Source organism: bacterium (genome assembly GCA_030649055.1).
In the GTDB taxonomy this organism is placed as follows: domain Bacteria; phylum Patescibacteriota; class Minisyncoccia; order UBA6257; family JAUSGH01; genus JAUSGH01.
Map to the genome: position 1 here is coordinate 1 of JAUSGH010000007.1, position 57,671 is coordinate 57,671.

The following is a 57,671-nucleotide window of genomic DNA, read 5'->3' on the forward strand; positions in this document are numbered from 1 at the left end:
GCAACATCGCTACTCACGAGAAATGACAACGCAAACTGTTTTCCTTTATAAAAGACTATGTATATCCGTTTTTCAATTTTCATTTGTTAATAGTTAAAAGTTAATGGTGAAGAGTTATTTCCGTTTCCCATAATTTCCCACTAGAGCTACATTCTATTCCACTTGATTCCACAAAGCCACAACATAAGCTGTGGATAAGCTGTGCACAACAAAAAAGCGCCACAGTGGTGCAGCGCGTGATTCGAGTGCCTTCTTAATTCAAATTTTATACTTCATAGGACCTACGCAATCGGTGTCATTCCCGTGAAAACGGGAATCCAGAGCTGTAAAAAACGGGTGGCACTGCTGGATTCCCGCCTCCGCGGGAATGACAGAAAGGCGTGAAGTGCGTAAGTCCTATATTAGAAAAAACAACGCCGCTTGTACATACCATGCGTAATATAACACGGAAAAACTCCGGCGGTTTCAAAAACATAAACTCGCCGTCTCAAGCGGCGAGTTTATGTTTTTCACGTAAGTAGCGCTATGGCTTCTTTGCCTGCATTGCTTGAATCTGTTTCATAATCGCATCGATTTGCGCCTTTGCCGCATCAATCTTTGCCTGATTCGGATTCGCCGCGGGCACAGGTGCCGGAGCTGGCACTGAAGCTGCTTTCCTTGCCGCAACCTGCGCCACCAACGCCTCAATCTGCGATTTCAACGCATTAAGTTGCGCAGGAGTCGCCTTTGCCGGAGCCGGAGCTGGAACAGCTGGAGTCGCCGGAACCGCTGAGGTTGCCGGGACTTTCACTGCGCCATAGACCTCCTGCAACTTCACGCGCGTCGCCGGACCTACCCGCCCAACTTGGGGCAATCCGTATTTCTTCTGGAATTCCTTCACTGCTTTTTCTGTAGCAGGACCGAAGAATCCAACCGGATTAACACCAAGCAACTGCTGTAACCGCCTCACATCCTCACTTTCCGCGCCGCGGACCAAGTCCTTATTGAAGACCGGGGAAGCCACCTGCGCCACTGCTGATGGTTGAGCCTTTGCCGCTACAATCTTCGCCGCAAGCTCGGCAAGCTTTACTTTGATTGCAGCAATTGTTGCTTCCCTTGTCGTGGGAACCGCTGGCGCCGCAGAAACTGTCGGGGCGGTAGTCGGGCTTCCGCTACTGCTGCCGCCTCCACCACTCCCACCCCCGCCGCCTCCACCACCCCCGCCACCTCCTTCGCCACTAGAGCACAAACCGGTTGTAGACGGCGTCACTGTAATGGCAAGAGTCGCAATGTTACTTTCGGGAACCTCAATGGTTACAGTTGACTCCGACGCCGTACACGTATTCGACGTCTTATACTGACTCGGCGAAACCGTGAACGCACGCCGATCGGAAGATGTCACCTGTAAGAAGAGTCCACCCGTTGTCGTCACCACAAAGTCGCCGGTATTGACCTCGATTTGGTCCATAAACGACTGACGACCGGAGACAACGAGCGTGTAGCCACTGACGGAGAGTTCCGCGCTACTCGGCAGAAGATTCACGTCAAGTGAGGCACCGAAGGCAAAAAGCGGAGCGGCAAGGAGCGAAATAACAACTGAAAGATATTTTTTCATTGTGTTAGTCGTCCAATATTAATCCGCTAATTACTTGACGCCGAAGAAGTTAAAGGAAACGTTTCCGGTCTGCGTCACCGCCGTAGGATAGCCAAGGTTCGCGATGAGCAATCCAATGGTGTCTGCCGCTGTTGATGACGCCTGAGTAACAACGAAATTCACTGGGAGCGAACCCGTTGCCGACACAAACACACGGTAGCTCGTCAAGATTCCCGTAGCACTGCTACAAAGCACGCCGACGGTCGTTGAAGCGGGGATGCCTGAGTTCGGAATGTTGCAGAAACCCGTCACAATACCCGAAATGGTTGAACCGCCGCCGACAAGCAAGTTTGTGGTGCTTGCGGTGCCAACAACCGTCACGTTGCCCTCCGTATTGATGTTACCCGTTAATCCCGTCACTGTTGCCATGCCGCCAACCGTAAGCGCGCTGGCTTGAGTGAGCGAGACACCGGTGGTGGATGCGTAGACAAGAGACGTAAGACCGGTAGCAGTCAGCGTTCCCTGTGTCGCAATGTTACCCGTTGATCCTGTCACAGTGGCCATTCCGCCGATCATCAAAGTTCCGGCGTAAGCAAGCGACTGGCTCGTTGACGATGCGTAAACCATCGTCGTGAGACCGGTGACCGAGAGCGTGCTGCTCAACGTTGCGGCGCCTGTAACCGTAAGCGAACCGCCCGTAGTAATGTCCGTGCTGATAGTCGTCGCGCCAAACACTGCGCCGACGGTTAGCATCACCGACAGACCAACTGATGTCGCGATCGCAGCAATCTGCTGCTTGCGACTTATAACTCTACTCTTCTCCATAGAGATTTTTTTAATTAATTTTAATTTATAAAGCGACCTAATGTTGAACTCACCTCAAAAGTACCTCCCTCGACCAGAACCTATCTCAAAAATATCTCCAGTCGCGATACGAGCAAATCGCGACGAACGCGGCTTGGAGATATTTTGAGATAGGTTCTAAATACTTCTGAGATGGATTCTTTGCATGCGCAGAATACGCACGCAATTCTCCTTATTTTTTTAGTATAGCAGACCAAATCACGGAGCAACTGTGGATAACTATAAAAGGTTTCGTAATCAAAAATCAGCCCCACAATGCGGGGCTGATTTTTGATTCTTGCTTCTCTGCTTTCTTGCTTTTATGCTTCGTTTATTCTAAAACTCCACCGCCTCCCCTCTCCGAAGTTTTGCGATGATGTCATTCCCCGCTTGCGCGAAGTCCGGCTGCTTTGCGATGATCGTTTCAAGTTCACGAATCGCGTCAGCATTCCGCCCAAGCGTATGATACGTTGACGCGAGCTGAAGCCGATGACCAATATCGTCCGGGTTAACAATGATAAATGCTTTAAGCGTACCGGCGATGCGCGCCTGATTACCGGTTACTCTATACACTCGAAGCAGAAGTTCATCGGCAACATCAACTGTTCCAAGATGTTCCTTGAGCAACGCATCAACAATGTCCTGATCGCCGTTTAATATATGCACCGCGGCAAGATTCATTCCGACCGCGCCGAAGTTTTTCGTTTTCTGATAAATAAACTCCATCGTCTCAACGGCTTTTGCTGTATTTCCCATCTGCAAATACGCGTCCGCGAGCTCAAAATACACCTGATGCTTCATCGGGGCGAGCTTCAACGCGGCGTCAAACGCCTCTAACGCCTTGTCATACATGCCGACTTTGGAAAGAATAATCGCGAGGAAAAGCCGCGATCGTGGATCTGACGGATTCTCTGTCACCACTCGATCGGCGAGCTCAATCGCCTGCCGCAACATTTGCGAACGAAACTCCGGAGTGAGGGAAGGTGCTACGCCTGCCGCGAGTGCAAAACGCGAATATTGCTCGGCAATTTCCATCCTCCCCAACGCCGCATCATAGGAAAGCGCGTTATTATATTCATCATACGCGCCCTGGATGTCTTGCGCGCTCTGCAGCTTCAATGCATTAAGGAGGTGCAAATTCACAAGTAGCGGCCGGATGTTTAACGCGTACAGCGTAAGCGTGAATCCCACGACAAGAATCGCGGAAACCATTCCAATGGCTTCAATACTCGCGCTTGCTCGTTGCGCCACTAAAGGAGCGCCAGCCGTTCGCCGCTCGTCAAAACTTTCAGCATGCGCGAATGCTGTGCTTTGGATAAACGCGAGTAAAGCGAAAAACACGGTGTAGGTCGCGATATTGTCAAACACAAAAAAGTTCTGCAGGACGTACGCGAAAAGAAGCCCAGAAATCACAATGCCTGCATGAAGTTCTCGCGATGCTTCATATTCTATCGCGGTTGTATGCTGCTTGTCCGCCGCTTCACGCGCAAGCGCGAAGTTTTTCCATAACATCCCGACGCCGGTCACGAACATCGCGAAATACGAGATAAGTCCAAGAATACCCGCGTTGATCAGCCAATCAAAAACAATATTGTGCGAGCGGTCAAACCACGGCTCCTGCTGCCAAAGTTCCGTCTTATAGTATTTTGAGAATACAACGAGATAATTTTCCGGCCCCCAGCCCAACAATGGATGTTCCTTAAAACCTTCCCAGCTCATGTTCCAAATAGTGAAACGCGACGTAATCGTCCGCTCCCTGAAGGACATTGACGTGAGGCGTATCAACACGTCGCTTCCGCGCACGAAAGATGTATTCCTCGCCATCCAAAGTCCCGCGGGAACGATGATGAGCAACGCGAGAGCGGAAAAAATAGCGCGCCTCATGCGTTTTGAAACGGTGATATCCGTTCGCATAAAGATAAGGAAAAGTCCGCCAGCGAAAATGCTACCGAGAAGCAAAGCAAGTGTCGGGCCACGGCTTGCGGTAAAGTAGATGATGAGCAACGTGAAAAACGTCGCGGCAAGCAGGTAGTATCTCGTCCATTTGTTACGCGCGTATATCCAAAGCAACAGCGCGAACGCGACAACAAACATCAAATATGCGGCAAGATATGTCGGATTACCGATGGTTCCGTCGGTGCGGAATCCGCCCTGCGGAGAAATCAAATATCCGAGTTTTTGGAATAACGCGTACACGCCCTGCAGAAGTCCGGCAACAAGCGAACAGTGCAAGAACACCATCCAATCTTTGCGCCGGAGTATATGCGAAAGCACAACGAAATACATTGCGAGATGAAGATAAGCAATCGCTCCTTCCATGCGCTCAAAGTTAGACCAAAAACTCCGCGTTGGGTTCTCGCCGAACACGGTCGCGAGAAGCACAACAACGACCCAGAGAAGCACGCTCCACATAAGTGGCGTCATGCGCGGCCGGTATTTCGGATTAAATATCGCGAGCCAAATCCACGCAAAAAATGCAACTTCCACGAGCGCGCGGAATACAAACGCTTTTCCCGTGATGTACGGGAAAAACATATTTTGGGCGATGAGGAGCGGAACAAAGGGAACGACGAATAAGGCTATCTTCGTAATCCAGAGCAAAACACGTTCAGTGGTTGATTGCATAATATTCAAAGACATAGGACTTATAGGTCCTATAAGACTTATAAGTCCTATGTGTTCTATTTGTCAATAACTTCCGGTCCGTCGTACTCAACTTCATCATCGGTGAGCCGCCGGTACGGCTTCTCCCGCTCCAACTCCTCACCGACATGCGCGATGAGTCCCGGAAGGCGGGCAAGCACAAACACGCCGTTCCCCATGCGCGCCTGAATACCGAGCTCGGAAAGCAATACGGCAAACGCACCGTCAATGTTTAACGGAAGCAACTTGCCGGACTTCTTATTGAGCTCTTGGCCAAGCTCACCTGCCAGCGCCGCATATTTTCCCAAAAGCCCCAATGCTTTAGCGCGCTCAAATAATGCAGTAGTACGGGGGTCCGCGTCTTTATACACCTTATGCCCATAACCCGGCAATCGCTCGCCCTTAGCGGATAATTCGGCAACGATGGTTGCCGCATTCTTTCCGGATTGCAACAATTCGGCAAGCGCTTCAATAGCTCCGCCGTGATGTTTTCCAATCGTGAGAATCCCAGCCGCGAGCGCGGCGGTAAACGAAGCACCGGTGGATGCGGTGGTGCGCGCAACAAACGTTGAGGGCGCCTCAACGCCGTGCTCAGAGGCGGCAACAAGCATCGCGCCCAAAAGTTCCGCCTGTGGTTTCTCCGGCATTTTCCCCGTAAGCAACAAAAATATAATTTCCGGAAACGTCTTTGTGGCAATAAGCTCCGTCAGCTTGTAGCCGCGGATGTAGAGCTCGCCGTTCTTGTGAACGCTGATTGAAGTTTTCCATTTCATGGCATTTATTCAAGTATAGAGTATTGAGTATTAAGAAGACAGTATACACGCAGGGACTAACTGTTATCGCGAGAACTTTTGACTAACCCAGTGATGAGTTTGTGGACGATAACGGTTTGCTGAGCAATGCTGCTAAAATCAAATTTGGAAATATATCCGACGTCGCGCGCTACAAGAAGCTGATTCTGAACTTCAGTGAGAGAACCTTGCGCCATGTCATAAAAACGGTTCTTTTCTATTCGACTCCGCCGAGAAAAACCCTCCGCGATGTTTGACGAAACCGAAACTGCTGCGCGCCGTAGCTGATTACTCAAACCAAAAAGTTCTTCCTTCGGAAAACTTTTCGTAAGACGGTAGACGATTACTACAAGCTCATGGGCCTTACGCCACGCCACCAAATCGGTGAATGACTGAATTTTCTCTTGAGATTTTTGCGATTCCATACTGTCTTCTCAATACTATATACTCAATACCTTCTTAATGAGTCCCGGCACCTCATCCAAAATATCCGCCACCATGACTCCCGCCGCACGAAGCGCCTTTACTTTTGACGCGTAACTCCCGCGGCCTTTGGAAACAATCGCGCCCGCGTGGCCGAGCACGGTTCCTTGCGGCAGGGTTTCCGTAAACTTTCCGGCGACAAGCGCGACAACAGGCTTCGTAAACTTTTTTTTGCGAATGAATTCGGCCGCAAGTTCTTCATAAGTTCCGCCAACCTCGCCGAAAAGCACCACCGCTTTGGTCTCCGGATCTTTTTCAAAAAGCTCCAACAGGTCGGCAAAGTCCGAACCGATAATCGCATCTCCTCCGATTCCGATGACAGTGCTTTGTCCTAATTTTTCGCGCGAAAGCGTTGAAGAAATCTCCGCCGTCATTCCCCCGCTTTTTGAAATAACGCCGATATGGCCGGGCGTGAATACGTTTTTAATTTCGCCGCTTCCGATGCTTCCAATTTTCCCGAGTCCGGGTGAAATAATGCCGACCGACGACGGGCCGACGACGCGCACGCCGACACGACGCGCCGCCGCAACAATGTATGCCGCATCTTGTGCCGTCACATGCTCGGTCAGAATATCAATAAGCGGAATACCCGCGTCAATGGCTTCCAACGCGGCGTCTTTTACAAACGCAGCCGGCACCGTGATGAGCGAGGTGTTGATTTCGGGATGTTGTTGAAGCGCCTCAAACACGGCGTTATACACCGGAATTCCCTCCACGCTTTGCCCGCCCTTGCCCGGCGTTACTCCGGCAACAACCGCCGTGCCATAAGCCAGCATCTCCTTGCACGCGCGCGAACCCTCGTTGCCGGTTATTCCTTGTACAAGCACACTCGTTTTTTTATCAATAAGTATTGCCATAGTTATTTTTTTCATTGTCATCCTGAGTTCGCCAGCAGGCCGGTTGATTGATTATAAATAATATATCCGAAGAGGTGCCCGCGGCCGACGAAGGATCTCTCGGAGATTCTTCGGCTCATCGCCTCAGAATGACACTGTAGTCTTACTTTATTGTTTCGATGCTTTATTGCTTCGATACGCCAATGCTACGACGCGCTTCGCGCTCTCCGCCATTGATGTTTTTCCGTCAAACACAGTGAACCGATATCCTTCTTTTTTTGCGACTTCTCGCAACATCCGGAACGCTTGCTGCCCCCGCGGACCGTCACGACGGATAACAATCGGAAATGTCGGCTTCGGTTTCACTTCGCGCAGCCCCTCAATAAACCCAACCATGGTTTCGTAAATATCGGTGAAATTCGCCGTACCGCCGATGACCCACAGCCCCTTCAAGCCGTGGCGCGCGAGCACACGCTTTGTTAAATCACGCACCACTTCCTTCGGCGGATTTCCGGAATATTCGGTATAGTTCGCCGGCCATCCGTTATATTTCAAGAGCGCGTCAATGTTTAAAAGCGACGCTCCGCCTCCCGAAGCCAAAATCGCGATGTCCCCATCCATATCAATAAACCTGCGTTCACCGGGTTTTATTTTTTCGTCATCCAAAACAACCTTCGCGTCCGCCGCAACAAACTTTCCGTCTGGGGTCTTCATCAGCGGATTAATTTCGGCAAGCAAGGCATATTCGCCGAAGAAACAATTCCATAAACTTTTGACAATCGGCACGAGGCCGCCGACATCGGCAAACGGGATGCCGGCGCGGAGCAACGCGCTACGGATAAAAAATGGGTGCAATCCTCCGATGACGTCAACCGGAAACACCTCCGCTTTCTTTGTGCCTGTGCCGCCGGAAACGGTTGCGGCCAAAACCGGCGCGCGATGATCTGTGGAGTAACTGAAACTTATATAATATTCCGCCACTGCCGCAATTTTTTGCTCAACCAACACTTTTTTCACGCGCTCACCGCGCAGCGTTTTGGAGAGTAAATCGGCGACTGCCGTTTTTGCCGCGCGCTCATCATCGGCAAAAAGAATTCCGCCACTGCGCGCGCGATCGCCAAAAGTAACCTGCGCCTTCACCGCGTATGGGCCGGAAAACTTCGGCCCGACACCAGGACGGGAAACAAGCATGCCCTCCGGCACCAAAATTCCATACTTTTTGAATAACTTTTTTCCTTCGTGTTCGAATAAATTCATAAGGTATTCCTTCGATTTCACTCAGGAAATATTATTCGCTGAGTTTGTCGAAGCGATACATGCACGTTTTACACAATCGTCCGCATAATCATGCGTAGCGTGTGATACGGACCGGTCGCGAACCGCCGGCCGATAAAAATGATTCCGGCAATGTATGCAAGCGCCGGAACGCCAAGCAACGCAATGAAGAGCGGCGCGCTCAACTTCGCGCCATACATATATAACGGCGCGGCAGCGAGCATAGTCATCAGTGTTGCGCCGAAGATGACCGCGATCGGAATCTTCACGTCGGCAAACCGCAGCCCTAAATAGCGGAAAGACCAGTAACTCGCGATAAGCGCCAAGGCGAAACCGTTGATAAGCATAGCAACCGCCGCTCCGTAAATACTGAAGTACCGCGTGAGCACCAAAAGCAGCGGCGCGGAAATGAAAAATTGCGCGACCGACATTTTGAACCGCACATCAGGAAATCCCGCGCCGTCAAGCAATGGATACGTAATCACCGCGAATCCTTCAAACGTGAGCGCAACAACGAGCACCTTCATCGCCGCAACCATACCCAGCCACTTCGCTCCCAAAAGAATCTGCGCGAGCGGTTCACCAAAAAGTAAAATAATCACGAGAAACGGAATCATCGTGAGGAGCGCGATATCAAAACTCCGCAAAAATCCTTCGCGCAGTTTTTGCATGTCCCCTTGAATGCGCGCGTATGCCGGAAATCCGACTTTCGTCACGATCGTAAAAAGCGCCGAGGACGGCAATGAAGCGATGCTGTTCGCGCGAGAATACAATCCCAAATTCGCCGGACCGGAAAAACGGCCGACAATAGACGATTCAACAAGATAATTGATTTGCCCCAAGGCATTTTGCGCCATGACCCACCCGCCGTACGAACTCAAGTCCCGCAAGCGCCCGAATTGGAAAGAAAACTTTGGCCGGTGCGGATGCCCCGCGTATTGCACTACAACCCCCGCAATGTACTGCGCGACGTAACCAAAAAAAAGCGCGGCGGCAGTTGGATGCAGAAACGCGAAAGGTATCGCCGTCGCCGTAAACGCAAGCTGACCGGCAATGTCGCGCATAAACAGCGTCCGGAAATTCATCTCCTTAAAAAAGAACATGTTGCCGAGGTTGCTCAAGGACTGGATGACCGTAAGAATTCCGCCGTAACGCAACAGCGCAAGCGCGGTCGGATCAGTGATGTGAAAAAATATCGCGACAAACGGAGCGGCGAGATAAATAAGGACGGCGATGCCGATAGCTCTCAAAAAATTAAACGTCCAGTACACGTCAAGATAGGCACGAATATCTCCCTGCCGCTGGATGATCGCGTTTTCAAACCCCGGCATTGAAGCGGTGTTCAAAATGCCGACGAACATCAGAATGATGGTGATGATACCGTAGTCATCGGGCGCAAGCGTCCGCGCCAAAACAAAAAAAGTCCCGAAGCCGACGATCTTCTGGGCAACGAGTCCCAACCCCGACCACTTCCCTCCTTGTATTGCTTTATGAAGCGTCCCTTCGGTTGATTCCATTGAGATAGATATCAATATAACCGATTTTTCACTCTAATGGTAACCATCCGGCCGTTTGACTAAAAAACTAAAAAGATTTAGTATATCGCTAGTACCGAAACAGATTTGCTAGAACCTTTTGAAAGGGTAGGCCTATGTCTTGGCAGGTACCGGTGGTGCTGCGGCTCGTGGTCGCATACGTCATCGCGCAGCCGCTCATCAAGAAACTCACAAAGGAGAACGATGAGTCCCGGACGCAGAAGTTCCTGTTGCAATTCCTCGTCTGTCTGCTGCTTGCGTCCGCATTCGCCATCTGGAGCGGCGACTGCAACTTCGACAGAAACGCCCGCGTCCTCTTCGCCGTCGGCATCGCAAATGCCTTCGGCGCGTTCTGTCAGTGGAAGTCCATCGGATACTCGCTCTCCAAGAACGCGCTCTTCACGGTGTGGGATGACATCATCGCGATGACACTCTGTTTCACGGTGCTCCACGAAGGTAAATTCCTAAACCCGTGGATCATCGCGGGAATCGTCACGAGCTTCATCGCGATCGTCTGCTTCTTCCGGCATGGATGGCGGAAAATGCAGAAAGCGGAGACATCGGGAAGCGCAGAAAGCAACTCGTCAACTCCTCCGGCCTTCTACGCATGCGTCGCCGGCTACAGCATCATCTGGGGAGTAGCGGTGTTCCTTATGCGCAAGTTCGCGGTGGAGGGCGTGTCACTTGGAACGTTCCTCGTCGGTTGGTACGGCGGTGCGGCAACAGGGGCTATGCTCATCTTCCTCGCGGGAGTGGAGCTGAACCCCAAATGCACGCAGCCGCTCACAAAAAAGAGCATCCAATGGACGTGTGTGCTCTCCGTCTCCATCATCGCATCACTACTGCTCCAATACTGGTCGCTGAGGAAGGCGCCGCTCGTCATCGTACAGCCGATCTTCCTTACCGGGGAAATGATCATCCCGGCGCTCATCGGCCTCTACTTCTTCAAGGAAAAGAAAGATCTGGACAAGGCCGAACGCTGGTACTTCGCAATCGGCATCACCGGCGGCATACTGCTCTTTGCGCACGACGCGCTGCAGCAACTTGCAACGCGGCTCATCGCCTGGTTCTAGGCGACCGATGACCGGCCCCAGAGAGTTTCTCTCTGCGGGCCGGTTTCATTTTTGATTCTAATACTTCCTTATCTTCGCGATGAGATCGCGATGTTCCGGATACAGCGCGCGAAGCTCGCGAAGTGCGTCCTCCTGCCAGCCAGTTTCTTTCGTCACGCTTTCGGGCCTGCGGATATAAGTGAATAGCGGCTTTGGAATCCGAAAGCCCTTCCAGCGGCCGAGCGTCCGCAGCAGCAAATCATATTCGGGAAATTTCAGACCTTCACGGTAACATCCTTCCGCGGCTAACCGCTCCCTGCGATACATCATCCCGATGGCGATGCTTGAAAATATATTTTCGGTGCTGACGACACGCGTAACGTCGCCCATGCGCTCCTCGTAATCGGAATACACGAAATCAATCTCGGGATTGGCGTCAAGCACATCGGTTGTCTCACGCAAAAGGTCCGGCCCGAACGCATCGTCGCTATCAAGCTTGGTGACATAGGTGCCAACCGCCGCGCGGAACCCGGCATTCGCCGCGCCGACAAAACCGCGGTTCGCCTGCCGGATGACGCGGATAGCATTGCCGAACCGCGCGAGTATCTGCGGCGTCTCATCGGTGGAGCCGTCGTCAATAACGACGATCTCGTAATCGCTTTTCGGAAACTGCTGCGTGAGCGCACTCTGTAACGAGCGTTCAATAAACGCAGCGGAGTTATATGCCGTAATGACGATTGATGCTTTTATCATAAGCCCCCTTGTATATGGTCGCGCTGTAACGGCGTCCCGAACGCAATATCGCTCGCGGCTTTTTTGCCGATGACCTTATCGTAAAACTTCGTTTCAAGACCGAACGCCGGCCGCACATCCCGGACATTTTCTTTGGTGAACAGTTCACCTTTTTTGATATCCTTCCCCGCAAACAGCGACCGGCGCCACCGTTTATTGTATTCTTCCAACTTATTATTCGGCCCATAATGCACCTCGCCAAGCATCGTAGCCGGAACCGTTTCCTTCTCGCCGCGTTTTTCTAAGTCACGAATTTTTGCAATCATTTCTTTAAGTTCGTGCGGCTCCAAAGAAAACTCAGCATCCGGCCCGCCGGTTTTTCTATCTAAAATCAAGTGCTTCTCAACAATAGACGCGCCCGCACGCACCGCCATCACTGGGATCTCAACGCCTGCGTTGTTATCGGAAAATCCGCTGACGACCCCGAAACGTTCGCGGATGTCCTGAATGGTTTTCAAATTCATATCTTCCCACTTCGGATTGCCGGAGTATCCCGTCACGCAATGCAGTATCGCGATATCCTTCGCGCCATACGCGCGGAGCGTATCAATGGCAAACCGCGCCTCGTCTTCCGATGCGTAACCGATGGATATAATCACGGGCTTTCCGGTACGCGCGACTTTTTTGAGCAACACAAAATCCGTCGCCTCGTATGACGCGATTTTGAACGCCGGCACATCCATTTTGGTCAAAAAATCCACGGCGGTTTCGTCAAACGGAGTTGAAAAAAGCATGACGCCAAGTTTATCCGCAAGCTTTTTCAACTTCGGTTGCCATTCCCAAGGCGTATACGCGGTTTGATACAGCTGATATAACGTCTTACCTTTCCACAATTCCGGATTATCTTCGCCACCGACTCTAAACCACTCTTTGTCACAGTTTAAGGTCATCGTATCCGGCGTATATGTTTGGAGTTTTACTGCGTCAACGCCCGCCGCTGCGGCGGCCTCCACCAGGCGCACGGCCTCTTCATATTTTTGATGATGATTACCCGAAAGCTCCGCAACGATAAAACACGGATTCCCCGGACCGATTTTTTTATTGCCGATGTTCATAGTCATGTATATAACACCTACCGCGACGCGATCATTTCAATACATTCGTGGCCTTCGTAATCAACGATGCCGCGATTTTCATATCCTGCTTTTTGAAATGTCTTCACGGATGCAAAGTTATCGGTTTTGATGTGCGCAAAAATCTTTTTGATGTTCGGAAAGTCTTTAAACAATGATTGACCCGCGGAACGCAAAGCTTCGCTACCGATCCCCTTTCCACGAAAACGCTCCGTAACAGAAACACTGACCTCGGCGGATTCTCCGCCGTCATCAACATCAAATCGCACCTGACCCGCTGACGTGCCGTCCGCCTCAACGACGTACAATACGCGTTTAGGATTTCGCAAAGAGCTCTTGAACCACGCGTCGTGTGTGGACGCATCAACGCGCTCCGTATGCCAAGATTGCGCGCGAACGCTGTCCTCGTTGCGGAGTTGGAACAAAAAATCCTTGTCACGTTCTTCCGCGCGACGCACGCGTATCGTTTGCGGCATGTTATCACTAGACCTCATGTATAATTATTTTCGTTATGCAGGAGGACCATCATTTTTTAAGGAGGAACATTGCATCCTTCTTGGTCGGGTCGTTTACTCAAACGCTTTGGCCGCGAACATGCTGCGGATATTACTTGACCACAATTCTACACCGTAACGGATTATATCCTTTTTAAACCATCCTCACCGGAATGCCGGCATCCCACATCCGCTGCTTAATGCTGTTGGCGGTATGGCCGGAATAATGAAACATACTTGCCAAAGAAACCGCATCCGCATGACCGACCAAAACCGCGTCAATAATATCCTGCACCTTCCCCGCTCCGCCAGAAGCAATGACCGGAACGGAAACGGCGCCAGCCACCGCCTTAATGAGATCTAAGTCGTAACCCTCCATGGTGCCATCCTTATCGATGGAAGTAAGCAAAATTTCTCCCGCTCCGCGACACTCCATTTCCCTTGCCCAGTGAACCGCCGATATTCCGGAATTTTCCAGTCCACGATTTTTAAAGACAACATAATCGTTACCGACCTTTTTTGCGTCCATGGATAATACTACGCATTGACTGCCGAAAGTTCTCGCCGCCAAAGCGACGAATTCCGGGTTTTGCAACGCCTCGCTGTTCACGGCTATTTTATCCGCCCCTATTTTCAATAACATTCCGATGTCATCCAAGGAATGAATGCCACCGCCGATAGTCAGCGGCATAAAACATTCCTTCGCGATTCCCTGAACAATTTCAAAAGCCGGTGGGCGGTGTTCTTCGGTAGCCTTTAAATCAATAAAAATTAATTCATCCACGTTCCGGCTGTTATAAACTCTCGCCATCTGTATGGGATTGCCAAGATTCCTTAATCCATCGAATTTGATTGTTTTGACAAGATTAATCCCATTAAACAGCATGCATGGGATAACTCTGGTTTTAAGCATACTCAGTAATTTGTTTTAAAAAATTTTCTAAAAACTTCCATCCGCTATGTTGGCTTTTCTCCGGATGAAACTGCGCGGCGAAAATATTATCGCGTTGAATGCCGGCGGCAAACCTTTCTCCGTAATCGCAGGTTGCGGAAATAATCGCGATGTCGTCGGGGCGGACACAATAACTGTGGACAAAATAAAAATTTTTATCCTCAATACCGTCAAAAAGACGGCTGTTCCCATTAACCGGTTCAACATTGTCCCAGCCGACATGAGGTAGCCGCAAACTTCCGGCATCCAGCTTAACGGTTTTGCCTTTAATAAAACCCAACCCGCGCGTTTCTCCGAACTCATAACCGACATCTGTCAGTAGCTGCATGCCAAGACAAATGCCTAAAAACGGAACTTTCTCCTCCAGCACTCTTTGAGCTAAAATGTCCGCCAAACCGAAACGCTTAAGATTCTCCATTCCGTCCCCAAACGCGCCTACTCCGGGAAGCACTAAGAAATCCGCGCGGGAAATTTCATCTTGTTTGCGGGAAACGACAACCGATGCGCCGATTTTTTCGAATGTTTTCGCAACCGAAGCAACATTGCCCATCTCATAATCAATGATGATGCCGTTAAGCACTTTCATTGTCATAATTTACTTTAACTAAATTCCCGGCAATATCCCGTAAAAACTTTCCGTGAGAATCCTTTTTGAAAATCTGCGGATTGGTAAAAGAATCCATAACGGCATCAATCTCCTCCTTGCTCATGCCGGAATATTCCGAAAATTCTTTAACTCCGTAATACGGATACTTGCCGTCATACTTTCGGACCAACTCCATTCCCTCTTCCCTGGTAATCCGGCCATTCCTAATGTCCAAGCAGGCATGATCCGTAGCCCTGCAAAAACCGTATTTGAGAAATTTCAAATAATCGTGGACGCCAACCGTACCCTCATCCAGATTTTCATAATTGGTGTATGTTCCCTCAACCGGTCCGTCTTCCTTAACGGCAAATCCGTATCGCTTGACGATTTCATTTTGCTTTCTTGCGTCCCACTTAAAGTAATAGCCCAGGAATAGCCCGGTCGCGCCGACCCGTTTTAACTCATTGTCGCTCGGGTAAGAATACGCGAGCAGATCTTTTTTGGTAATCCCGCCGACGCCAATCATGTCATCCACTCTGTTTCCCAAAAGTCCGCCGAATTCCTCAAGCCAGCGCCGGTCAAGATAATTTTTCTCGGTGGCGGACGCCGGTCCCCCATATTCCAACTGGGAATTTTCCCCCCAAATAATCAGAGGGACATTATACTGGACAGCGGTCCGGACCGGAATCGTAAAAATACCGATGTGATTGGGCCATTCGTTGTCGCCGACCCGTTTAAAGGCCTCGATGGCCATTTTCTTGTATACATCCGGATTTTTTTTGAAATAAACGAAGTCGCAGCCGAATGTCCGGATATTCTCCCGATTTTTTCTTCCCAATTCCGTAATATGGGTCTGCTCGAAAGAAACCAGCAGTGGATTCAGACCGTACACTTTTTTCATCACATAAACCTGGTAATGGCTATCCTTGCCGCCACTGACCGGAATAATGCAATCGTAATTGCTGCCGTCTTTGGAGCGGTATGTTTCAATAATGGCTTCAAATTCTTTTTTCCTCGCTTCCCAGTCAATGCCGGTTTCTTTCTTTACAGCCGACAGGCAGGCATCGCAAACTCCGGCCTGATCAAAAAATAAATCCGGCTTTGTATTGGGCATGACGCATTTTTTGCAGTAGGTGATTTTAGTCATACGATTTTTGCATGCCTCTCTAGTAACCAGATACTCACGCCTACGTTCACGACGAGCTTATATTTTCTTCAATAAAAACATCTCGTCCACATTATTACCATTCACGTATTTATATTTTTCTCTTTTTACCAATCTGAGATTTGGAAACAAATCCAGATACATTTGGACGAAATCTCTTTTCCAAAGCCGGTCCTTATGGCCGCGGTAATCAATCGCCTGAGGTTTTTCCGAAAAATACTCCATCCCCCAGATATATTTCTTGCTGGTCCGATAAATTTCCCGCATGGCTTTTTTGAGATCCTTCGGAGCAATATGAATCAAAACTCCGGAGGTGAATACCAAATCAAAATAATCATCCTTAAAAGGAATATCAAAAGCGCTTCCCTGGATAATATTGATTCCTTTCGTGTGCGTTTGAGCTATCGCAACGGCGACGTTAAAAATTTCCACTCCGTAAAGATTTTGATGGCCTTGTGATTGCAAAAGTGCCAATTGGTTTCCGACGCTGCTCCCAACCTCCAGGATATTATTCAACTTCAATGTACCCAAAAACCGGGTATTCATTACCGATCTGGACAGCCCGTATTCTTTCATATAAAGGTCGTCTAATTCCCTGTTGGTGAACAGGTTCCTTTCTATGTACCCTTTGTCAAAATCCGATTGCCAAAATTTTTCCTGGTCAGTGAATTTTCTATTTTTCATATAATACGATGATAACCAACAATTGCCCGCAATGCAAAATTCTACCGCATCACGCATCGGACTTTTTTATAACGATTTCATATATGACGGCGCCATACTCAACGCGATAGTCCTCTTTTTACTTACTATCAATCTCAGCTTCGAGTACTGACCAACAATCAACGTCCCGATAGCCGCGCGGCATCCGGAACGCGTCGCGGCGACGCCCTTCAAAAACCCAGTTTAGTTTACGCATGATGGCGTTAAAGACCGGGTGCGCCGATTCAGCCCATAACCGATGAAGCTTTAAAACTTTAAATGCCAGCTTGGTCGCGAGAATAATTGCTTCAGTCGCATAGCCCTTGCCCCAGACGCTCCGATCGCCAATCATAATCGAAAGCTCGGCGCTCTTGTTTTCCTTGTCGATAGCGATAATAAAGATATTCCCAATATGTTTCTCCCCATCTTTAATGAACACGGCAAAATGGCGATCGGGCGACTGTCGCGTTGACGCGATAAAATCCCTTACGTCCTTAAGCGAAAATTTTTTTCCTCGCCGTCGGGTGTAAAGCTGAACCTTGGCGTCGTTTAACCAGTGAACATACCTCAGTGTCGCCTCAGCCGGTGATAATTCCCTTAACCCGAGCCGCTCACTGGCAATAAGATACGTTGAATGCTTTTTCATTTTTTGGACGACGCCTCGCAAGAAGACAAGGCAGTAATGAAGATTACTTATTTCCGCAGAATCGCTTCCGCGCGATCAAAATCTTCAGGGTAATCAATATCAACATTTTCATCATTGTCCATGATGAGCGGCAGTAACTTATCGGCGACAACCTGCCGCATCAGGATATTGGTGCGCGTCAAATATATCGCCCCGTTTTCTTTGAACAGCGGCTTTGACATTTGGCGGTTTTCCAACTTTCGCGGATACAGACGCTCGTAGCCACCCTCAACCTCAACCCAAAAATGTCCCTTATCGTATGTGCCGCTGACAACCGAGTCGGCATCGTTTGCCAGCGCCAGATCCACGGCTTGCTGTATCCGCTCGGTTTTCAATAAGGGCGAAGTCGGATACACCAAGAGGACGTAATCCGGACTATATCCTTCCTTACGCTTCAGCTCTTTCACCGCGTGCTGCAACACCGGCAGCGTCGCGACCTCATCGGTCGCAAGTTCCATCGGACGGATAAAGGGTACCTCGGCACCGAACTTTTTTGCCACCTCGGCAATTTCCTTGTCTTCGGTGCTCACAATGACCCGGTCAATGCCTTTCACTTTTTTTACGGAGGCGATGATGTAGCTGATCATCGGTTTTCCGGCGAGCAGCTTGATATTTTTTCTCGGCACCCCTTTTGAACCTCCCCGGGCCGGAATAACAACAATTATTTTCTTTTTATTTTTTTCCATATTTTAGTGATAAAGGTAATAATATTTTGAGTTGCGTTCATATTCGCATACTGTTTCTTCAGCACCGAGAGCGTACGCGCCGGCGGCGACCACTGTTTCCGGCGATAATACTCATCTAAGTAATCATATAAATCTTTTTTATGATAGATTGCCCGGCTCAATCCTCTTCGGTTACTCACCAACACATCATCCTTCGGATGAAGTCCCGGCTGATAGCTGATAACCGGCTTACCGGCAATGCTTGCTTCAAGCAGCACAATAGAATTTGTTCCGACAATCAGCGTTGCTTCGCTAAGTAATCGGTAAAGATCGGCATCCTTCACCACGCGAACCGGAACTTCGGGATAACGGGCGATAAGTTCATCGTACTTCCCTTCCTCTTCCTTCGGATGCAACTTCACGATAACAGGTCCGTAATCCTTCCATTGTGCGTATCCGAGCACGTCTTCCAGCACCTGAAATTCGTTGAAGGGATACGGATTGGGATGCAACGAAGAAAACGGTGTTGAAATATATAACAAATTTTTCGGGTGTTTTGTTTTTGTACGGATTTTTTTTATGCTTGCCTCAAGAGCCGGGTTTCCTGTAATCGCGATTGCCCCGGCGGGAACGCCGAGTTCCAATAATTCGCGCTTCATCACGCGGTCAATCACGCAAATGTCATCCGGAAGATAACGGTGGCGTTTATTTATTTTTTCTCCGAAGCGGTCGTCGTAACCGCTCCAATAATCAATCACGGAAACGGTTCGTATGCCGCGCGCCCGGGCAATAAGCGTGAACCGTTTTTCGATACTCAGTCCGGCGCTTGCCCCCAGCACCATGATGTCCGGCTTCCACGCAACAACAACATCCGCAAGCTGCGCGTCCGAATAAGAAGTGCAGTCCGTAGCACGAATCTTCTCCCGCGCGAACATCGGAACGGCGTATTTCGCTCCAAGCACCTTAACCGAAGCTTTTGCAGATAACTTTTTGATCACCGGCGCGAGCGCGTTCGCGCTGCCCGGATCCTGCGCCGCGAAAAGAACTCTCATATATTACTTATTTCCATTAAACTCCTGCCGGTTGGCGTAAACTTTTTTAACGGCGCTAACAAAAAGATCTATATGTTTTTTTGTCCTCGGATATTGACACACCGTCGTGAACGTAAATTCTTTTTCATACATCCGTTCAACCACGGGACAAATGCCCTTCGTATAATCAACGCGTCCCCCGTAATGGCTTCCCACAAACGGAAAGTTAGTGTTATTAAATACCTTTTGCTCCTGAAATACGCGCAGGAGATATAAAGGTTTGGTATATCCGAGGGACATGGGGAACCCTTCGGCGGTCATCGCCCGCGCAAAGTTATCACGAGAAATCTCCAGTTTCGATTCGTCAATTTTCATCGGGTACACATAAAACACGTGGCTCGAACCCTTGGGAACATACGGCAATACAAGGCCGGGAATGACGGACAACTGTTTTGTAAGATATGTTACCAACTCCAGCCGCTTCTTGTTCAAAAAATCCAGTTTGCGAAGCTGCTCATACGCGATCGCCGCCTCAAGTTCGGTCATGCGATAATTGCTTCCGATGATAGGACCGTCGGCGTAACCCGGATCCTGGTCAACATATGCTTCCCCGTGATTCCGCGCCAACTGCGCACGGAACGCGTAATGCGCGTTGTTCGTTACGAGAACTCCGCCCTCGCCGCTCTGGATAGTTTTATGCACATTGAAACTAAAGACGCCGATGTCGCCGATGGTTCCGGTGAACTTTCCTTTATACGTTGCGCCGGGTGACTGCGCGTTATCTTCAATAATTTTAATATTGAACTCTTTGGCAATCTTCAGCAGCTCGTCGAAATCAGATGATCCTCCGAAAATATTCACCGCCATAATCGCCTTCGTGCGCGGGGTAATACATTTTCTGACCGATGCCGGATCAATGCAAAATGTTTTCTCATCAATATCGGCGAATACCGGCACCGCTCCGTTCATCAAAATCGCGGTGGCCGAGGCACACATGGAGTACGGCGACACGATCACCTCATCACCGGGACCGATACTAAGCGCCGCAACCGCCGCATGTAGCGCAGTCGTCGCCGAGTTAAATGAAACCGCGTGCTTCACGCCGAATTTTTTACAAAACAGCGCTTCAAGTTTTTTGACCTGTTTGCCGCCCAAAAAATACGGGCCATTCGCGCCCACAAAATCCGACAGCGGTCCGTTTTTTATTACTTGCGTCGCCGCGCGCAATTCTTCCTTGCCGATGTTGTACACCGGCGGAAATGGTTTCTTTAATATCGGCTTCCCTCCAAATAATGCGAGTTTTTTCATATGATTTAGCGAAATTATGTGATTCCCCAGAATCATCCTGGGGATAGGCGCAACGTCCATTGAGCGCCGACGCTTTTTATTTTTTCACATCCCCGCCCGGTTGAGGCAACTTCTTCACCTTCCCCCGAAACGACAAGCGGACATTCACCCCATTATGCTCAGAAGAATACAACAATGCATGCATAATTTCGAGTGAAGCTAACGCCGTCTTCCCCGACGAACGCGGTTCGCGATTTTTCCCGACGCTACCCAAGAGATCCTGAAGCGCGGAATCCATATAATTGCGCGGCAAATCTTTCGAAATCGGATTCCGGGCATCATTGGCGATAAACTGCGACCCGAGCACCGGATCTTTTTGTTTCAGATAATACCGGTAGTCATATACGCCGAACGGCTTGTTGATGGTATCAAGCCGCGCGTCGGATCCGAAGATGTTCATCTCCAGAATGCTGTACTGTTTCGTCGCGAGTGGCATGATGGTGGCGAACACCGAACCGAATCGCAGTCGGCCGATTAATCCGTTCTTCGCATTCGTCGCCGACACTTCATCGCATGGTCCGAACAAAAATACTAAGAGATCCAGGAGATGCGAGCCAGTCGTTACAATACCGCCGCTATAATAACAGCCAACCGCCTGCACATCCCCTACCAGTTCCGCCATGTGTTCTTTAATAAACTCATAGAAAGGATCATAGCGGCGAATAAAATTCACGAGCAGTTTGACGCCGCGCCGTTCGCACGCAGCCGCCATTTTTTTCGCTTCGGTTAAAGAAATCGCCAGCGGTTTCTCGCACCAAATTCCGCGGACCGAAGCATGCTTCAACACCTCCCGCAAAATCGGGAAGTGGGTTTGGTCCGGAGTGCAGATACTGACAAGCTCCGGCTTTTCTTGCCGAAACATTTCGCGATAATCGGAGTACGGTCGGCCGCGGAACAAGGCACTTGCCGATTGCAAGGCGCGCTGATCGGAATCGGCGATTGCGACAAGATTGATTTCCTGGTTAGCCAGGTATGCTTCCATATGCGTTGTATGGAACGGAAGTTGATATCCGCTGAACTTCACGCCGATATTGCCGGCTCCGATAATTGCGGCGCGTTTTTTTGTTTGTGCCATAAAATTAAGAGAGAGCGGTCCGCAATGTTTTAATAACATGCGCTTGATCAGCTTTTGAAAGGCCGGGGAAGATTGGGATGGAAATTTCCGAAGCGTAAAATGCTTCGGCATTAGGGCAACTACCCTTTGTATATCCCAACTTCCGGTAATACGGCTGGAGGTACACCGGAATATAATGCACCTGGCACCAAATACCGGCAGCGCGCAGCTGCGCGAAAACTTCTGCGCGTTTCTTCGCAAAAGCTCCGCGGAGCCGCACCGGGTATAAATGCCAACTGGACGTCACGCCCTTCTCCTCGGTCGGCAATTGCAAAACCTTTTGAAGGCCACCGAGTTCCTTCGCATAACGCGCGGCAACGGACCGCCGCAGCGCCATAAATCGGTCAATTTTTTTGAGCTGGCTCAACCCGAGCGCCGACTGAATATCGGTCAAGCGATAATTGAAACCGAGCTGCTGCATTTCATAGTACCACGCGCCCTCCGACTTTCTTTTGAGCAACGCCGCGTCTTTGGTGATGCCGTGCGTGCGGAATACCCGCAACGCATCCGCATACTGCTTGTTGTTGGTAAGCACCGCGCCGCCCTCGCCGGTAGTAATAGACTTCACCGGATGAAAACTGAAGGCCGTCATGTCCGCAATGCTACCGATGCGTTTCCCGCGGAGCGTTGCGCCAAGCGAATGGCAGGCATCCTCAACCAACACTACGCCGTGGCGTTTCGCTATTTTTTTGAACGCGGGAAGATTAGCAGGGTGTCCCCCGTAGTCAACAACGGAAATCAATTTTGTTTTCTTGTTGATTTTTTTCGCCGCCGCAATGGGATCAAGATTGCCTCGATCGTCAACGTCGGCAAAGATGGGCTTTGCGCCAAGATACAACCCGGCGTTCGCGGTTGCAACGAAGGTGAGCGGACTCGTAATGAACTCATCCCCGCGCCCAAGTCCGGCCGCGAAGTACGCGCCGTGCAGCGCCGCCGTGCCGTTTGAAAAAACAACGGCGTACTTCACGCCGCAGTATTTCGCCAATGCCTCCTCAAATGCTTCAACCTCCGGTCCTTGCGTCAAATACGGCGACCGGAGCACCTTCACGACCGCTCGGATATCGTCTTCATCAATGAATTGATGGCCATAGGGAATCATAGGGCTAGAACTAAAACTAGACTTCAGTTATCCCGCTCATCAGAGCCTGTAATTCTTTTTTTGTGATCCACTTCGTATTGTGATCGCTCGTCAGCAAAAATTTGTTCTTTATTGCTTTTCCCGCGCGCGCGTACTTTGCGTAGGCCTCCCGGGGCAAAAATTCGGACTCCGGAATCACAACATAATAATCGCCGAAATCAACGGTATGCGCCGCTTCCTCCGCGGTTAAAAGCACTTCATGAATCTTTTCGCCCGGCCGCATGCCGATGATTTTTTTCTCCGCGTCCGGAGCAATGGCATTCACAAGATCAACAAGCTTCATGCTGGGAATTTTAGGGATGAAAATCTCTCCGCCCTCCATCTGCCGAAGCGCGAACATGACGAGCGCCGCTGCCTGTTCCAGATTAATCCAAAACCGCGTCATATTCGGGTCAGTGATATGGACTGTTTTCCCGCGGTTCTGCAACAGCGTTTCAACAATGCTGCCGCGGCTCCCCAGCACATTGCCATAACGCACCGCCGCAAATTTTGTTTTATTACCGGACAATGCATTGCCGGCAACAAAAAGTTTTTCCGCGCACAATTTTGTTGAACCATACAAATTCGCCGGATACGCCGCTTTATCAGTTGAAATAAGTAGCGCGTGGGAGACACCGCAATCAATCGCCGCCTCAACCACGTTCTGGGATCCCAACACGTTTGTCTTCACCGCTTCCATCGGGTTGTACTCTAACGCCGGCACCTGCTTTAACGCGGCGGCATGCACTACCACATCAACCCCGGAAAATGCGCGCTGCAAACGCGGAAGGTCGCGTACATCGCCCAAAAAAAACCGGAGCCGGTCATCGTGAAGCTCACGGCTCATGTGGTATTGCTTCAACTCATCGCGGCTGAACACAATAACTTTCTTCGTCGCGGTGTTGGCAAGCAAATACTTCACGAAACTCTTACCGAACGAGCCGGCGCCGCCGGTCACAAGAACTGTTTTTCCCTTCAAAATGTCGGTATTTTTCGTTGATGCCATAGGTTCTGAATATAACCGCCAATTGACTAGAATAGTAACCCATCGCGCCTGAAAAAGCAATGCGGCGCGGTATACCCCGTGCTACAACTTCGATCATCATATTGTTTTGTATTATGATGACGATTGCGTTTTATTTGGACATTTTGTGTATGCAAAACATCTTAATTATTAATAAGCAATCGAAGTTGTAGCACGGGGTATACTTTTGAGCTGGGATTCAGTTATACTATAATAACTTCGCCGTACATATATGCCGGGTAGTGAAAGTGCGATCGCTACGCGACTACGGCAAGAGTCGAAATTAGTATAAACGCAACGCTTAAATCGTAACAATATTATACGTAAGTAACTCATCGCACTTCTACTACCCGGTATGAAAGGCTGTTTATTACTACAACGACGGTTTGCAACCATCAGCCACGCGATTGCGCTTGCGCTGAAAGAAAAATACGGCATAACCGAATTCTGCGGCTACGTTTGCGTCCGCTCGGGTTTTGATTTCCTGAAATCCCAAAAAGACATCAACTACGGAACCTTACTGCTCGATGACGAACTTCAAAAAGATTACGTCAAAGAAAAACTTGATCCCGAGTACCTCCACCACCTGGAAAAAGAATATGGCATCCCCAACCTGTGGCCGTACATTGCCTGCGACCGCGTCATCATGTTTAAACAACTGTTGCGCGAGTATCCGTACAACACGCCGATGTATACCCACGAAGAAATGTTGCGCATGCTCCAGGTGAAGGCGCGCGCGATCATTCATATGCTTGAGGAGGAAAAACCCGATTTCCTTTTCGCGAGCGTCGTCGGTTCCATGGGAGGAATGCTCCTCTATCACATCGCCAAAAAGAAAAACATCAAGGTTATTATTGCCGATATCGCCCGCATCGGCGAACTGTTTACGGTAAGCGATCATTACGCATATCACACATGGACTGAACAAATTTTTCAAGAACTAAAACGCACGGAACGACACAGCCCCCGTGAACACGACGCGCAAACCTTCCTGAAAAATTTCCGGAAAGAGCCGGCGCCGTTCTTCGGAAAACTTTACGAAAAAGACCAGTTAGTTGACCGCCGTAGGAAGCTCCAATTTTTGAAACCTACTCATATATTCCGATCGCTCGCGTGGGTTTTACAGCTCACGATCGGCTATCTCAAAAATCCTCATCGCGACGACTATGAGGAAATCAAACCCTGGCATTACATAATTGATCGGCTCAAAAACAAAGCGCGCCTACTCCGCGGCTTCCGCGATCTCTACAGTAATCCGGAACCGAATGAAGATTATGCCTTTTTCCCGTTACAATATGAACCGGAAATTTCTATGCTGCTCTATGCTCCATTTTTTTCCGACCAATCGTACGTGATCCGACAAATCGCCCGCTCGCTTCCCGTCACATATAAACTTTATGTTAAGGACCATCCTTCAATGGTCGGATTCCGGACGAGAAGTTATTACAAGGAACTGCTGAAAATACCGAATGTCCGACTCATCAACCCTGTTATCAAAAGTTTCCCGTTAATCCAAAATTCAAAAATTGTGACAACAATTACGGGCAGTGCCGGCTGGGAAGCGGTATTGCTCAAAAAACCCGTCATCACGTTCGGTGATGTGTTTTACAACGCGTTAAGTACCGTGAAACACTGTCGGACTATTGACGAACTTCCTTATTTGATTAAAGAACAACTCGAGTCAACGCGTTATAACGAACAAGAGCTGATCAATTACATTGCCGCCACGATGGAAGTTTCCGTTGAGGTGTCACTGCTCCGGCTTTGGGAACGGGAAATAGGAGATTTTGAAAAAGTGAAAAAAGGCATGGAGCCTGCGGCGGACTTGATTGCAAGAAGACTCGGCGTGAAGGCCGTACCGAGTGTTACCCCAAGAAATTAAACCGCGCGATGTGCCAAAGCGCGGCGACTCCGTCTTTCCAGCCGATCTTTTTTCCCTCCGCGTAACTGCGGCCCGCGTAAGAAACCGCGACTTCGTAAATGCGGAAGTGGTGCTTGGCAACGCGTGCGGTGAGCTCCACCTCAATACCGAATCGCCGCGATTTCAAACGCGGCGCGATTGCATCAACTACGTTTCGCGTAAACACTTTATATCCGACTTCCACATCGGAAAGGTTCAAGTTTGTGCATAGATTGGAAAAAAACGTAATAAAACGGTTGGCGAGATAATGATGAAAGTTGAAAATCCGGTGCGGCTTATTGCCTAAAAATCGCGTTCCGTACACGACATCAGCCAAACCGGAGCGTATTGGGGCGAGCAAATCCGGGTAGTCATTTGGGTCATACTCCAAATCCGCGTCTTGGATAAGGACAATGTCGCCGCTCGCGTGTTCAAAGCCGGTTTTAACAGCGCCGCCCTTGCCGAAATTTTTCTCATGAAAAATTACAACGATCTCCGGAATGCTTTTTAGAATTTCCCTCGTTTTGTCGGTTGAACCGTCATCAACAACGATGATTTCTTTTTCAATGTCCGCCAACGGAACTGCCTGAACGCGGCGAATAATTTCCGCGATGGTTTTTTCTTCGTTGTATGCCGGGATAATAACCGAGAGCTTCATGAGAAAATTTAGTTCCTGAGTTTATCGAAGGACAACCATAATGAGAAGTCCAAATTTCTAATATCTAATGTCTATTATTGTATCCCTTCGACTTCGCTCAGGGAATAAAGATCTTAGTTCCTGAGTTTATCGAAGGACAACCTTTTCGCTCAGGGAATAAAGATCTTAGTTCCTGAGTTTATCGAAGGACAACCTTAACACGATGCATGGTATCACTTCGTAACAAAAATCGTGAATCCCGAAGTTTGGTTTTTGCTTGGCACGAGCCAGTCCAATAATCGCGCAACTGGCGCAAAAACGCGGACGTAGGGCAAAAGGTACGCCACGGTCTCAAAAAATCCGCGCACCTTCACCATCTCTACCGACGAAAAATCTTTGAAGAGCATTTTTACTCCGTCTCCGGTGAACCGCCAATAGTCCGCGTAAAATCCCTTCTCCGCGTGATACGGAAAAAGAAACGGTACATAGATGAGCCCCAACCCTCCGGGCTTTAACACCCGTCGGAGCTCCGCGACAACCCGAAAAGGATCTTCCACGTGCTCCAGCACCGACTTGCAAATCACGGCATCAAAACTTTCATCCTGAAACGGCAGGTTGTGCGCGTCGCCTTTGACTACTCCAGCGGACTCATAATTCTTATCAATCACCACGTACTCGGTTTCCTTAAAAAGCTCGCGGTACGCCCCAAGCTGTTTTTGGAGCGGCGTTCCGCCGCCGACGTCCAAAATCCGTTTCCTTTTCGCAATAAGCCGGATCTTCTCTTCAAAAAATTTTTCCCACGGGGCCATAGATTTCATTACAATAACTCACCACAAAGAAAACAGCAAATATCTCTCATTCCACCATTCGCGCGAATGAGGGTATAAGCTACACATCACAACATCCTTACAAACTGGAGTTTGTAAGGATGTTGTGTGACGGTATAAATAATTTTGTCGATAACTTTACGATAGCGGCGCGGCACGATATGCTCATAACATGATGCTCACGCGCGAAGGAAAAATTATCCTGCTTCTTTTTGCGCTCGCGCTTCTCGTGCGCGTCGCGCTTTTTGGGGCGAACATTGCGGCACACGAAGGCGAACTGCTCCCGACAATTCTGAACTCTGAAGGATATTACGAACTTGCGAATAACATCCTCGCCGGGCACGGATTCTCACAAAGCCCCGCGGCGCCATATGTGCCGGATTCGCTCCGCCCTCCGCTCTATCCGCTCTTCATCGCCGCATTCGTTGGACTTTCCGGAAGTTATTGGCCGGTCATCATCGCCCAAATACTGCTTGCGAGCGTTTTGCCGCTCCTCGCGCGGCGCATCGGTTTCCGCCTCACGCAAAATACGTTTGCCGGGAACGCGGTAGGCGTTCTGTTTGCCGTGGAGCCGGTGCTTGTGCGGCTCTCCGGGATTCTTCTCACCGAAACGCTATTCCTCGCGTTGTTTCTGTCTTCCGTTATCACGTTCTTCAATTATCTTGATCGCGAAAAATTATCCGATCTTGCGGCAAGCGCGGCACTCCTCGGGCTCGCCACGCTCACGCGGCCGGTCACGCAATATCTTCCCGTTGTTATTATCGCGTTTCTCTTGTGGCATTTCCGTGGCGCGCTATCCCGGCGTGCCATGCTACATGTCGCCACATTCATCGCCGTCTTCGTTGTGGCGCTTTTGCCATGGCTCTACCGGAACGCTATCGTGTTCGGAAATCCGAGCGTCGCGAACACGCGCATCAGTAACTTTTACGGCTATTTTGCACCATCCGTTTTGGCGCTGGAACGCCATATCGGTTTTACCGAAGCACAACGCCAACTGTTCGCGGAAGACGGCGTACAGGATTACGGCGCGGTGACGCTCAAAGACGCGGAACATTTCACAAACCGGGCAAAAGCGATTATCAAAACCCATCCGAAGGAAACCGCAAAACTCCTCGGCATCACCACGTTTGCCTTTTTCACGCACGACGGGTACCTGGATGTACTTCAAGATCTCGGCTACATGAAGAATTTCTCGCGCACAATCCGCGCGCTCATCACAGGCCCCGGCATCATAATCCTCGCGGGAAGAATGTTTTGGACGCTCACAGCACTCCTCGCATTCCTCGGCACGTATCTCTTTTTCAAACGCGAAAAATTTCAGCCGAAGGCGCTTTTCGCCCTTCTCCTCATCACCTACTTCGCCGCAACCGCCGCAATTGTGGGCTTAGGCATCACCGCCCGCTACAGAGTCCCCGCAAACGTATTTATTGCCGCATTCGCGTTTTATGCTATCGCGCGCTGGCGTAAAACTCCGGAAGCCGCGAAATAAAGTGCGGTGTCATTCCGGGCTTGACCCGGAATCCAGAGGATCTATGAAATCGTTATATAAATCTCTCCATTGCGGATTTTGGCGCTCAATAAGCTGAAGTTTCCACACACGGTGCCATTGTTTAACTTGTTTCTCTCGGGCAAGCGCCGTTCGCACGTCTGACGTTTCTTCGTAATAGACAAGCATATGTACTTTGTAGCGTTTCGTGAATCCATCAATCGCATCGCTTTTGTGCTGTCCGACGCGCTTTACGAGATCGTTCGTGACGCCCGCATAGAGCGTACCGTTCCGCTTACTCGCCATTATGTACACATAATATGCGTTCATTATTGCGGCGTACTGGATTCCCGCTTTCGCGGGAATGACAAAAAAATATATACAGAAGACACAAAACCAAATCTAAAAAAACTTCATCTTCAGCAACGAAAACGCCGTCATTTTGAGCAGTAGCCAGCCATGACGCCACCGGCTGATGTTGGTGCTGCCGTAGGTGCGCGCCTCATAACGAATAGGGAGGTCAATGATTTTCAATCCCAATTTCGCCGCGCCGAACAATAAATCAAAATCACCGAACGGGTCAAAGTCGCCGAAAAAGGCCCGGCCTGCCGCGATGCGCTCATAGTCCGTCCGCAACAGCACCTTTGTTCCGCATAAGGTGTCCTTGACACGCTGGCCCAAAATCCACGAAAAACTCACACCAAAAAATTTATTGGCGATGTGGTTCAGCGTTTGCATTGCCTGGCGCTGCATCTGATACACCAGCCGCGAACCGTTAATGAACTCCCCCGCTCCCGAGGCGATCGCGGCATAAAACTTCGGCAAGTCCTCCGGAGGAACGGTTAAATCCGCGTCAAGAATAAACAACACGTCGCCCTTCGCCGCCGCAAACCCTTTCCGCACCGCGTCTCCCTTGCCTTTTCCGTCCTGGATGAGCAGCGTGATGTCTTTTTCTTTGTGCGCCGCAATCACGCGCTGAATTTCTTCCCGTGTGCCGTCTTTAGAACCGCCCTCAACGAAAATAATTTCCGTGTGTGATCCCAGCTGCGGAGTCCGCAGCACCGCCGCTTCAATATTTCCTTTTTCGTTCCGCGCCGGAATAATAACCGACGTCGTATATTCGCGCACGGCCAATTGCCTCGGCTTCGCGATCACGTAACGCAAAAGGCACAGCCGCCGCAAAAGCGGAAGCCGGGCAATAAATCGGTTCACGAGATACGAAAGCAAGGGGATGTTTACCGGAATGAGTACCTCTTCGCCGCGCTTCACCACTTCAAACCCCGCAAGGTGGAGAAAATTTTCAAGATCGCCCGCGGAAAGCCAGTTTTGCGCCGGAGAAGACATTTTGAGATGCGCGAATTCCGCAAATCGTAGCAACGGCTCCCACAAAAAATTTGTGTAGGTGATAAGGATTTTCGTGTGGTCATGTGTCACCTTTTTCAACTCCATAAACGCGCGCTGCACGTCGGGCAAATAGCTTACGAGGTCCGAACAGATGATATAGTCAAATTTCTCCGCAAGCGTAAGAGATTCCGCGTCCATAGTGAAAAAGGCGAGGTCAGAATGACGCTTTGCCGCGAGCGCGGTCATCTTTGGACTCATATCAACGCCCACGCCGCGTTTCGGCGCGACCGATGCGAGCAAATCCCCGGTGCCGGACCCCACGTCCAATACCGCGCTTCCTTTGGGAATGAAAAACTGCGCCACCTTGCGAATCGCTCCGTGATAATAGCGGTGCCGCGTTTGCCACGCCCCACGTTTCGACGCGACGTCATCAAAAAACTTTTTAAGCTCCTCACCCGATGTCAGTTTTGTCATGCGATGAATTCTATCACGCCGTCTCTGTCTTTAGCAATCGCATTTTTTCCGTCAACAGCACCAATCCCGCCGCGACAAAAATGAAATAGATCGGCTCAAATGCCATTCTCATCCGCGCGTCAATCGCGGCGCCAATAGGCAGCGTGACGACAACAAAGAAAAGGATAAGTGCCGCAAAGAAAAACGCAGAAATCCTCCGCCTTTCAGGCACCTCCTTTAAGAAAGGAGGAATCGGGGGCACTTCTCCCTTTCCTAAAGGGAGTACCCGAAGGCCGGTGAATTTTAAAAAACGAATCCAAAAAGGTGCCCGTGGGCTTGAGGGATTTGCAAAAAGCACCCAAGTGCCGCAGATGGCGCAAAACAACAAAAATGACCAAATGGCTCGCATAACGAATGGAATCACATACGTCCCGCGTATATACGGAATAATCTCGCCGATTGCGCGCAACGGATGCTCTTGCAATAGCGCCATGGAAAGCGGAATCGGCGGCCGCTTCGGGTACGGTAGCAACCGCATTTCATTCAGCATCGTCAACAGATTGTCATGCGTAAAAATTGTATAGACGGAGAGCGGCTGAAGCAGCATCATTTGCAGCGGGTATTGTTTGAAAATCGCAAGCGCGCGTTTTTTAAGTTCCGGCGCGACCCGCGGGTCATACAACTCTTCGTCGGTACCGCGTGCCGTCACTCCATCGCGTCCGAGTTGTGTGAGAAAGTTATTAAATACGGGGTTAAATTGCTGATTCGTTGCCGCGGCGTATACCGTCGCCCCGAGGCGCGTGTACACGTTGTACCAACCCGACGTTGAAAGCGTAAACACGCCGAACACGCGTTCGTTGCGCATCATCCACGGGAAAATAATGAGGAATGAGGGGATGAGGAACAGCACGCAAGCCGCTATCGCACTTTTCCAATTGCGCCACGCAAGTGGAAAAATAAGGAAGATGATCACGATCGGCAAAAAATAAAGAAAGTACGGCCTCGTGATTGAGGAAATTGCGAAAAGCGCTCCCGCAACAACCGCGCGGCCGGGTGTTGGGATGTCCAAGTAGCGCACAACTGCCACCGCAAACAACGCAAGAAGAAAAATAAAAATGCCCTCGGTCGCGATACCGACTTGATGATAAATAAGATGCGGTTCAACGGCGGTCAAAAACCCCGCAACATACGCAACGCTCCTGCTCCCCGACGCCTTCCACGCGAGCCAGAGTATCATAACCGGCACGAGCGCGTTCAGAAATACTTGGAAAAGATTTGCCGGCCAAAACGTCCCGAACACTTTATAAAACACGGCGAGGAAAACAGGATAACCGGGTGTGCGGTACGCATCCGGCGCGTACGGCGCGACAGCGCTCAACGAAAACCCGTGACCCTCGACGATATTTTTCGCAAGCGTCGTGTAATGCGTCGCGTCAACGAGATATAACCCCTCGGGTCCCGAACGCCAGATAAAAAAATCGAATGCGGCAAGGCGCAGGATGAATGCGAAAAGAAAAATGGTGATGAGCGCACGTTTATCCATAATATTTTCTATATGTAGCCCTTCGATAAACTCAGGGACTATTATTTCCTGAGCAAAGGTCCGATGAACATCGGACCGCAATCGAAGGAATACCTTTTATAACTGATAAAGATAAATATCGTTATCAAAATCCCCGATAAGCAGCGGGCGATGAAGCGACTCATAGACCCAATCTTTCAATGGCCCGTCGGAGGCAACGTAATCAACGCGATAGCGCCGCAATGCCTCAAGAAAATCCTCATTCATAAACTCCGTAAAATCCTGTTCGCGCGCGCGAAGCAACCCATCAATCCATCGCTCGTCAAAAAATACAAGATCGCGCCAATCCCGGCGAAAATGATCGCGGATCCACGTGCGATGTTCTATTAAAAACGCGCGGACGGTACGCGACGTCACACCGTTCACGCGCATGAGCGTCAAAATATTATGCAGCACGCGCGCTTCCGCGTTATAACTCGCTTGCATCCACCCGTTCGCGTAGTCATTGCACTGCGTAAATGCGGGTATGAGCCGCGTCAGCTTTTCCTCCACGCCTTCAGCGGAAAGCACGACGCAATCGTCAGGAGCATTCGCACGAAGCCACGAAAGCACGCCGTCGTATGTTTGAATGGAACGGAACTCCGGAATTTGATACGCGTATGTCCGCGCCGCCATAACGCCGTAGAAAAGCGCGAACGCCGAAACGCCGAGCATGCCCGCGGCCCATAATCTCGGAAGCCGCGGCCGAAACACGAAAGCGAGCGCCGCCATAACGGCAACAACGGCAAGCGGCGTGGTGTATTGCACGAAGTGGTACGGCCAGATCGTTTTTCCGGTTATGATCTGCTGATTCAAGGCCCAAAGTCCGCCCAAAATAAGCGCGGAGCAAAACCACCACCGGTGAGGAAGCGCTACTCCCTCTCGTTTGCTCTTGCGGTACGCGGCGATAAGACATGAGATGAATATGAGCAACGCGAGAAATAACACCTTGTTCGCAATGGGCGCGTGCGTCAAGAGCAACCCGTTCTGCGCGTATATCCGGTCAGCTTCAGGAATCGCCGCCACCGCGCGCATGTTGTACCAATACGGAGCGGCAAGCATGAACCCGACGGCAACGGCGAGCGCGAGCCGTTTAAGAAATGTGTAGTCACGCAAGACAAACGCAATGGCGCCGAGAACTCCGGCAACCGAAAGCGCCATCCCCCATGTAAAAAAATATCCGAACATCAGCGCGAACACGGCACCCGCGGCAACAACGACGCCAACGCTCGGGCGGCGCATCAGTTGCCACAACAAAAGCAAGAATGTAAAAAGCAGTATCGCGCCCGTCACGGGATTCACCGGCCTGGCCCAAAGCGACCACGCGAAAAATTGCGCCTTGCCGTTTAAAACCGGCAAAAGACTATTGTAGTCCACAAGACCGTAGCCGGTAGTCGCGAGCAATCCTCCGGCAACGCTGGCGAGCTTTCGCGCGTACTCCGGTTCCGCATCGGTCAGTCGGTAAAGCAATATATAAATCAAAAAAAACAAAACCGCGGGAAAGAAAAATTTCGCGAAAATAAGCGCGGAGACAAACGATGCGCCAAAGAACACCGGCCACATATACGCATATTCGCCGATGGGATACAAGAATGGCGGGGCGTTTTTGTATTCATATATAAATGGCGAGCTCACCCAACCATGGCCATCCAGAATCTCGTGCATGCGCGCGACATAAAAACTGTTGTCATCCAGCGTCAAAAGATGAGCGCCTTTATAATCAGCGCCTAACGCGCGGATGGCCAACAGTTGTGGAGCAACCGCAAGTCCACCGACGACAACAGCAAAAAGAAGCGCGATCCAATGGCGCTGAAAGAAAAATTTTATACGTGCAGCGTAACTCATAACCGGCGTCCTGCGCCATTCGCATTATTTACCCTCATTCGCATTACAGTTCGACAGTGCTCACTGTCATTATACCCTGAGCTTGTCGAAGGGTTCGCGATTACTCCTCCCGTTAATGACTTCCGACACAATCCCGATGGGCCGATGTTTCACTTCTTCATAAATCCTCGCCAAGTATTCCGCGATAACCGAAAGCGAGAGTAGCTGTACCGCGCCCAAAAATAACATGAATACGAACATGGTGAGGTATCCTCGCGGCGCCGGGAAAAAGAAATACAACGCGGTATAGACGACAATCGCAATGCCCGCGAGAACCGTCACGATTGCCGCGACATACGAAATAAGCTCCAGCGGTTTATACGAAAATGCGACAATCATCCGCTTCGCCCATTTGAAAAGCTCAAAAAAACTGTTAGTGCTTACTCCCGAATACCGTTCATCACGAGTATACGGAACTCCGATAGAACGGAAGCCAACATACGCACGCATACCGCGAATATAACGATCAACTTCGCCAAAGCCATTGATGACGTCGAGCGCCTTCCGGCCAATGAGCGAAAACTCGCCCGCATCCAATGGAATGTCGATGTAAGACATCTTGCGGAACACGCGGTAAAACGCTTTATAGAAAAACCGCATGAGCAAACTCGCCTTCCGCCGCGTCCGACGCCCATACACGATGGTGTATCCCGCAAGCCATTGCTTCACAAATTCCGGAAAAAGCTCCGGCGGGTCCTGAATGTCACCGTCCAAAAGAATCACCGCGTCGCCGTCCGCGTAACGCATGCCGGTGGTATACGCCACCTGTCCGCCGAAATTGCGCGAATGATTCAATACAATGAGATGTTTGTCTTTTGCCGCGATCTCGCGAAGTACGTCCAGGGCGTTATCCGGACTCGCATCGTTCACGTAAATAAGCTCCCAATTCGGCGTAATGCCGCGCATCACTTCCGTGACACGCCGGTGCATTTCTTTGACACTCCCCTCGTCATTCCAGCAAATAACGATGATGGAAATTTTTTTATCGGTGAGCATAGTTTTATTACCTAGTCATCATAGCGGCTTTATACGGTTGCCGTATGCGGCACATGAACCAATGATGCCGCAAAAATTGCAAGAAATCAAACACAAGCGATGCGTTGGAGAAGTTGCTCAAACGCCTTTGCCGGCTCATGATAATCAAGCTCTTCGACGCGCGCGAATCCTTTTTCGATCAACGCGCCGGCAAGCGCTTCGTCATTCATCAACGACCCGATTTTTTTTGCCAAGTCATCAGCATTCTGATCCTCAAAGGCGAATCCCGCGTCACCCGTAAACCATTGTAACGCTCCGCCCCGTGGAACAATCGTCGGCACGCCGACGCCCATGGAATACACCACGAGCGCCGAGGCGATTTCCGGACGCCAGCACGGCAGAATAAAACAATCGGCACGCTGCAACTGCGCGTACAATTCATCCATAGAAAGCCAGCCGGGAAATTCAACCTTGTCCGCGACGCCAAGATCGTGGGCAAGTTTTTGAAGTGGCCGGAGCTCCGGTCCGTCGCCGGCGACGACAACGCGAACGCGCTTGCGTTCCGGCATTTTTGCGACCGCGGTGAGCACAAGGTCAAACCCCTTCTCCCACACCATCCTGCCTCCGGTAAAAATAGTGAACTCGCCTTCTTGTCGCGCGCGGACAGCGCGTTTATGCCGAAGTATGTCTTCCGCGTCAAGAAAATCAAAGATAAAAAAAGATTTTTTCACGTCAAGCCCGAATCGGATATAACGATCACGGAGCATTGGCGAACAATATACGAAACCGTCAATATGATTCGCGAGATAAATGCCGATTGTTTTTTCAATAACATATCGGATATTTCGCCGTAGCTCTGCGAACGTCCGCGTCACGGAAAACTTCTCTCTTCTTTTACGAAAAGGTGGGAAGGAAGTTTGTTCCCGGTTCAAGCCCGCTACAACCGGAGTTCGCCCCCCGAGCATGCGGTACAGCCCCGCGCCATACAAAGACACTGTACCATCAACGTGAAATACGTCCGCGCGTTTCTCGTATTTTTTAAGCATTCCGTACACACCATAATGGATGGCGAGCTGCCCCGAAGTGCCGATACGCTCCTCAATAACGGGGTATGCCGAAGGAATTGCCCCGCGGTTAATTCCGGGAAAAAGCGTGACGACAGTCACGTTGTGACCAAGCGCTTTCAATGCCCGCAATTTCAGATCAAGTTCCGGCGTTGAGTATCCTCCGGTTTCAAAATTAAGTTTTGTGGTAAAAAAGATGATGCGCATATGCGTGCCGTCATTCTGAGCAGGACGAAGAATCTCTAAGAGATCCTTCGGCCCCGTTTAGCGGGGCCTCATGATGACCGCGAGAAAAATTTCCACCAAATAATCTTCAGCAGCAACACCGCGTGGCGACGGAACTCGCGCGCGTAATTAAGCTTGGATACGCCGAATTGCCGCGCCGTGAGCTCCGCGGGGATTTCAACAAACGTCCTGCCTTTGAATACCAGTTTGAACAAAATCTCCGCGTTAATTTCGTATCCCTTACTCGTTAAATGCAACTCCTTCAACTGCGGCGTCTTGTAGAGCCGAAGAATTTGATTAATGGAGGTAACCGGTTTCCCTAAAAGCGTTGCGTACACTAAATTCGCCATTTTACTCACAAACAAACGGTACGCCGGAATGTCTTTGGCGTAACCGCCCAGCTTAGGCGAACCAATGACAAAATCAACATCATTCGCCTCAAGCGCACTAAGAAGCGCGGGGATAAGTTTGGGGTGGAACGTCAGGTCGGAATCAAGAAAAACAATGAGATCGCCCGTTGCGCCCGCAATCCCCGTCCGCATCGCGGCGGAAAGTCCCTGATTTTTTTCGTGCGCGACAAGACGGACGCGTGCGTCGTGAATATTTTTTATTTCTCGCGCAGTACCATCAGCTGAACCGTCATCAACAAGCACCACTTCACTATCCATACCTAAGACATCAAGCACTGGCAAAAGCTCCGGCGCGAAACGTCGCACGTTCTCTTCTTCGTTAAAGCACGGGATGATGACGGATAATTTCATGGTATGTGTCATTCCGGGCTTGACCCGGAATCCAGTACACCTAACTTTATAATCATATTCTGGATTCCCGCTGGAGTTTATCCGCCTTCGGCGGGCGGGAATGACAGATGAAACGAAACCGCGCTATAACCCGATGTTCTTTTCTAATATATCCAGCATATTCTTCGCGACATTTTTTCCATACGGATGCCGCCAATTCGGCTTTTTCTTCGCCATAAGCTTGGTCTTCTGCAAAATAGATTTCGGCTCATAGCCGGAAAGCATGTTTGATCCGAGAGCAAGCGTCTCCTGCCGTTCGGTGTTCGGCCGAAGCGAAACAACCGGAACATGCAAAATGCATCCTTCTTCCTGTAACCCCCCGGAGTCCGTGAGAATAACTTTCGCGTGCGCGAGCAGCGCCAAGAAGTCAAAATAACCGGCCGGCTCAATAAGCGTTACTCCGCGCGGGACAGTCAACCCGAACTCGGCCATATTCTTTTTTGCCCGCGGATGCATCGGATAAATCACCGGGAGTTTGAAGTGCGCCGCGACTTGCCCCAAGCCCGCGAGAATGTTTGAGAAGTTTTTCGGGTCGTCCACCGCGCCTGCGCGATGCACCGTCGCGAGAAAATATTTTCCTTTCTCCAATCCCAACGTCTGGTGTATCACGCTCTCACGCTCGGAACGCGGGAGCATTTCCGCGACAACATCCGCAATAAGGTTTCCGGTGACAAAAACGTTCTTTGTGATACCCTCTTTCTTTAAATGCGCGCGCTGAAGTTTCGTCGGCGCAAAAATATAATTCGCGAGCCGGTCCACCACAAGCCGATTTATCTCCTCGGGCATGGTCCGATCATAGGAGCGCAGCCCTCCCTCAAGCTGGATAATCGGAATGTTCAGTTTTGCGGCGGTGAGGGCCCCAGCAATGGCGCTGTTCGGGTCCGCATACACAACAACGGCATCCGGCTTCTCTTTCATAAGCACAGCTTCAATCCCGATCATCATATTGCCCACTTGCAAGCCTTGCGTGCCCGAACCGACGCCAAGATTATATGCGGCTTGCGGCAACGCGAAGTTTTCCCAGAACACCCTGTCCATTTGCGCCGAATAATGCTGGCCCGTATGGATAATAAAAAAATCGCGCTCCCGCGCTTCAAGGCCCTTGATGAACGGAGACATCTTGATAATCTCCGGCCGCGTTCCGAAAATAAGTGCGAGTTTCGTCATCTTCTTACTCCATACTTCTTACTTCTTCCCACGCCATGCAATATAACGGTCAATACCCTCATAAATGTTTACTGCCGACTCCCAACCAAGCAACCGCTTTGCTTTAGATGAATCCGCGATCATGTTGGACGCCTCTCCAGGCCTACCGTCGGCGTAAATCACTTTTCCATTCAATTTTTTCGCGACGTACTCGGCGATGTCTTTGATACGCGTCGCGTGACCGCTCCCAAAATTTACAACCTCGCCACGAAGCTCGGGGTGGTCCAAAAGCATTTCATACGCGCGAACGACGTCGGAAATATATACATAATCACGCGTCTGCTCCCCCGTACCGAACACGGTAATCGGTTTGCCCGCCAACGCGCGGCCGACAAAAATCGGAATCACGGCGCCGAATGTCCCCTCCTTCTGTCGCTCACCAAAGATATTAAAAAATCGGGCGATGGTCACCGGCGTTTTATACGTTTGCGCGTACGCGAAACACAGCCGGTCAGCGGCAGCTTTTGAAGCGGCGTACGGGCTCATCGGACGGAGTTCGGCATTTTCCGCGACCGGCGCCCGTTCCGGCAAACCATACACCTCGCACGAAGACGTGAGGATCATCCGCGTTCCGGTTTTTTTGACTGCTTCAAGCACGTTGTATGTGCCGCGCACATTCACCTCCATCGTCTCCCACGGGTGGGCAATTGACTCGTCCACGTTGACTCTAGCGCCAAGATGAAAAACAACATCCTTCCCGCGCATAGCCTTTTCGGTCACTTCGGCATCGGTGATTGAACCCCAAAGCACGCGACAACCTTCAAGATATTGTTCGTTGCCGGAGGCCTGCGGCGTAAGGGTGTTTAACACCGTCACCGCGTGCCCTAAACCAAGCATCTTTTGCGCCAAATGCGTCCCCTGAAACCCAGCCCCACCGGTGATAAGAATGTTCATAAAAATGCAACAAATATCATATAGACAAGAGTTATACAGATGTATATACTATATACATTATCCATGCCTAACGTCAACAAATTGAAGGTCGGAATCATCGGAACCGGCAACATCGGGAGCGATTTGCTCATGAAAGTCATGCGCTCGCCGTTTTTGACGTGTGGCATGTTCACCGGACGAGATAAAGACTCCGCCGGCATCGCACGCGCGAAAAAACTCGGCGTGCCAACCTCGCACGAATCCATTAAGGCGATCATTGACGACCCTGCGTGTTGCGACATCGTATGCGACGCGACCTCGGCCGCGGTACACGCCGAGCACGCCGCGATATTAAAAAAACTAGGGAAATTCACCATTGACCTTACCCCGTCGCGCATCGGCGTGCCCTGCATTCCCATTTTAAACCTTGACGAAGCGTTGGAAGCCGATAACGTGAGCTTAATCACGTGCGGAGGACAAAGTGTCATCCCCATCGCGCGAGCGATCATGGAGGTCCACCCCGAGACCGAATACATTGAGCTCGTCGGAAGCATCGCGTCCAAATCCGCGGGTCCGGGAACACGCGCGAACATTGAGGAATACATCCGGACGACCCGCAGCGCGCTCGAAAAGTTTTCCGGCGTGCCGCGCGGCAAAGTCATTCTTATCTTGAACCCCGTGGAACCGCCAATTCATATGCACAATACGGTGTACGCGCAGATTCCGCATCCGGACATTCCCGCATTGCGTAAAAAAATTATGGCCGTCGTGAAACGCATCCAAGCATATGTGCCCGGTTATCGTTTGTCGGTAGGACCTATCGCGCGGCAAGACAGAGTCACCGTTGTGACGGAAGTTGTTGGTGCCGAAGATTTTTTGCCGGCGTACGCGGGCAATCTTGATATCATCACCTGCGCGGCCGTCAAAGTCGCCGAAGCGTACGCCGAAAAGCACGTGGCTGGGCGACGCAAAAAGCGGTAACTTCAAACACTGACGCCATGAACGACATCAAAATTTTTGATTCAACCCTGCGCGACGGCTCGCACGCCATCGCGCACACCCTAACACCGGAAAACGTCGCTCGGTACTGCCGGGCGATTGACGGCTCCGGCGTGCACGTGGTCATCGTCGGGCACGGGAACGGTCTTGGCGCCTCATCACTTCAAGTGGGACTTTCTTCCGCGTCAGACGAGGCACTGCTCAAAGCCGCGCGCAAAGAATTAAAACACACAAAGCTGGGTGTCCTTATTTTCCCGGGCTTTGGCACCATCGAAGACGACCTGAAACCGGCGCTCGCGCTCGGCACGGACGTCATACTTGTCGCGGCGCACTGCACCGAGGCAGACCTCACCGCGCAATACATTTCTTACGCGAAGACGCAAAAAAAAGAGGTGTACGGAATGCTGATGATGTATCACATGACGACCAAAGAGCGCTTGCTTACGGAAGCTAAAAAAATGGAAGGGTATGGCGCGCAAGGGCTGCTGTTAATGGACTCCGCCGGCGCCTCAACTCCCGCGCTGGTCAAAGAAACCGTTTCCCATCTCGTAGGAAACCTCTCTATTCCCGTGGGGTTCCACGCGCACAATAATTTGGGGATGGCGGTCGCGCACACATGGATCGCTCTCGAAGCCGGGGCGCGTATCGTTGACGGCACCGTCAAGGGTTTTGGCGCGGGCGCGGGCAATTGCGCGCTTGAAGTCTTAACCGCGCTGCTGCAGAAAATGGGTTATAAAACGCCGACGAATCTCTATAAACTCATGGACGCGGGCGATGAACTGGAGCGCTCCATTATGAAAAAACCGCAGGAGATCAGCTCCATCAGCATCGCAAGCGCTCTCGCCGGTGTATTTTCCGGCTTTGCGCGGCCAGTGAAACGCGCGGCGGAGATCTATGGCGTTGATCCGCGCGACATCTTTAAGATATTGGGCGAGCGCCGCATTATCGTCGGGCAGGAAGACATGGTGTTTGAAATCGCCATGGAGCTGGCTAAACTGAAGAAGGGCAAAAGCAATAAAGCAATAAAGCAATAAAACGCTACCATGAATGTTGCCGATTTTCTCTTAAAATATTTCAGCGACCGCGGCGTCACGCACGCGTTCCTCTTGCCCGGCGGGCATGCCATGTTTTTAAATGATGCGCTCGCAAAAAATAAACAACTGAGCTACACCTGCCTGCTTCATGAACAAGGCGTCGCAATGGCGGCAGAGGCCTACGGACGCGCATGCGGAAAACCCGCAATCGCGATGGTAACCGCCGGCCCCGGAGCGACAAACGCCATCACGGGGGTTGTTGGCGCGTGGGTGGACTCTTCCCCTATGATCATCATCACAGGCCAGTCCGATCTGAATATTGTGCGACGCGCCGAAAAAACAGGCATACGCCAGCTTGGCGCGCAAGGCATTAGTATCCGCGCCATGGTCACGCCAATCACCAAATATTTTGTAACAGTGGACAGTCCCGCAAAGGCCGGCGCATATGCCGCGAAAGCGTGGGAAGCGCTCCACGTCGGACGTCCCGGCCCGGTGTGGCTTGAGGTGCCGCTGGACATCCAGCGCTCCGAAGTTCCGCCGGCGGTCGTTCGCGCGGCAGAACACATCACCGCGCCACGCGACGTGCATCGCGTGACACCAACGCTCGCCAAATATGCAGCTGAGGTGTACAAAAAAATCACGGAGGCAAAGCGACCGCTTTTCATCTTCGGCCAAGGCGTGCGCCTTTCAGGCGGCGTTTCGGAATTTGAATCGGTAATCAAAAAAATAAAAATTCCTCTTATCACCTCCCGCCTGGGGCTGGATATTATCCCAAGCGACCATCCCGCCTTCATCGGCCGCCCGGGCACATATGGCGACCGCGCCGCAAATTTAGCCGTACAAAACGCTGACCTTATTGTGGCCGTCGGCTCGCGCCTTGCGACTTCAATGACGGGATACAACGTAAAGGATTTTGGCAGGAACGCGGGCATTATTCTTGTGGACATTGACGAAAAGGAATTAAAAAAACCCGATCTCCGCCTCGTTATGCCAATCAAAGCCGACGCGAAAGCGTTTCTTGCGGCACTCGCAAACGAAGCAGGCGCGAAGGGCGACATTGAGCGCGCATCTTGGCTCGCCATCGCCAAGGGTTGGAGAAAAAAATACCCTGTGGTGCTTCCGGAATATAAAACACAAAATCCGGTAAACACATATTACTTCGTGGATCGGCTCTCCGCGCTGGCGCCCGAAGGAGCGCAAATTCTTACGGACACCAGTTCAATCTTCCACGTAAGCGCGCAAGCGTGGAAGATTAAAAAGGGTCAACGCTATATCACGACCGGCGGCATTTCCACTATGGGCTACTGGGTGGCGAGCGTGGGCATGTGCATTGCGAACAACAGGAAACCCACGATCGTACTTGTCGGTGACGGCAGTTTGGAAATGAACATCTACGGATTCGCAACCGTAAAAGGAAGCAACCTTCCGATTAAGATATTTGTCTTAAATAACAACGGCTACCTGCTCATCCGCCACACGCAAAAAAACTTTTTTGAAGGACGCATGATCGGCGAAAGCCCTGCCTCGGGCGTCACGCTCCCCGATGTGCGAAAAGTCGCCGAAGCGTATGGCCTAAAAACCATGCGCATCAACTCAGCGAGCGAGGTAGATCAAAAAATCAAAGAAATGCTCGCCTACGACGGCCCCGTGGTGTGTGAAGTCATGACCCCCGAGTGGCAATTTATTATGCCGAGAGTCGGCGGGATGAAACAAGCGGACGGAAAAGTTGTGCCGAACAGGTACGAGAACATGTCTCCCCCGCTTCCGCCGGAGGAATTAAAAGCGAATATGATCGCGGAGTCGGGGCGATCGTCATTGCGAGCAAAGCGAAGCAATCTTACATAAACTATTTATGAAAATTTTTCTTACCGGCGGCGCCGGATTCATCGGAAAAAACATCATTGAACAGCTCGGCAAAGTGCACGAGATTATTGCGCCCACGCGCGAGGAGCTTGACCTCACGAACTCCGAGGCGGTATTCACGTTCCTCAAGAAACATCCGGTGGATGTCGTGATTCATGCCGCAAACATCGGCGGTACGCGCAAGCAACAGCACGTCTTCGGCATCACGCACACGAACCTCAAAATGTTTTTCAATATTATCCGCGCGAAACCATTTTTCAAACGCATGATCACGCTCGGATCCGGCGCGGAATACGGCAAGCAACACCCCATCATGAACGTGAACGAAAACAATTTCAGCACCCACGTTCCCGACGACGAGTACGGCCTCTATAAATACGTTTGCGCGGAGTACGCGTCAAAGGTGGACTACATCACGCACGTGCGACTCTTCGGAGTGTTCGGAAAATACGAGGATATCCAAATCCGCTTTATTTCCAACGCCATCTGCAAGGCGCTTTCGGGCATGCCCATCACCATTCGCCAGAACGTCGTGTTTGATTACATTTTCGTTGACGACCTCGTGCGGATACTGGACGCGTTTGTCCGCCGCAAACCGAAAGAAATATTTTTCAACACCGGCCGCGGTGAAGGCGTAGATCTTCGGACCATCGCGAAAAAAGTCATTCACGAAGTCGGCACGAAAGTACCCGTGCTCGTGCAGACGCCGGGACGCGCGAAGGAATACACCTGTTCAACCGCGCGCCTCAAAAAAACGTTGACGCACTTCTCATACACGCCGCTCGATATCGCCATCGCGAAACTTGTCGCGTACTACCAAACTATCCTCCCCACGATTGACCGCGAACTACTCACGCGCGACATTTAACTTTCGTCAGAACACGCACGAGCGCTATCGCGCCGATACATAAAGATTTTCCCGACGTCGCCCTGAAATGCGTAGCATGGTGGGATTCTTTCTATTTCAGGTCCGGAATTCCTCGGGACAAAAATTGTTGAAAAAACACCCCGCAGGAGCTTTGCCTCATTTTCTTGCCCCACAATAAACCGGTCGCTCATGCGGATGTATTGGTAAAACGCGCTTGACTGGTGCCGCGCGGCAATCTGCGGCAAATTGTAGAAAAACACGTTATTGTCGCTGCGTAACGCTTCAAGGTGTGACCCTATCGTTACCGGCAACACGTCCCGGACACGGCTCCCCTCCTTCCAAAGCGGAACAAGCTGCGCTCCAATAAATACGGCGATGAGCGCCGCAAAAAACTTAAGACGCAACCCGTCACGTTTCAGCGCAACGCCAAGCATCGCATCAATGCCGGGCGCGAGGAAAAGAAAAAGCATGATGTGCGCGGGATAAAAATAACGATACCATCCTTCGGTGCGCACATAGAACGCGAGCGTCAGGAGCGCGAAAAGAAATGCCGCGATTTCCGCCATCGACACTCCTCTCTGCTGCCATATTTTTTTAACAAGAAACGCGAATGCGACGAGGAACAATACAAGCAAATGTGCAGGTGTTGATTCAGTAAAAAAACGCGCTATATTCGCCGCAATAAGCGGAACAAAATCCGCGACGTAATACGGATTCGCGTAATGCCCGAAAATTCGCGCGAGGGAGGACGCCCCGCCAAACTGCGTGAATATCCACCACAAAATGGCCCCAACGCATCCTAACGCAAGCCAGAGCGTTTGCCGCCGGCCCTCGGGCGTAAGTACCATACGGCGCGCATTAAAAAGCAGTGCAAGAAATAACGCGGGTAGTATAACGAGAAACGTCGGCTTCGCGCTTGCCGCGAACCCCAACACAACACCGGAGGCGGCAAAAAGTACCGACGATGCCTTTGCGGATTGCTCGGCGTACAGAAGTAACAGCAAGCCAGCCACTAAAAAGAACAGCGCGGGCGTTTCCCCGGCAAAGCTTTTTCCGTTGCCATAGAGCGGCGTAAAAGTTGTAAGCAATGCCGTTCCAACGCATGCGATCCGATTCCCGTAGAGTTTCCGCGACAGAAAGAAGAAAGCCACGACAAGTCCAAGCGCGAAAAGCACCGCGACAATGTGAAACACCGTAACGGAAAATCCGAAGATCAAGATTGCCGCGACCGCGGGGTAAATCGTCGGGTACCCCATCGTGATAAGCGCCGCGTTATAAAACGTGCCGGGAGCGATTTCTATACCCCAAACACCCTGCTCCGCAATGTTCCGGACAAGCTGGACAAAAATCCCTTCGTCAAACCAAAATTCAGGATTCCACACGGAAAAATACAAAAACGCCGCAGCGGTGAATCCGAATAACAATGCCGCAACAAGGATGTATCGTCGATTTATCATAGTGAGGCACTTTGTCATTCCGGACTCGATCCGGAATCCAGTTTGCCAAGTCCTGGATTCCCGCTGGAGTTTACCCGCCTTTGGCGGGCGGGAATGACACGCTAAAAACTTTCCATAAATTTAATAATCTGCAGCGCGCGGTTTTCCCAGCTATATTCCCGAACATGGTTCTGCGCGGCAAGCGCAATCTGGTGCGCCGCATGCTCATTGTGAAGTACGGCAGCAATTCCACCGGCAAGCGCCAAAGAGTCATCGGGGTGGACAAAAATTGCCTGCGACTCATTAAGCACCTCGCGAATCGACGGGAGATCAGAGGCGACAATCGGCGTACCGGAGGCCATATATTCAAAAAGCTTCATCGGAGAAGTATAGCGCGCGCCGATGGCTGTTTTGCCACTGGTGGGAAGCACGAGTACGTCCGCCGCCTTGAGCCACAACGGAATCTCGGAGGAACTCCGCCATCCCAGCACGTGCAGGTTTGCCGAAGGGAACCGCCGATTAAATGCCTCCGTGTCAGCCAGTGTTCCGCCGACAACATACACATGTGTATCGGGTGGAAGTTCTGCCGCCGCGCGAGCTAAGACATCGGCTCCTTTCCAATCATACAAATGGCCGGTATACGCGACAATTTTTTTATCAGCCGGGAGATGCAGTTTCGCGCGACATTCATCGCGACTCGCCGTAATATAAAATTTCTTCATATCAACCGCGTCGCGCGCGAGTAAAATCTTTTGCTCCGGAACGCCAAAGGCGATAAGCGCCTTTCGCAACCCGTCGCTAATCACAACAATTCCTTTTGCGCGCCGCCAGGCGCGACGGTGCAGCCAGTTCTCACGCTCCGGCAACGAATGGATTTCGTAAAAAACCGGCACACGCGTCAACAATCCCGCCGCGACGGCAAGGTCGCGCGTATAATACGCGTCATATGTATTGAAAAGCAGATGCCACCACAAGGCCTTTATAAAACTCATGCTCTCTAATACAAATCCGAGTTGTTTCAAAAAAGGCAACGCTAAAAAATCCGCAACAAAAATCTTACGGATTGAAAAGTTGCGCGGGACACCGTAGAAAACAAAAGGGTCGTCTTTGAGCATATTCAGGCGCCGCGGAACCACAAGCGTCACAGCATTTCCTGCAGCCGCAAACGCCGCACACATATGCACCACCTGGATGCCGTGCGCCTTTTCGGTCGGAAGGCGGATATTTGCAAGATAAGCGATTTTCATGATGTTGGTTGCCGGCGGATAAATTGTTCGTACCATAACTCCCACATAACAATCGCCCAAATCATATTAAGATTATACCGCTCTCCCGTAACATGCGCCTCAAACATCCGCCGGACTTCTTCACGATTGAAAAACTCTTGCGGAATGTTCGCGAGGATATCTCGAACCCTATCTTTCAGCTCGCCGCGCATCCACTTTGCCATAGGCGTAAACCAGCCGCGCTTCGGCTCACGCGCCACATGCGGCGGCAGATAGTCCGCGATCGCATCGCGCCAAATGCGCTTGCCCTGGAAATGCCTTCCGGTATTCCCTAAAAGCGAAAACTTCCATCGCGTGGGAATCTTCGCGGCAAGCTCCGCGAGCCGATAATCCAGCATAGGTACTCGACACTCAAGTCCATGACCCATCGTCATTTTATCCGACCGCATCAGCGACTCGTCCACCAGCCAGCTCTGCCGATCAATGTTCATGAATACTTTCTCAAAATCGCGCGGTTGCGCCGATGCAAAATACCGCTCGCTAAAATGCCTCGTGATTGTCTCGGGGTCGCTGACGTCACGCGAAAGCACGCCGACTACATTATTCTCTTTTTCCGCGAGGAACGCGACCACGCGCGACGCATCCGCCGGAAGTCGCAGCTTTTGCGCGTTGTTTTTCCCGAAACAACCCGCAAGCGCGGAGTGGAACGGCAGCCGCTGGAACGCGGTAATCGCGCGGCTGTACCAATACCGCGGATAACCGCCGAAGAGCTCGTCTCCCCCGTCGCCGCCCAAAACCACCGCCACGTTTTCCTTCGCCATTTTTGACAACAGATACATCGCGCCCGCGGTCGGGTTAAAATTTGGCTCATCCAGGTGCCACGCGATACGTTCCAAATTATCACCGATATCTTTTGCCCCGATCATAAGCTCGTGATGCTCTGCTCCGTAGTGCGCCGCGGTCATCCGCGCGAGGCGAACATCAGCATTAAATTTATCCCGCTGCACATCAACGTCAAACCCCACGGAAAATGTCTGCGCTTTGCCCGCGGCGGCAACAACCGAGCCCAACACCGCTGTGGAATCCATGCCTCCCGAAAGAAACACACCGACGGGTCTGTCGGAAATAAGCTGACGCTTTACAGAGTCGTCAAACAACCGCCGGATCTCACGCCGTGCTTCATCACGCGAGACAACATCCGTAAAATCCGTCACCTCCCAATACTTTTCGATCGTCAGCTTTCCGTTTGTGAATACGGCGCGGCTCGCCGCGGGAAGCTTGAAAATATTTTGAAACATCGTAAGCGGCTCCGGCACATAGTAAAGATGAAAATAAAAATTCATCGCCTCCTTGGAAACCGCCCGAGCGATATCATGCGCAAGAATCGCCTTAATCTCCGATGAAAAAATAAATCGCGCCTGCCCTGAGCTCGTCGAAGGGTCAAAGTAGTAGTACAGCGGCTTCACGCCCGCGTGATCGCGCGCGAGAAACAGTTCTTGCTTCGCCGCGTCCCAAATGGCAAACGCAAAAATGCCGTTGAACTTTTTGACGCACTCTTTCCCCCACTTCGCGTACGCCACCAAAATTACCTCGGTGTCGCTCGCCGTGCGGAACGGATAACCGGACTTTAACTCTTCTTTCAACTCACGGTAATTGTAAATCTCACCGTTAAAAACAATAACCAGCCGCCCATCCGCGCTTTTCATCGGCTGGCTGGCGGCAGAACTCAAATCAATAATGCTCAAGCGGTCGTGGCCGAGCGAAATTCCATCTGCAACAAAAACATCGGTCCCATCGGGTCCCCGATGAACTGTGGCGGCGTTCATGCTCTTAATGAGCGCCTCGTCTTTGAAATTAAATCCATTGATGCTACACACGGCAATATTTGCTTAATTGCTTAATTGTTTTATTGCTTTAACGACCATCGTTGGTCCATTCGACCGAAGCGCGAACATTTTCAATAGTCCACCGCCGAAACCGTTCGTGATGTCATCGGAGTTATCCGCAGAGCCCGAAAATATTCCAACAGTTTCGCCTAAGCTCGCGAGATGGTCGGAAATGCCATACCCTGCAACAAATTCCGGACTATACAGAAGATACGCGTAATCATTCGCCTGCATATATTCGGAGAGATGGTCGGTGAATGGGCCGGGCTGCGCGGCGAAAAGATTCAGCGCGTGGTAGCGCGGCGAGGGCAGCAGCTCCTCCGGCAACGCTTCAGTCGCCACGTCCGCGCTCCGAAGCGAGCCGGGGTCAAGGCGTCGCTGTTCTTGAACCGCATCGGCGGTCGTGGGAATCCGCATCAGGCGCGCGAATGTAACCACTTTTTCTCCGGCTGGAACATTTGCCGCAGTCCACTCTGCCGCCTGCACGCGCGTATCATTTTTGAGAAGCAGCGAGTCAAACCGCAGCACTCCCGCCGCCATCGTTCCAAACACAACGACACCAAGGCCATACGCAAGAAACCTTGAACGCGCCGCAATCCACATAGTTGCTTCGTGCATCCCGTACCCCGCGACAAGCGCGAACAGCGGATAAAGCATCAGGATGTACCGGTCCATGTGAAAGAAGAACAAGTAGAAGACGGCGATATAGGCGAAAGAAAAGAGCGACGCAACCGCAAAAAACCTGCGCTTGCGGAGGAATGCGTAAAGCAACCCCGCAATAATAAACACGAAAAACGCCGACTCCGTTTCAATGAGCTTTTTTGCATAAAATCCGTATCCCGCGAAAAATCCAATAATGCTCTTTGCTCCCCCAACAACATTCTCCGCGTGCACCACAAGTCCCCCGGGATAAAGCGCGTAAGCCAGTGCCACAAGTGCCGTAAAAAGCAGCGCGCTCCCGTAAACCCACCGCTCCCTCAAAGACAGCCGGTCATACAACAAAAACCACAGCGCGATAAACAACGCCGAAAGTCCGGCCTGGTAGTTGATACCGACACCTATGCCGGCAAAAAGCGTGGCGAGGAGGTAGCGCCGCCGCGCCGCAATATCAGCGCGGGAAAGCACGTACATGACGAGCGCAAAGAAAAACGTTGCCGGAACCCAATGTCGCGCCCAATGCGAAAAATTTGCATGGAGAAAACTTAATGCCAAAAATGCGGCCGAATATAGCGCGGGCGCTTCCGCCGCAAAAACATTCTTCCCGATTTTATAAACAAGCCAAACCGTCGCGGTGCCGAGGACGACACTCGCGAGACGCGCGGCAATAAAAAGCGCCGAGGGGTCAAGCGTTGTTGCGGAAATAAACTGCGGGAACGTCCCGGAAAACAGCAAATATTTTATCACGAGCACGGGAATAAAAAGTACAAGGTAGATGTAGGAAAGATATGGCGGAAAATAGAGAATGCGCCCGAACTCCGCGGCATGAAGCGCCGGCACTAGGCTACGGAGCTCCATCATCTTTAGCGCTCCAAAAATAAACGGCGGCTCGTCCGAGACAAGCCACATCGGCAAACCGTAAGAAATCCCCGCAAGACGCACGAAAAACGCAACCGCGATAATCAAAAGTAACGCGATTTTGAAGCGAGACATATGATAACTATAACATCCCCTATCTCACCTTTCCCGGCTTTTTGGAGTCCAAAAACTTCTTGAACGTGGCCTTCACGTAGCTGAGCATCTTTGGCGTGATGCATTGGTGCGCGCCGATGACAAACGAGTCGCGCATGATCTTATCCGCGTTCGCGAGTGTCCCGACAATGCGCCGCGGCGTGTCTTTGTATCCCGGCTGGCGCAAGATGTTTCCCGCGAACAAAAGACGTGTCTGGATATTTGCCGCCTCAAGATAACTCACCAGCTCAAGACGCGTAAACGGAACATTGTCCTTGAGCGTCAGCGGAAACGCGAGCCATGCCACCTTCGCCTTCGGATGCTCTTTCGGCAAAATAAAGTAGTCCTCGTACCCGCTGAAAAAGTTGTAGAGCCCGTCAAACACCGCGCGACGCATACCGATAAACTTATTCAGTTTCTTGAGCTGCACCAACCCGAACGCGAACATCATCTCCACGGGCTTTAAGTTGTGGCCCATGTGCGTGTAGGTGAACTTGCGGTCATAAGATATACCGGTCAACTCCGTCGTGAAACGCTCGCTGATATCCTCGTTATTATCCAGCGCCGCTCTTCCCCATTCGCGGAACGCATACGCAGTCCGCCAAAACTCCGGTTTTGACATGCAAAGAATTCCGCCGCCTCCGCCCGCGGTCGTGATGTGCGAGGCGTAAAAACTGGAGGTCGTCATGTCGCTATAGGCGCCGGTCGGCTTTCCGTTGAATGTCCCGCCAATGGTGTCACAGCTGTCCTCAACAAGATACAGGTTATGTTTTTTACAGAACGCGCTCAGCACTTCCATATCATTCAAATTGCCGAGCGTGTGCGGAATCATCACCGCGCGCGTCTTGGGCGAAAGCATCTTCTCCAAATTTTTGAGGTCAAGATTGTAACTACCAATCTCTGAGTCCCCGACCACCGGCATGCATCCGGCGAGCAATATCGCGCTATAGGTTGTGGGGAAAGTACAGGCCGGAGTAATCACCTCGCTTCCTTCAGGCAAGCCCAGCACTTTAAACGCAAGATAATCCGCCGAAGAACCGGAATTGACCACCAATCCGTGCGTGTGCCCAAAAATGCCCGAAACTTTTTGTTCAAACTCCGCGACATATTTTCCCATCCCCAGCCACCCTTCTTCTAAGCACTTCACAACGGCGTTAATCTCCTCTTTGCCGTACGACGCCTGCGCGTAATACACCTTGTCCTTTCCGGGTTGAAAAGTTTTTTTCATATTAAAAATGCCGTAATACTGCTTCGCCGCGGATTTTTTAGAGGGTTTCATATTGTTGAATTATAGAATAACAATATAACAAAAGACAAGGCGGACGGGTCACACGTCGCCACCATCAATAAGGATAAGTCACCGTACTCATTTTTTGCAGCATATTGGAGCGATGCGTGAAATTCCCGAGTAAAGAAATCACGAAGTCGGAACAATGGCGCTGTATGAATCCCGAAGTCCGCCTAAGGCGGGCGGAGGTTGAGTTCGCCTTGTTCCGTCACCTTCGCGATTTTTTACGAGGAGAATTTCCGCAAGCGGAAATCGTTGCAAAAAATGGGCGCGGTGACCTATCCGGACAACTTCTTGTATGCCTCGATAACCCGCGACAATCCCGTTTTATAATCTATCTTCGCCTTCCATCCCAACGCATTGATTTTGGAAGTGTCGGCGATAAAGTTACCAACGCCCACCGCGCGGTGAAACGCCGGCGGTTCCATTTGCACAAGCTTAGAACGCCGTCCGGTATACTCCAACACATAGTCCATCATTGTCCTAAACTTCACCGGCGAACCATATCCGATCAAAAACGTGTCGTTCTTGGCATGTGACTCCAGAAATCGCAGGGCGTCAATAACATCATTCACATAAATATAGTCGCGGTAAAAACTTCCGTCGCCATACATGGTCACCTCCTCGCCCTTCACCGCGCTCATAATAAGAAAACTCAAGGCGCCCTTCTTCTTTTGCGTAAAATCCTCCCCTTCGGCATACACATTCGTGAGACGCGTAATGAGGTACGGGATGTCGTACAGCCGCGCGTAGAGCTTGATAATGCTTTCGGCGCAAAGTTTTGTCGCGGGGTAGAGCGCCCGCGGGTCCGTCGCGCTTTCTTCGTTCACGGGTTTGCCCCCGCTTTTATCGCACGTGTTACCGTACACAAAAAACGTGGAGGGATAGATGACGAGCGGTTTTTTTGCCATATCCTTCACCAGCTCCAGCAGCCGAATGGTCCCTTTGAGGTTGGTGTCAACGTCAATATACGGGTTATCAAGCACATGATAATTGTGCACCGTGCTCGCGCAGTGATAGATGACGTCCGCACTGTCTATGTCCGCGGCTTCAAGCGCGTTGAGGTCTTTCAACACAATCCGCGCATCTTTTCGCGTCAGCCGATCTTTAGGGGCGCCGGCGCGGTCAATCACGGTCACATCCCCCTCCACGCTATTTGCAAGCAATGAGCCGATAAGCCCGAGCCCTCCGGTTATAACGTATTGCTTCATTGCTCTATTGCTTAATTGCTTTATTGCCTTCCATTTCAAATATCGGAAACTTTTTTATGCCAAGCTTGTACAAAATATACTTCACCACCACGCGGAGCGAGTTTAATCCGTATTTCACGCTGCTTTTAAAATTCACCGATGACGCTTCCTTAAAGTACCGCGTGGGGATCGCCACCTCCGCAACGCGGAATTTGCCGATCCGCAACTGCGGAAATACCTCGGCGTCAAACATAAAGCCGTCGGAATTGTCGTTAAACGGAATTGTCTCCAAAACTTTTCTGCTATACGCGCGGTACCCGGTGTGATATTCGGAGAGACCCAGCCGGAACACCGAATTCTCAACAAGCGAAAGGACGATATTGGGAATAAATTTCCAGATCGGCATTCCCCCTTTTAGGGCATTGCGCTTCACCGCCATACGCGAACCGAACGTCGCGTCCGCCCGGCCTTCGACAATCGGCCGAACCATTTCCGGAATAAGCGACGGGTCATACTGATAATCCGCGTGGAGCATCACCACAATATCGGCGCCATCCTTCAACGCCTCGTTGTAACACGTCTTTTGGTTTGCGCCGTACCCGCGATTCACCTCATGTACGATGGTCTTGATACCCAGCGATCGGGAAATCTCCGCGGTGCGGTCACCCCCACCATCGTCGCACAAAATCACCTCATCCACCCAATCAAGAGGAATGGCGCGGTACGTTTTTTCAACGGTTTTCTCGGCGCGGTACGCGATCATACATACCACGACTTTTTTGCCATTTGCGAGGCGGGTCATATTCTAAATAGGCTTCCTTTTACCATCAATTTTTTTCTTCTCCATCCTCTCTAGTTGTTTCACCTCTTTCTTCACTTCTTTAATGTGTTTTTCTGTTGGCAGATACTCTGGCGTCGTCCCACCAATTTCCTTAATGGTCTGCCGGACTTTTCCGCCCACCATAAAATGTGTTTGGGCGGCCAAACTTTCTCCTTGTATGTTATCCTTTTTTAATTTCTCATCGGTTTGAGTAATACGAAACAAATTAGCCGCCAACTCGGTAGAACCAGCCCTATCTAATAATTCTCCCTTGTTTATTCCCTTTCTACGTTCAATCTCCGATAATGGCATCCCATAAAGACCTCTATATCCAGCATCATTAAACAACCCGAACTTGCTCACCCCAGCTTGCCTTGCCGTCTTGAAAAGTTTCTTGTTGTAGTCAGATACTTCGCTGCGAATGAATAATCTCTTTTCGGCATCGGGTAACTGTTCAAAAACTTCCTGCCTTCTTGTCTGAATAGCAAAATAGGTCTGAGCCATCGCTATTTCGATTTTTTTAGGGTCTCCATTCTGAGCAATAAGATAGCAGGCGTAGCGATCGAGTTTATAATTGACCACTTCTCGAACCGTATTTGAGCCAATATTGACCATTTTACTGAGCTTAGTAAAATGGTTATCCACATCCTGACCGCTGTTAATACAAGCTCTAGCCGCTCTCGCAATCACATCCTCTGCATTTTGCCATTTTTCATAACCCAAAATAGGCAACAACTCCCGCGCATCCCAATACTCAACCCCATTCTCGTCAACATTTTTGATGCCCTCAAAATCCTTATGAATGCTTGGCGGCGCTATTTCATTGGTCATAAGTTTATTTTGCACATTAAAAAGAAAATTTGCAATGTATAAAAGGATCGGCCGCGGAGAGATTCTCTCCGCGGCCGTACGCTACTTACGTCACGATGACGAGCTCCTTCAGGATGGACTTGGCATCCCGCGAAGAGATGACGAGACGCTTGCCCTCGTCCTTCGCCTTCTTCGCTTCGTTGAGAAGCGCGATCGCCATCCGGAAGACTGCTGCCTTGGACTTCTTTCCGAACGCTACGCGGAGCTCTTCGAGCAGAGCGTCCACCTTGTCATCCACCTGCATCGTAAACATCTTCATCGTATTCTCCTTCCAATACTGGCCCGGACAATATCCGCCGCAACAAAGTGCTGCGAGCGGCCCCGTAGCTACAGGTTTCCCTTCACGCGCCGACTCTCCAACCGCCGCCTGAACCATCCGCGCAGCCCGAGGATATCCAGGATCGGAAACGCGATGGTGAGGATGAGGTCCGCCACCGCGAGCGACGGCCTCGGGATTCCCCACGCAATGTGGTGCTTGACGCCCCGCTCGCGGCAGAGCCACCACACGCGCGGGAAATGAAGCCACGTAGAGATGACGACGAGCATCAACCGTTCACGTCTCGCCACATCCAACGCGTAGTCTAATTGCCCCATGGTCTCGTACGCCTCGCGCACTACGACGAGATTGCTGATGCCAAGCTCCTCCGCCGCCGCAACGTAGATGTCCTCCTCGTGCCGCTCTCCGGCAACCTGGAGGTTGCTCAAGATAAGCACGGGTGCCTGTCCGTACCGTGGCTGGAGTCGCTTGGCCAGCACCATACTCCTGTACCAGTCCTGCCACGTCCTCGGCCCGACACGTCCTTTCGCGCAAGGCCCCTTGGTCAACGGAAGAAGAACAAAATTCTCTTTCAACGCGCACCTCCTTTTGTTGGCTTGATTCCTCTACAAGTGCTGACAAGAGGATAGCATTTTAGAATAACGGGGTCAACATCTTTGCCATATGACATCAAAATGAAACGGACCGTACACCTCCGAAGAGATGTACGGTCCGTGCTGGTTCTGACTTCCGGCTCGCTATGAGCCCCGCGGGCGCTCCGACACGGCGACGACGGGCTTGTCCTTCGCCTCCAGCGCGTCCTTCGGACCCACGTGGGTCGTGAGCTTGGCCGGCTTGCCGTTCATCGTGAGGTCCATGTTCTTCACGTCGATCCCCGCGGCCTCGCACACCTCCGCGACAGAGGCGCCGCTCTCCTCGACCTCGACGTCCTTCGTGGTGCTCTTGCCTTGCGTCGGTACCACCTTCACTTTGATCTTCATCGTCATCTCCTTCCGATAATGAAACGGAACTACCGGTCTCCGATGCGTTTCCTCCTTTCATTCTCACAGACCTAGTCAATCATCTCCATGACGCCGGTCAGCGCCTTGTGATGGCGCTTCTTCTTTCCATGCTGCCACCAATATACCAGATCCGCGGCAACTGCGGAAGCAGCACTCATTGATGCGTACACGATGCCATGTCTCCCGCACATCGGATGCGCGGTTTCCTTGGTCGTATACGCAAGATGATGTTCGTAGTACGCAATGTCGTCCGGATCGCACGGAGCGATAGCAAAAACCCAGACGAGCTCCTCGGCAGTCCGCGTGTCGATCAAAATGTCCACCCTGGGTTGCATCTTGACGTTACGCCAAACCGCCTGCCGAGCTTCCATGGTATCCACACAGCACACCACTGCGTCGCGCAGCGGCTCGTTCTCGTAGAACTGCCGACGGGCATCAATGACGACACCCGACGCTTCCAGAACGATGTCGCGCAACGCTTCCACCTTCGGCCGGCCAAGGTCACACGGCCGGTAGACGGACATCGGAATGTTGTGCGATTCAACGTAGTCGTCGTCGATGACCGTGAGTTTCGTTACTCCCATCTTGGCCAAGGTGACGGCAACGTATCCGCCGACGGCACCCGCGCCGATGATGGTTACGCTTCTCGCAGTCATCGCGTTGAAGAGGTTGTGCTGTCCCGAGAGATTCATCGTCGGTTCTACCACGGTCACCTCCTTTCGTCAGGTTCGGCCAGCCACTCCTCCAACGGATGCAGTGTGGTCTCCGGCGTATAGGTGTTAAGCCAACGCATGACGACGAGCGCCGCCTCCGCGAAACGGAACTCACTCATGTACTTCGCGATGGCAACCGTCGCATTTCCGAAGCAAGCCAAACTAATCCGGCTGACGTGCGGATGATGGTGCCCAAGCGAATGCCTCGGCGCCTCGCTCCACACTCCGATCTTGCCGTTCGGGTCCAGACGGATCGTAAACGGTCCCAGATTGTACCGGCGGCCGTTGTCTTCCAGGATGATGTCCGTGGTCACAATGTGCACGCCACTATCGACAATGCGCACTGCCGCCACGCCATCCATCTTCGTAATCTCGTCAAGTTCCATCGGAAGACGCTTGTGCAAGCCACGGACGAATTCCGAATCCTGCATCGTCTTCACGCGGAGGGTGAACAGCTGTTGTTTGCGCGACTCATCCGCCAATTTATCCTCCGCGTCCTGAATATCGGCGGACGTCACCTGCATCGCCTCGAGAAGAACAGCAAGCACCTTCTGATCGTGCAGCTTGTCTGCCAGCTCGTTTTCCTCGCTCCGAATCAAGGCATTAATGCGTTCCAGCGTTGTCTGAAGCTCTCCCAGAATCGCAGCGGCTTGGATAATGACAAACCCCGAAAAGTCCTCGGCGTTCGTCTCCACGATCGGTTCCGTTTTTCTGTCGGACGCTTTCACGAGATCACGATACATGCAGCCGAGCAGCTTGCGGAAGATCGTCTCACGCGCCGCCTCGCCGTGAAAAGCGGTATGCGTAAGACAGAGCTGATAATAGTTGGATCCGAGCACCTGGAAGATTGGGGTTACGCCATCAATGATGAGCCGTCCCCGTCCGCGAGTAGGCATGTTCACAAGACGCGTCTGCCCGTCCTCCCACACCTGAACTCCGAAAAGCGTTTCCACCACCATGCCGGAATTGTAAACACCGGGCGGACGGGCCTGGCAGAAGAGATGCACCGTTCCAGCTTTCTCCGAGAACGGCGGGTTGCTAATGGTGGTACTGTAACAGTAGACGAAGTGCAGACCGGCAAAACGCGAGAGCGCCTCCACCTGCCGCATGTCGGACTCCACCATCGGCTTCGCTTGGATGAACCCGCCGGACGTAGGTGTTTCGTCCACGTTGAGCAGCTCGGCATTCGGCTCTTTTGCCACGAGCAACGCGAATGATGCGACATCAATCTCGCAGGATTCGAGCACCAACTCACGTCCCTGCTCGCGGCCGCGCCGCTGCAACATCTCCACCGCTTCGTTGCTGGCCGCCTCACCGGTGAAGGTGAGAAGGTCCACGATGATGTCAAAGTCATTGGAAACCACCGTCACGCGCTTCGTCGCAGTAGCCGTCGGCAGCTCAACCCCGAGCCACCGCATGATGAGCACCGGCACCGCGAAGGCGTACCCGGATTCAAACAGTGGGCTTGTCATTTCAAACTCTCCTTCATGTCAAAGGGCTGTTTCATCGCCGCGAGTAC

The 57,671-nt window shown here is 51.2% G+C and carries 53 protein-coding genes; 7 read left to right on the forward strand and 46 right to left on the reverse strand.

Annotated elements, in window-relative coordinates:
• Positions 1 to 523: 523 nt before the first annotated feature.
• From Q7R85_01745 to Q7R85_01780, 8 genes are all read right to left on the reverse strand, one after another.
• Entirely contained in the window at positions 524 to 1,594 is a 1,071-nt protein-coding gene (locus Q7R85_01745; GenBank protein MDO8584824.1) for a peptidoglycan-binding domain-containing protein, read from the reverse strand.
• A gap of 30 nt (positions 1,595 to 1,624) precedes the next feature.
• A complete protein-coding gene (locus tag Q7R85_01750; GenBank protein ID MDO8584825.1) occupies positions 1,625 to 2,398 on the reverse strand; it encodes a hypothetical protein in 774 nt (257 codons plus the stop codon).
• A 354-nt stretch (positions 2,399 to 2,752) separates the two neighbouring features.
• Positions 2,753 to 5,041 carry an O-antigen ligase family protein gene (locus Q7R85_01755; GenBank protein MDO8584826.1) on the reverse strand — a complete coding sequence of 763 codons (2,289 nt, stop codon included), beginning with the start codon at positions 5,039 to 5,041 and terminating at the stop codon, positions 2,753 to 2,755.
• Between the two features lie 56 nt (positions 5,042 to 5,097).
• The gene (locus Q7R85_01760; protein ID MDO8584827.1) at positions 5,098 to 5,832 is read right to left on the reverse strand and encodes a citryl-CoA lyase; all 735 of its coding nucleotides are present in this window, start codon (positions 5,830 to 5,832) and stop codon (positions 5,098 to 5,100) included.
• 56 nt (positions 5,833 to 5,888) lie between these two features.
• The gene (locus Q7R85_01765; protein ID MDO8584828.1) at positions 5,889 to 6,275 is read right to left on the reverse strand and encodes a four helix bundle protein; all 387 of its coding nucleotides are present in this window, start codon (positions 6,273 to 6,275) and stop codon (positions 5,889 to 5,891) included.
• Positions 6,276 to 6,290: 15 nt separating this feature from the next.
• Complete coding sequence (locus Q7R85_01770; GenBank protein ID MDO8584829.1) at positions 6,291 to 7,205, reverse strand: succinate--CoA ligase subunit alpha; 915 nt, start codon at positions 7,203 to 7,205, stop codon at positions 6,291 to 6,293.
• 132 nt (positions 7,206 to 7,337) lie between these two features.
• Positions 7,338 to 8,426, reverse strand: a complete 1,089-nt coding sequence (locus Q7R85_01775; protein ID MDO8584830.1) for an ATP citrate lyase citrate-binding domain-containing protein — start codon at positions 8,424 to 8,426, stop codon at positions 7,338 to 7,340.
• 68 nt (positions 8,427 to 8,494) lie between these two features.
• Entirely contained in the window at positions 8,495 to 9,961 is a 1,467-nt protein-coding gene (locus Q7R85_01780) for a lipopolysaccharide biosynthesis protein (GenBank protein ID MDO8584831.1), read from the reverse strand.
• Positions 9,962 to 10,095: 134 nt separating this feature from the next.
• Here Q7R85_01780 and Q7R85_01785 point away from each other — a divergent pair, with 134 nt between their 5' ends.
• A complete protein-coding gene (locus Q7R85_01785; GenBank protein MDO8584832.1) occupies positions 10,096 to 11,052 on the forward strand; it encodes a hypothetical protein in 957 nt (318 codons plus the stop codon).
• A 57-nt stretch (positions 11,053 to 11,109) separates the two neighbouring features.
• On the opposite strand, the gene Q7R85_01790 is transcribed toward Q7R85_01785, so the two are convergent.
• The 14 genes from Q7R85_01790 to pseB form a co-directional block, all read right to left on the reverse strand.
• A complete protein-coding gene (locus Q7R85_01790; protein ID MDO8584833.1) occupies positions 11,110 to 11,784 on the reverse strand; it encodes a glycosyltransferase family A protein in 675 nt (224 codons plus the stop codon).
• Positions 11,781 to 12,884: a pseudaminic acid synthase gene (pseI, locus tag Q7R85_01795; GenBank protein ID MDO8584834.1), complete on the reverse strand. Its 1,104-nt coding sequence runs from the start codon at positions 12,882 to 12,884 to the stop codon at positions 11,781 to 11,783. Before pseI ends, Q7R85_01790 begins: the two co-directional genes overlap by 4 nt.
• An 11-nt stretch (positions 12,885 to 12,895) precedes the next feature.
• Positions 12,896 to 13,372, reverse strand: coding sequence for a GNAT family N-acetyltransferase (locus tag Q7R85_01800; protein MDO8584835.1), 477 nt, complete (start codon positions 13,370 to 13,372; stop codon positions 12,896 to 12,898).
• Positions 13,373 to 13,544: 172 nt separating this feature from the next.
• On the reverse strand, positions 13,545 to 14,303 hold the full coding sequence (locus Q7R85_01805; protein ID MDO8584836.1) for an imidazole glycerol phosphate synthase cyclase subunit: 759 nt from the start codon (positions 14,301 to 14,303) through the stop codon (positions 13,545 to 13,547).
• The gene (gene hisH, locus Q7R85_01810; GenBank protein ID MDO8584837.1) at positions 14,296 to 14,934 is read right to left on the reverse strand and encodes an imidazole glycerol phosphate synthase subunit HisH; all 639 of its coding nucleotides are present in this window, start codon (positions 14,932 to 14,934) and stop codon (positions 14,296 to 14,298) included. The genes Q7R85_01805 and hisH overlap by 8 nt, the downstream gene beginning before the upstream one ends.
• Entirely contained in the window at positions 14,915 to 16,066 is a 1,152-nt protein-coding gene (locus tag Q7R85_01815; protein MDO8584838.1) for an N-acetyl sugar amidotransferase, read from the reverse strand. The genes hisH and Q7R85_01815 overlap by 20 nt, the downstream gene beginning before the upstream one ends.
• Before the next feature lie 66 nt (positions 16,067 to 16,132).
• Positions 16,133 to 16,777: a methyltransferase domain-containing protein gene (locus Q7R85_01820; protein MDO8584839.1), complete on the reverse strand. Its 645-nt coding sequence runs from the start codon at positions 16,775 to 16,777 to the stop codon at positions 16,133 to 16,135.
• Between the two features lie 118 nt (positions 16,778 to 16,895).
• On the reverse strand, positions 16,896 to 17,441 hold the full coding sequence (locus tag Q7R85_01825) for a GNAT family protein (GenBank protein ID MDO8584840.1): 546 nt from the start codon (positions 17,439 to 17,441) through the stop codon (positions 16,896 to 16,898).
• Between the two features lie 47 nt (positions 17,442 to 17,488).
• On the reverse strand, positions 17,489 to 18,166 hold the full coding sequence (locus tag Q7R85_01830) for an acylneuraminate cytidylyltransferase family protein (GenBank protein ID MDO8584841.1): 678 nt from the start codon (positions 18,164 to 18,166) through the stop codon (positions 17,489 to 17,491).
• On the reverse strand, positions 18,142 to 19,197 hold the full coding sequence (locus Q7R85_01835) for a hypothetical protein (protein ID MDO8584842.1): 1,056 nt from the start codon (positions 19,195 to 19,197) through the stop codon (positions 18,142 to 18,144). Before Q7R85_01835 ends, Q7R85_01830 begins: the two co-directional genes overlap by 25 nt.
• Positions 19,198 to 19,200: 3 nt before the next feature.
• Positions 19,201 to 20,484 carry a DegT/DnrJ/EryC1/StrS family aminotransferase gene (locus tag Q7R85_01840; GenBank protein ID MDO8584843.1) on the reverse strand — a complete coding sequence of 428 codons (1,284 nt, stop codon included), beginning with the start codon at positions 20,482 to 20,484 and terminating at the stop codon, positions 19,201 to 19,203.
• Between the two features lie 76 nt (positions 20,485 to 20,560).
• Positions 20,561 to 21,598 carry a Gfo/Idh/MocA family oxidoreductase gene (locus Q7R85_01845; GenBank protein MDO8584844.1) on the reverse strand — a complete coding sequence of 346 codons (1,038 nt, stop codon included), beginning with the start codon at positions 21,596 to 21,598 and terminating at the stop codon, positions 20,561 to 20,563.
• A gap of 4 nt (positions 21,599 to 21,602) precedes the next feature.
• A complete protein-coding gene (gene pseC / locus Q7R85_01850) occupies positions 21,603 to 22,736 on the reverse strand; it encodes a UDP-4-amino-4,6-dideoxy-N-acetyl-beta-L-altrosamine transaminase (protein MDO8584845.1) in 1,134 nt (377 codons plus the stop codon).
• Between the two features lie 16 nt (positions 22,737 to 22,752).
• Positions 22,753 to 23,760 carry a UDP-N-acetylglucosamine 4,6-dehydratase (inverting) gene (gene pseB, locus Q7R85_01855; protein MDO8584846.1) on the reverse strand — a complete coding sequence of 336 codons (1,008 nt, stop codon included), beginning with the start codon at positions 23,758 to 23,760 and terminating at the stop codon, positions 22,753 to 22,755.
• 373 nt (positions 23,761 to 24,133) lie between these two features.
• Here pseB and Q7R85_01860 point away from each other — a divergent pair, with 373 nt between their 5' ends.
• The gene (locus tag Q7R85_01860; GenBank protein ID MDO8584847.1) at positions 24,134 to 25,660 is read left to right on the forward strand and encodes a hypothetical protein; all 1,527 of its coding nucleotides are present in this window, start codon (positions 24,134 to 24,136) and stop codon (positions 25,658 to 25,660) included.
• Here Q7R85_01860 and Q7R85_01865 read toward each other — a convergent pair.
• Positions 25,644 to 26,336 carry a glycosyltransferase family 2 protein gene (locus Q7R85_01865; protein MDO8584848.1) on the reverse strand — a complete coding sequence of 231 codons (693 nt, stop codon included), beginning with the start codon at positions 26,334 to 26,336 and terminating at the stop codon, positions 25,644 to 25,646. The genes Q7R85_01860 and Q7R85_01865 overlap by 17 nt on opposite strands.
• A 212-nt stretch (positions 26,337 to 26,548) precedes the next feature.
• Positions 26,549 to 27,133 carry a class I SAM-dependent methyltransferase gene (locus Q7R85_01870; GenBank protein ID MDO8584849.1) on the reverse strand — a complete coding sequence of 195 codons (585 nt, stop codon included), beginning with the start codon at positions 27,131 to 27,133 and terminating at the stop codon, positions 26,549 to 26,551.
• 181 nt (positions 27,134 to 27,314) lie between these two features.
• Here Q7R85_01870 and Q7R85_01875 point away from each other — a divergent pair, with 181 nt between their 5' ends.
• Entirely contained in the window at positions 27,315 to 28,631 is a 1,317-nt protein-coding gene (locus Q7R85_01875; GenBank protein MDO8584850.1) for a glycosyltransferase family 39 protein, read from the forward strand.
• A 9-nt stretch (positions 28,632 to 28,640) separates the two neighbouring features.
• Here Q7R85_01875 and Q7R85_01880 read toward each other — a convergent pair whose 3' ends face one another.
• The 9 genes from Q7R85_01880 to Q7R85_01920 all read right to left on the reverse strand — a co-directional run bounded on the left by Q7R85_01880 (position 28,641) and on the right by Q7R85_01920 (position 39,034).
• On the reverse strand, positions 28,641 to 28,961 hold the full coding sequence (locus tag Q7R85_01880; GenBank protein ID MDO8584851.1) for a GIY-YIG nuclease family protein: 321 nt from the start codon (positions 28,959 to 28,961) through the stop codon (positions 28,641 to 28,643).
• Between the two features lie 69 nt (positions 28,962 to 29,030).
• Positions 29,031 to 30,446 (reverse strand): glycosyltransferase, encoded by a 1,416-nt coding sequence (locus tag Q7R85_01885; GenBank protein ID MDO8584852.1) that lies wholly within the window; start codon positions 30,444 to 30,446, stop codon positions 29,031 to 29,033.
• Positions 30,447 to 30,459: 13 nt separating this feature from the next.
• Complete coding sequence (locus Q7R85_01890; GenBank protein MDO8584853.1) at positions 30,460 to 31,968, reverse strand: glycosyltransferase family 39 protein; 1,509 nt, start codon at positions 31,966 to 31,968, stop codon at positions 30,460 to 30,462.
• A 96-nt stretch (positions 31,969 to 32,064) separates the two neighbouring features.
• The gene (locus Q7R85_01895; GenBank protein MDO8584854.1) at positions 32,065 to 33,831 is read right to left on the reverse strand and encodes a hypothetical protein; all 1,767 of its coding nucleotides are present in this window, start codon (positions 33,829 to 33,831) and stop codon (positions 32,065 to 32,067) included.
• Positions 33,832 to 33,900: 69 nt separating this feature from the next.
• Complete coding sequence (locus Q7R85_01900; GenBank protein ID MDO8584855.1) at positions 33,901 to 34,866, reverse strand: glycosyltransferase family 2 protein; 966 nt, start codon at positions 34,864 to 34,866, stop codon at positions 33,901 to 33,903.
• Positions 34,867 to 34,952: 86 nt separating this feature from the next.
• Complete coding sequence (locus Q7R85_01905) at positions 34,953 to 36,116, reverse strand: glycosyltransferase family 4 protein (GenBank protein ID MDO8584856.1); 1,164 nt, start codon at positions 36,114 to 36,116, stop codon at positions 34,953 to 34,955.
• 68 nt (positions 36,117 to 36,184) lie between these two features.
• The gene (locus Q7R85_01910; GenBank protein ID MDO8584857.1) at positions 36,185 to 36,895 is read right to left on the reverse strand and encodes a glycosyltransferase family 2 protein; all 711 of its coding nucleotides are present in this window, start codon (positions 36,893 to 36,895) and stop codon (positions 36,185 to 36,187) included.
• Between the two features lie 123 nt (positions 36,896 to 37,018).
• Positions 37,019 to 38,101 (reverse strand): UDP-N-acetylglucosamine 2-epimerase (non-hydrolyzing), encoded by a 1,083-nt coding sequence (gene wecB / locus Q7R85_01915; GenBank protein MDO8584858.1) that lies wholly within the window; start codon positions 38,099 to 38,101, stop codon positions 37,019 to 37,021.
• 18 nt (positions 38,102 to 38,119) lie between these two features.
• A complete protein-coding gene (locus Q7R85_01920; GenBank protein ID MDO8584859.1) occupies positions 38,120 to 39,034 on the reverse strand; it encodes a GDP-mannose 4,6-dehydratase in 915 nt (304 codons plus the stop codon).
• A gap of 63 nt (positions 39,035 to 39,097) precedes the next feature.
• Between Q7R85_01920 and Q7R85_01925 the strand changes: the two genes are divergently transcribed.
• From Q7R85_01925 to Q7R85_01940, 4 genes are read left to right on the forward strand one after another with little or no spacing between them, the layout of a single operon-like run.
• Complete coding sequence (locus Q7R85_01925) at positions 39,098 to 39,994, forward strand: acetaldehyde dehydrogenase (acetylating) (GenBank protein MDO8584860.1); 897 nt, start codon at positions 39,098 to 39,100, stop codon at positions 39,992 to 39,994.
• A gap of 17 nt (positions 39,995 to 40,011) precedes the next feature.
• Positions 40,012 to 41,046, forward strand: a complete 1,035-nt coding sequence (gene dmpG, locus Q7R85_01930; GenBank protein MDO8584861.1) for a 4-hydroxy-2-oxovalerate aldolase — start codon at positions 40,012 to 40,014, stop codon at positions 41,044 to 41,046.
• Between the two features lie 9 nt (positions 41,047 to 41,055).
• A complete protein-coding gene (locus Q7R85_01935) occupies positions 41,056 to 42,891 on the forward strand; it encodes a thiamine pyrophosphate-binding protein (protein MDO8584862.1) in 1,836 nt (611 codons plus the stop codon).
• 7 nt (positions 42,892 to 42,898) lie between these two features.
• A complete protein-coding gene (locus tag Q7R85_01940; GenBank protein MDO8584863.1) occupies positions 42,899 to 43,777 on the forward strand; it encodes an NAD(P)-dependent oxidoreductase in 879 nt (292 codons plus the stop codon).
• Here Q7R85_01940 and Q7R85_01945 read toward each other — a convergent pair.
• The 13 genes from Q7R85_01945 to Q7R85_02005 all read right to left on the reverse strand — a co-directional run bounded on the left by Q7R85_01945 (position 43,774) and on the right by Q7R85_02005 (position 57,624).
• Positions 43,774 to 45,234 carry a glycosyltransferase family 39 protein gene (locus Q7R85_01945; GenBank protein MDO8584864.1) on the reverse strand — a complete coding sequence of 487 codons (1,461 nt, stop codon included), beginning with the start codon at positions 45,232 to 45,234 and terminating at the stop codon, positions 43,774 to 43,776. The genes Q7R85_01940 and Q7R85_01945 overlap by 4 nt on opposite strands.
• A gap of 101 nt (positions 45,235 to 45,335) precedes the next feature.
• On the reverse strand, positions 45,336 to 46,496 hold the full coding sequence (locus Q7R85_01950; GenBank protein ID MDO8584865.1) for a glycosyltransferase: 1,161 nt from the start codon (positions 46,494 to 46,496) through the stop codon (positions 45,336 to 45,338).
• Positions 46,457 to 48,316, reverse strand: coding sequence for an asparagine synthase (glutamine-hydrolyzing) (gene asnB / locus Q7R85_01955; protein ID MDO8584866.1), 1,860 nt, complete (start codon positions 48,314 to 48,316; stop codon positions 46,457 to 46,459). Before asnB ends, Q7R85_01950 begins: the two co-directional genes overlap by 40 nt.
• 12 nt (positions 48,317 to 48,328) lie before the next feature.
• The gene (locus tag Q7R85_01960) at positions 48,329 to 49,975 is read right to left on the reverse strand and encodes a glycosyltransferase family 39 protein (GenBank protein ID MDO8584867.1); all 1,647 of its coding nucleotides are present in this window, start codon (positions 49,973 to 49,975) and stop codon (positions 48,329 to 48,331) included.
• A gap of 19 nt (positions 49,976 to 49,994) precedes the next feature.
• Positions 49,995 to 51,272, reverse strand: a complete 1,278-nt coding sequence (locus Q7R85_01965; GenBank protein MDO8584868.1) for a DegT/DnrJ/EryC1/StrS family aminotransferase — start codon at positions 51,270 to 51,272, stop codon at positions 49,995 to 49,997.
• A 287-nt stretch (positions 51,273 to 51,559) separates the two neighbouring features.
• Entirely contained in the window at positions 51,560 to 52,492 is a 933-nt protein-coding gene (locus tag Q7R85_01970; GenBank protein ID MDO8584869.1) for an NAD(P)-dependent oxidoreductase, read from the reverse strand.
• A gap of 4 nt (positions 52,493 to 52,496) precedes the next feature.
• Positions 52,497 to 53,273 (reverse strand): glycosyltransferase family 2 protein, encoded by a 777-nt coding sequence (locus Q7R85_01975; protein MDO8584870.1) that lies wholly within the window; start codon positions 53,271 to 53,273, stop codon positions 52,497 to 52,499.
• A 3-nt stretch (positions 53,274 to 53,276) separates the two neighbouring features.
• Positions 53,277 to 54,122: a DNA damage-inducible protein D gene (dinD, locus tag Q7R85_01980; protein ID MDO8584871.1), complete on the reverse strand. Its 846-nt coding sequence runs from the start codon at positions 54,120 to 54,122 to the stop codon at positions 53,277 to 53,279.
• Positions 54,123 to 54,207: 85 nt separating this feature from the next.
• Positions 54,208 to 54,420 (reverse strand): hypothetical protein, encoded by a 213-nt coding sequence (locus Q7R85_01985; GenBank protein MDO8584872.1) that lies wholly within the window; start codon positions 54,418 to 54,420, stop codon positions 54,208 to 54,210.
• Between the two features lie 68 nt (positions 54,421 to 54,488).
• Complete coding sequence (locus tag Q7R85_01990) at positions 54,489 to 55,013, reverse strand: hypothetical protein (GenBank protein ID MDO8584873.1); 525 nt, start codon at positions 55,011 to 55,013, stop codon at positions 54,489 to 54,491.
• A gap of 162 nt (positions 55,014 to 55,175) precedes the next feature.
• A complete protein-coding gene (locus Q7R85_01995) occupies positions 55,176 to 55,418 on the reverse strand; it encodes a hypothetical protein (protein ID MDO8584874.1) in 243 nt (80 codons plus the stop codon).
• Positions 55,419 to 55,489: 71 nt separating this feature from the next.
• Complete coding sequence (locus tag Q7R85_02000; GenBank protein MDO8584875.1) at positions 55,490 to 56,146, reverse strand: ThiF family adenylyltransferase; 657 nt, start codon at positions 56,144 to 56,146, stop codon at positions 55,490 to 55,492.
• Between the two features lie 2 nt (positions 56,147 to 56,148).
• Complete coding sequence (locus tag Q7R85_02005) at positions 56,149 to 57,624, reverse strand: hypothetical protein (protein ID MDO8584876.1); 1,476 nt, start codon at positions 57,622 to 57,624, stop codon at positions 56,149 to 56,151.
• Positions 57,625 to 57,671 lie beyond the last annotated feature (47 nt).

Coding starts and splice junctions, on each gene's coding strand:
- Q7R85_01875 (MDO8584850.1), top strand. CDS start 27,315: ATGATGCTCACGCGCGAAGGAAAAATTATCCTGCTTCTTTTTGCGCTC.
- Q7R85_01895 (MDO8584854.1), bottom strand. CDS start 33,831: ATGAGTTACGCTGCACGTATAAAATTTTTCTTTCAGCGCCATTGGATC.
- Q7R85_01775 (MDO8584830.1), bottom strand. CDS start 8,426: ATGAATTTATTCGAACACGAAGGAAAAAAGTTATTCAAAAAGTATGGA.
- Q7R85_01765 (MDO8584828.1), bottom strand. CDS start 6,275: ATGGAATCGCAAAAATCTCAAGAGAAAATTCAGTCATTCACCGATTTG.
- Q7R85_01865 (MDO8584848.1), bottom strand. CDS start 26,336: ATGAAGCTCTCGGTTATTATCCCGGCATACAACGAAGAAAAAACCATC.
- Q7R85_01970 (MDO8584869.1), bottom strand. CDS start 52,492: ATGAAGCAATACGTTATAACCGGAGGGCTCGGGCTTATCGGCTCATTG.
- Q7R85_01905 (MDO8584856.1), bottom strand. CDS start 36,116: ATGCGCATCATCTTTTTTACCACAAAACTTAATTTTGAAACCGGAGGA.
- hisH (MDO8584837.1), bottom strand. CDS start 14,934: ATGACAATGAAAGTGCTTAACGGCATCATCATTGATTATGAGATGGGC.
- Q7R85_01950 (MDO8584865.1), bottom strand. CDS start 46,496: ATGGTACGAACAATTTATCCGCCGGCAACCAACATCATGAAAATCGCT.
- Q7R85_01995 (MDO8584874.1), bottom strand. CDS start 55,418: ATGAAGATCAAAGTGAAGGTGGTACCGACGCAAGGCAAGAGCACCACG.
- Q7R85_01755 (MDO8584826.1), bottom strand. CDS start 5,041: ATGCAATCAACCACTGAACGTGTTTTGCTCTGGATTACGAAGATAGCC.
- Q7R85_01925 (MDO8584860.1), top strand. CDS start 39,098: ATGCCTAACGTCAACAAATTGAAGGTCGGAATCATCGGAACCGGCAAC.
- Q7R85_01790 (MDO8584833.1), bottom strand. CDS start 11,784: ATGATAAAAGCATCAATCGTCATTACGGCATATAACTCCGCTGCGTTT.
- Q7R85_01805 (MDO8584836.1), bottom strand. CDS start 14,303: ATGCTTAAAACCAGAGTTATCCCATGCATGCTGTTTAATGGGATTAAT.
- Q7R85_01820 (MDO8584839.1), bottom strand. CDS start 16,777: ATGAAAAATAGAAAATTCACTGACCAGGAAAAATTTTGGCAATCGGAT.
- Q7R85_01825 (MDO8584840.1), bottom strand. CDS start 17,441: ATGAAAAAGCATTCAACGTATCTTATTGCCAGTGAGCGGCTCGGGTTA.
- Q7R85_01975 (MDO8584870.1), bottom strand. CDS start 53,273: ATGACCCGCCTCGCAAATGGCAAAAAAGTCGTGGTATGTATGATCGCG.
- Q7R85_01870 (MDO8584849.1), bottom strand. CDS start 27,133: ATGAAATCTATGGCCCCGTGGGAAAAATTTTTTGAAGAGAAGATCCGG.
- Q7R85_01835 (MDO8584842.1), bottom strand. CDS start 19,197: ATGAGAGTTCTTTTCGCGGCGCAGGATCCGGGCAGCGCGAACGCGCTC.
- Q7R85_01845 (MDO8584844.1), bottom strand. CDS start 21,598: ATGGCACAAACAAAAAAACGCGCCGCAATTATCGGAGCCGGCAATATC.
- pseB (MDO8584846.1), bottom strand. CDS start 23,760: ATGGCATCAACGAAAAATACCGACATTTTGAAGGGAAAAACAGTTCTT.
- Q7R85_01965 (MDO8584868.1), bottom strand. CDS start 51,272: ATGAAACCCTCTAAAAAATCCGCGGCGAAGCAGTATTACGGCATTTTT.
- Q7R85_01830 (MDO8584841.1), bottom strand. CDS start 18,166: ATGGAAAAAAATAAAAAGAAAATAATTGTTGTTATTCCGGCCCGGGGA.
- Q7R85_01945 (MDO8584864.1), bottom strand. CDS start 45,234: ATGATAAATCGACGATACATCCTTGTTGCGGCATTGTTATTCGGATTC.
- Q7R85_01750 (MDO8584825.1), bottom strand. CDS start 2,398: ATGGAGAAGAGTAGAGTTATAAGTCGCAAGCAGCAGATTGCTGCGATC.
- Q7R85_02005 (MDO8584876.1), bottom strand. CDS start 57,624: ATGACAAGCCCACTGTTTGAATCCGGGTACGCCTTCGCGGTGCCGGTG.
- Q7R85_01780 (MDO8584831.1), bottom strand. CDS start 9,961: ATGGAATCAACCGAAGGGACGCTTCATAAAGCAATACAAGGAGGGAAG.
- Q7R85_01745 (MDO8584824.1), bottom strand. CDS start 1,594: ATGAAAAAATATCTTTCAGTTGTTATTTCGCTCCTTGCCGCTCCGCTT.
- Q7R85_01935 (MDO8584862.1), top strand. CDS start 41,056: ATGAATGTTGCCGATTTTCTCTTAAAATATTTCAGCGACCGCGGCGTC.
- wecB (MDO8584858.1), bottom strand. CDS start 38,101: ATGACGAAACTCGCACTTATTTTCGGAACGCGGCCGGAGATTATCAAG.
- Q7R85_01900 (MDO8584855.1), bottom strand. CDS start 34,866: ATGCTCACCGATAAAAAAATTTCCATCATCGTTATTTGCTGGAATGAC.
- pseI (MDO8584834.1), bottom strand. CDS start 12,884: ATGACTATGAACATCGGCAATAAAAAAATCGGTCCGGGGAATCCGTGT.
- Q7R85_01785 (MDO8584832.1), top strand. CDS start 10,096: ATGTCTTGGCAGGTACCGGTGGTGCTGCGGCTCGTGGTCGCATACGTC.
- Q7R85_01940 (MDO8584863.1), top strand. CDS start 42,899: ATGAAAATTTTTCTTACCGGCGGCGCCGGATTCATCGGAAAAAACATC.
- Q7R85_01840 (MDO8584843.1), bottom strand. CDS start 20,484: ATGAAAAAACTCGCATTATTTGGAGGGAAGCCGATATTAAAGAAACCA.
- dmpG (MDO8584861.1), top strand. CDS start 40,012: ATGAACGACATCAAAATTTTTGATTCAACCCTGCGCGACGGCTCGCAC.
- Q7R85_01920 (MDO8584859.1), bottom strand. CDS start 39,034: ATGAACATTCTTATCACCGGTGGGGCTGGGTTTCAGGGGACGCATTTG.
- Q7R85_01860 (MDO8584847.1), top strand. CDS start 24,134: ATGAAAGGCTGTTTATTACTACAACGACGGTTTGCAACCATCAGCCAC.
- pseC (MDO8584845.1), bottom strand. CDS start 22,736: ATGATTCCCTATGGCCATCAATTCATTGATGAAGACGATATCCGAGCG.
- Q7R85_01985 (MDO8584872.1), bottom strand. CDS start 54,420: ATGAAGATGTTTACGATGCAGGTGGATGACAAGGTGGACGCTCTGCTC.
- Q7R85_01890 (MDO8584853.1), bottom strand. CDS start 31,968: ATGGATAAACGTGCGCTCATCACCATTTTTCTTTTCGCATTCATCCTG.
- Q7R85_01770 (MDO8584829.1), bottom strand. CDS start 7,205: ATGAAAAAAATAACTATGGCAATACTTATTGATAAAAAAACGAGTGTG.
- Q7R85_01800 (MDO8584835.1), bottom strand. CDS start 13,372: ATGCCGCAAACGATACGCGTGCGTCGCGCGGAAGAACGTGACAAGGAT.
- Q7R85_01910 (MDO8584857.1), bottom strand. CDS start 36,895: ATGAAATTATCCGTCATCATCCCGTGCTTTAACGAAGAAGAGAACGTG.
- Q7R85_01960 (MDO8584867.1), bottom strand. CDS start 49,975: ATGTCTCGCTTCAAAATCGCGTTACTTTTGATTATCGCGGTTGCGTTT.
- Q7R85_01760 (MDO8584827.1), bottom strand. CDS start 5,832: ATGAAATGGAAAACTTCAATCAGCGTTCACAAGAACGGCGAGCTCTAC.
- dinD (MDO8584871.1), bottom strand. CDS start 54,122: ATGACCAATGAAATAGCGCCGCCAAGCATTCATAAGGATTTTGAGGGC.
- Q7R85_01885 (MDO8584852.1), bottom strand. CDS start 30,446: ATGACAAAACTGACATCGGGTGAGGAGCTTAAAAAGTTTTTTGATGAC.